The following is a 55,703-nucleotide window of genomic DNA, read 5'->3' as shown; positions in this document are numbered from 1 at the left end:
TGCCGCACCTCGGACGCACCGCCCTCAAGGTGAACCTGGAGACCCCGCCGGGGCAATCGGCGCAGGTGGGCGTGACCTATCAGGGCGGGAACGGCGCCTATGGGCCGCTCGAGGTCAGGCACACGCCGATGGTGCGGGCGACCCCGGTCGCGCTCACCGCCGAGGGCTGCGGCGCGAAGGGCTGACGACCGGGACGGATCTTCGATCAAGGGGTGGGACTGCGTCCCATCTTGTGCGACACTGAATCGCACGCTGACGACGCCGGGCACCCGACCCGACCGCCACGATCGAAGGAGATCCAATGGTCCGCAGTCCGTTCCCCGACATCGAGATCCCGAACGTCTCGGTCCATGAGTACCTCTTCGGGGGCCTCGACGCCGATCGGCTCGACTCGATCGCCTTGATCGACGGCACGAACGGCGCCGAGACCACCTATCGGCAGCTCCTCGGTCAGATCGACCTCTTCGCCGGGGCCCTCGCCGCGCGGGGGGTCGGCGTCGGGACCGTCATCGGCGTGCTCTGCCCCAACATCCCCGCCTTCGCCACGGTGTTCCATGGGATCCTGCGGGCCGGCGCCACCGCCACCACCATCAACTCCCTCTACACCGCCGATGAGATCGCCGCCCAGCTCACCGATGCCGACGCCGGCTGGCTCATCACCGTGAGCCCCCTCCTCGCGGGCGCGAAGGCCGCCGCCGCGCAGCGGGGCATCCCGGACGATCACATCATCGTGCTCGACGGTGCCGAGGGCCACCCGTCGCTCCCCGCCCTCCTCGGCGAGGGGCACTCCGCCCCCGACGTGACCTTCGACCCGGCCACGCACATCGCCGTGCTCCCCTACTCCTCCGGCACGACCGGCCGCCCCAAGGGCGTGATGCTCACGCACCGCAACCTCGTGGCGAACGTCGCCCAGTGCCGTGCGACCATCGCCCTCGTGGACGATGACCGCGTGCTCGCCGTGCTCCCCTTCTTCCACATCTACGGCATGACCGTGCTGCTGAACTTCGCACTGCGCCAGCGGGCGGCCCTCGTGACGATGCCGAAGTTCGATCTGCCCGAGTTCCTGCGCATCGTGTCCGAGCACCGCATCACCTGGGTGTTCATCGCTCCCCCCATCGCGGTCGCCCTGGCGAAGCACCCGATCATCGACCAGTACGATCTCTCCTCGATCAAGGTCGTCTTCTCCGGCGCGGCGCCGCTCGACGGAGCCCTTGCCCGGGCCGTCGCCCAGCGCCTGGACTGCACCGTCTGCCAGGGCTACGGCATGACCGAGACCAGCCCCGTCGTCCACGCGATCCCCTACGACCGGGACGACATCGACCGCGCCACCATCGGCGTGCTGCTCGCCAACACCGAGGCGAGGATCCTCGGCGAGGACGGGGTCGACGTGGAGCTTCCGGCCGACGGCGTCAGCGGCCCCGGCGAGCTGCTGATCCGCGGACCGCAGGTGATGACCGGCTACCTCAACCGTCCGGACGCGACGGCCGAGATGCTCGACGCGGACGGCTGGCTGCACACCGGCGACGTCGCCACCGTCACCTCCGACGGCATCTTCCGCATCGTCGACCGCCTGAAGGAGCTCATCAAGTACAAGGGCTACCAGGTCGCCCCGGCCGTGCTCGAGGCCGTGCTGCTGGAGCACCCCTCGATCGCGGACGCGGCCGTCGTCGGCACGCTCGACGCCGACGGTCAGGAGGTCCCCAAGGCCTTCGTGGTCCTGCAGCCGGGGGCGAAGCTCGACGCCGACGGCGTCATGGCGCACGTGACGGCCCACGTCGCTCCCCACGAGAAGGTGCGCGTCGTGGAGTTCATCGACGTGATCCCGAAGTCGACGTCCGGCAAGATCCTCCGCAAGGACCTCAGGGCCCGCTGACCGCCCTCTCCCGCCATCCCGCCCGAAACGGATGGCGCCTGCACGACACGGATGGCTGGAGTTCCCCCGCCGGGCGGCGACCTGGGCCGCAGACGTCCCGCCGGACGGGGGATCTCCCGCCATCCGGCCGAGGCAGGGGCGGGCAGGGCGGGGCGGGTCCGTCAGGAACGGGCCGGGGGTCAGCGCTCGGCGGAGCGCGCCGGGCGGAACACCACGCCGTGGTACAGCACGAAGCGGATGACCACGACGATCCCGATGCTGGCCAGGTTCACGATGTTGACGACCGCGGCCCCCGGGTCGTGACCGAGGACGGCCCGCGCGCCCTCGACCCCGAGCCACACGAGCGCTGCCCCGAAGAGCGTGCAGGCGAGGTTCGTGCCGAGGAACAGGACGATCTCCGACGTGCGCCCCCGGCGGTCGCGGTGGCGGAACGCCCACTCGCGGTTGCCGAAGTACGCGTTGACGAGCGCGACGAGCGACGCCGCGATCTTGGCGATGACGAAGTCCCACCCGAGGGCGTAGACGAGGAAGTTGAAGACGCCGATCTCGATGAGGGTGCTGATGCCGCCGATGATGAGGAAGCGGCCGCCGACCCCTGCGATCCGACGCATGCGAGAGCGACGATCCATGACTCCACTAGACTACCGTGACGGTGCGCCATGCCCCGTCTCCATCGACCACCGACTGAGGATCCCGTGCGCTTTTCCCACCTCGTGGTCGTGATGCCGGCCTATAACGAAGCCGAGGGCATCGGCGGTTTCATCGCCGAGCTGCGCGACGCTCTCGCCCCCCTTGCCGACCAGCTGACCATCGTCGTCGCCGACGACCGCTCCACGGACGACACGGCCACGGTCCTCGCCGAGATCCCCGGCGTCCTGGTCGAGACCCAGCCGGCCAACCGCGGCCACGGCCCCACGGCCCTTGCCGCCTATCGCGCGGGCCTTGCTCTCTCCCCCGACGCCCTCGTGCACGTCGACGGCGACGGGCAGTTCCTCGGCGCCGACCTCGCCGCCGTCGCCCGCGCCCTCGGCAGCACCGGGGCGGATGTCGTCCACGGCGTCCGCGGCGGACGGACGGACCCCTGGTTCCGCAAGACGCTGACCGGCGCCGTCCGGCTGCTGATCGCCGCCGCGTCCGGCCGCGGCATCCCCGACGTGAACACGCCGTTGCGCGCCTACCGGCCCGAGGTCGTACGGGCGCTCCTCGCCGTGGTGCCGGAGGACTCCCTCGTCCCCCACGTGCACTTCTCCCTCGCCGAGGTCCGCGCGGGCTTCACCGTCCGCTATGTCCGGGTGCGCAGCATCCCGCGCCGCGGCGAATCCGCCACCGGGACGATGTGGGGTCGCGCCTCCCGCCTCGCGCTGCCGCCGCGCCGGCTCCGCGCCTTCGCGCGCGACGCCCTGCGCGAGGCGTGGGCGTGGTCGCTCCGCCCCGGCGCGCCGCTCCGCGGATTCCGCGCCGCGGGAGCGGGAGCGGGATCGACGGAGACGTCCGGATCATGAGCAGCCGCCTCGCCGCCATCCTGTTCTGGGGCGCGACGGGCGCGCTCCTCATCGCGAACCTGATCGTCGCGTGGCACAGCCTGACCGCGATCCGGTTCTGGGAGGACGAGGCGTTCAACCTCACGGTCCCCCGCAATCTCCTCGCCGGCCTCGGCTACGCCAGCGACGGGGCGCTGTCCGGCTCGTCGATCACGCTCTTCGACGCCCGCATCTCCACCGGCCCCGTCGTGCTGCTCCCCGTCGCCGCGCTGCTTGCCGCGGGGATCGACCCCGTGACCGCCGCGCGCCTGGTCCCCCTCGCATATTGGGCACTGCTCCTGGTCGGCCTGTGGGTCCTCGGCCGCCGTGTCGCGGGACGCTGGGGCGCGCTCGTCGCCGCCGCCCTGCCGCTCGCCTTCAACGCCGCGCAGAGCATCTCACCGATCCAGGGGCCGGCCGACCTCCTCGGCGAGATCCCGGCGGCGGCGCTCATCGTCTGGGCGCTCGTCGTCCTCCCCCGCCGCGCCTGGCTCGCCGGCCTGCTCGTCGGTCTCGCGATCCAGGCGAAGCTGATCGCCCTGCTCGCCCTCCCCGCGTTCGCCGTGGCGCTGATCATCCTCGCCCCTGGCGACCGGTTCCTCCCCCGACTCGGAAACGCACTGCGTCGGGCGATCCTGCCGCTCGTCCTCGTCGCCGCACCGACCGCGGCGATGGAGGCGGTGACCTTCTTCTCCCTCGGCCCCGCCGGGTTCCGCGAGCACCTGAAGAGCGTCCGTGACTTCGTCCTCAGCGGCGGACAGCACGTCGAGCCGACGACGATCCCGCAGAAGCTGCAGACCCTGGCCGAGTCCTGGTTCGTCCCCTCCTGGGCGATCGTCGCCGCACTCCTGCTCCTGGTCGCTGCCGGCGTCGTCGCCGCGCGATCGTCCCGTCTCTGGCGGGATCCGAGCCTCCTGGCCCTGACCGCGGCGAGCGCGATCGGCCTGCTCACCTTCGTCGGCTGGTGGGCCCAGGCCGCGCACACCCCGCTGTGGGTCAGGCACCCCTCGATCGGCGTCCTCGCCTTCACCCCCGTCCTCGCCGCGCTCGGCGTCCGCGCCGTGCAGGCGCTGTGGCGTCGCACGCCGGAGAGCCTGAGGACGTCCGTCCCGCTGCGGGTCGCGGCCGTCGTCGCCGGCCTCGCGGTCGCCGCGCCGATCGCCGTCGGCGGCCTCGCCCACACGGCCGGCGCGATCGTCCCGACGGGCGCCGAGACCCTCGATGGACAGCGCGCACAGGCCGCCGCCCTGCTGGCCGGGATGGGCGACCGCGACAGGACCTGGATCGCGGCGAGCCCCTGGGGCGCGGCCGTCCCGATCGTGGTCCTCATGGGCTCCCACGTGGGTCTCGACGATGCGACGACGATGCAGTCCGTGGTCCGCCTGACGACCCTCCCGTGCCCGGGCGGCGCGAGCATCACCGATGCCGGCTCCTACCGGATCTGCCCGGCGCCGTAACGCCGCGCCCGCTTAGGTCAGCGTCTTCACGAGCGCGATGTACTCCTTCGGGGAGACCTCGGGGAGATAGGCGTTGCCGATGGCGAGGCCGATCGTCGCCAGCTGGGCGGGATCCGCGTACGCCATGTAGATCGTCTGGTACTCCGGGTTGAACTTGCTCTTGAACCGGAACAGGGACGTGAAGCCGTAGGCGGGCTCGAGCACCTTGCCGAGCCAGGAGAGCAGACGGGTCATGACCGTCGGGTCCGGTGCCGCCTCGCCCGGGGCGAGCGGCTTCTCGGCGAGCGGGGCGCCGGACAGGCTCATCACCTCGACGCCCTGCTCCTTCATCCGGAACGCCGCAGAGGCGATCACGAACTCCATGATCCCGGAGGTCGACTCGTCACCGCGGCGCATGAAGTCGATGGTCCAGCCGGTGACCTTCCCGTCGCTCCAGCTGGGGAGCCAGCTCGTGATGGCCTGCAGCCCGCCGTCCTTGCCGAAGGCGAGGTAGAGCGCGACCTCGGGGTCCTTGAGCTCCTCCATGCCGCCGAGGGTGAACCCCATCTCGGGGAGCTCCTTCTCCGACACCCACTGCTCGCTGATCGCGCTGATGTCGGCGGCGATCGATGCGGGCAGGTCGTCCCAGGTCGACCAGAGGGTCGTGATGCCCTCGCGCTCGCCCTTGTTGTACGCCTGACGGACCTTCGCCCACGGCTTCCCGGCGAGCTCGAAGTTCGACAGCGGGATGACCGTCTCCTCGCCGACCGACATGTACTGCCAGCCGAAGCCCTGGAAGACCGGCAGGTGCTTCTCGTGGAAGCTGTAGAACACCGGCGTCCAGCCCTGGCTGTCGCAGTGGTCGACGAACCCGCGGATGGTCGCCGCCGCGTGCTCGTCGGCGCAGACCGGATCCGACATGGTCAGGGCGACGCCGTTGATCACGCGATAGGCGATCGCGCCCGTCCCGTCGGCGGAGAACCAGTAGTCGTTGCCGGGCCAGGTGCCCATGAACCCGAGGGTCCCGCCGCCGCCGGTGCGCAGCAGCTCGCGGAAGCGCGCCTCGGACTCCGGGTTACGGTGCACGATCGTCGCGCGGTAGAGCATCAGCATCGCGATGATGAAGACGACCCAGAAGATCACGCCGACCCACTGATGGGCGAACAGCGCCACCCCTTCCAGCGGGGCGACCGGCGTCGGGACGGGCTGGAGGAGGCCTGCGGGGAGGAACCGGCGCAGCGCGTCCAGCAGATCGTCGCCGGGCTCGACGGGGATCAGGAACACGTCGTCCGGCGAGAGCATCACGATCAGGACGTACGCGCCGGCGAGGATCACGAAGGCGGCCCCGACGATGAGGGCGAAGCGCAGGACCGCCGCGCGCGGGGCGCGCACGCGGAACCGGTGCCGGGTGATCACCAGGAGGACGATCACGGACACGGGGACCAGGACCGCGACGACGGCCCAGATGACGTACTCGACGCCGATGGCCTGCACGGTCTCGACGTTGAAGAGCTCTCCGGCGCCCAGGCTCACCGCGGTCACGACGCCGATGGCGGCGTTGACGGCGATCGCGAGGATCCATGCCGCGTGCCGGCCGACGCGGAGCCCCCAGGCGGCGATGAGGCTCAGCAGGAGAGGCATGAGGCTCAGCAGGAAGGGCCCGGGGCCGTCGGTGAGGGCGCGGGCGACGTCCGAGGTGCAGCGGTCGGTGAACTCCGCCGCGCAGCGGTCGAAGATCTCATTGGCGTCGACGCCCTGGAAGCCGGCGACGACGAGCGCGAGCGGACCGTTGGCGACTCCCGAGAGCAGGACGATGAGCGGACCGAGCCCGGTGACCGCCACCATGGCCGCCACGATCGTCCTCGTCTCCCCGTAGGAGCTGCGGTGCCAGGCGGCGTGGGGGACATCCCTGGCCAGGATGAGGCCGAGCACGATGCCGAGCACGGCGGAGACGAGCCGGTAGAGGCTGTCGGCGTCGCCTGCGTAGAGGGTGAACATGAGGATCACGGCGAAGCCGATGATCCGGATCCGGCGACGGAAGAGCGCGGGGGCGAACGCGCTGCCCGCCATGATCACGCCGACCACTCCCGCGGCGGGGTCGAGCACGAACCCGCTCTCCAGCGTGAGCCCCCACAGCAGGTCGCCGGAGCTGAGGAGCGCCTCGACGCCGATGCCGATCAGGACCCCGAGGACACCGGTCACGACGAAGGCGAGGATGCTCCGCACCGTCCCGAGCATCCGCTCCGCGTACGCCATCACCGTGAGGATCAGGGCGATCGTGAGCACCGCCTCGACCGCAGAGTCCGGCACGAGGAGCGCCGTGAGCGGCGTCCACCACGCCCCGGCATCGATCGTCGTGAGCGGGCTCGCGGCCAGGTCGAACGGCACGTTGCCCCACAGTGTCCCGAACCCAACCCCGGTCCCCAGCAGCACCAGGCTCAGCGCGACGGAGAACGGATGGGTCCGCAGATAGCGGACGATCGCGGCGGGGCGCGCGACCTTGGTCCCCGGCTCGGCGGTGGGAGCGTCGGTGGTCATGATGGCCTTTCGTCTGGAATGGGTGCGCGGCGGGCCGCGGTCATCCGGTCGGCGCGGAGAGCCCGAGCAGTGGATAGAGCACGCCGAACGCCATGGGCATGCCCCCATCGATCGCGGTCTCGTTGTGGTCGGCCCCGGGGATCACGTAGGTGGAGACTGTGAAGCCGGCGTCCGCGGCGAGCTTCGCGTTCTCCTGCGCATAGCCGTTCACGACGGGGTCCTTCTCGCCGGCGGTGAAGATCGCATGGTGCCCCGCGAAGGCGTTCGTCTCCTTGCCCGCGGCGAGGTAGGCCGCCGGCTTGTCGGCGTCGTACTTCTTCTTGTCGCCCCCGTAGAAGCCGTCGAGAGCGTTGGCGTCGGCGTCCACGCCGGGGAACGGGTCGCCGGACACGTCCACGAGATGCCCCCAGGTCTCCGGGTACTTCGCCGCCCACTTCAGGGCGCAGGCCCCGCCGTTGGAGTAGCCCATCATGCTCCAGGACCTCTTGTCCGCCACGACGTTGAGCCGCTCCAGCGCGAAGGCGGGGATGTCCTTGTTGAAGTACGTCTCCGCGCCGCCGAACGTGGGAGAGTCCATGCAAACCGGGTCCTGCGTGCGATCGCCGCCCAGCTGGTCGGCGATGATCACGATCGGCGCGAGCCCCTTGTTCTCGGCGGCCATCTTGTCGAGCGCGTTCTGGATGAACGTGGGGTCGGGGTTGCCCGGCTTGCCCATCATCTGGATGGCGAAGGGAAGGTGGGGCGGGTCCTTCACGAGAGCCGCCGGCGGAAGGTAGACGATCGCGTCGCGCGGCTTGTAGCCGGCGCTGGACGGGATCGCGTCCGCGCCGGTGAGCTTGCTCACCGTGCCCTTGGCCGGCATGTCGGCCGGCGGGGTCCAGTTCTCGTAGAGGGGGCCGGAAAGCGCCTCCTCCGGGGTCACCGCGGGAAGCGAGCCGATCGCCTCGACGGTCGACTCGCCCACGATGTCCCCGATCGTCCGGTCGATGCCGAACAGCGCGTTGATCCCGAGTGCGGTCGAGAGCAGCGTGAGCAGGATCGTGACGATCGCGACGATCTTCCGCCACGCCTTGGAGTCCCAGAGGCTCACGATGGCGAGCGCGAGGACGGCCAGGCCACCGCCGGCCCACCAGGCGGCCCCCTGCGGCATCGCCGCGTCGAAGAGCCGCATCCGATCGGCGATCAGGACACCGCCCACCCCGAGGAGCGCCCCCGCGAGGATGCCGATGAGCGCCGTCAGCACCCACCGCCCCGTGGGTCGACGGATCAGCAGCACGAGCGCCAGGACGGCGGTCAGGCCCCAGATCGTCAGGGGGACCGGTCCGCCGACGACGTCGATCTTCAGAAGCCAGGGGGGCATTTCTTCTCGATTCCGTATCGGGGGAGAACCCGCAGTCATGATATCGGCACGGACCTCGTGGCCCACGAGGTCCGGCAATGATAGACAGGGGCCATTCGGCATCGACCAGGACCCTGCGATCAAGGACGGAACATGACACCCGAAGAACGCCTCAACGCGGCCATCGCGCTCGCTCAGCACCGGGGGTTCGTCTTCCCCTCCGGCGACATCTACGGCGGCACCCGTTCCGCCTGGGACTACGGTCCCTACGGGGTTTCCCTTAAGGAGAACATCAAGAAGGAATGGTGGAAGACCTTCGTGCAGCGCCGCGGCGACATGGTCGGCCTCGACTCCGCCGTGATCCTCCCCACCGCGGTCTGGGAGGCGTCAGGACACGTCCAGGTGTTCAGCGATCCGCTCACCGAGTCGCTGACCACCCACAAGCGCTATCGCGCCGACCACCTCTTCGAGGCGTATGAGGAGAAGCACGGCCACCCGCCGGAGAACGGCCTCGCCGACATCCCGGACCCCGAGCACCCCGACAGGATCGGCCAGTGGACCGAGATCCGCATGTTCTCCGGCCTCGTGAAGACCTACCTCGGCGTCGTGGACGACGAGTCGGGCAAGCACTACCTCCGCCCGGAGACCGCGCAGGGGATCTTCACGAACTTCAAGAACATCCAGCAGTCGATGCGCCGCAAGCCCCCCTTCGGGATCGGGCAGATCGGGAAGTCGTTCCGCAACGAGATCACGCCGGGCAACTTCATCTTCCGCACGCGCGAGTTCGAGCAGATGGAGATCGAGTACTTCGTCCACCCGAGCGAGGACGAGAGCGCGCACGAGGAGTGGATGCGGGCCAGCTGGGACTGGTTCGTGGACCTCGGCATGAACCCCGAGAACATCCGGTGGTTCGAGCACCCCGCCGAGAAGCTGGCTCACTACTCCAAGCGGACCGTGGACATCGAGTACCGGTTCGGGTTCACAGGCGGCGAGTGGGGCGAGCTCATGGGCGTCGCCAACCGCACCGACTACGACCTGGCCACCCACGCGGAGAAGTCGGGGAAGGACCTGTCCTACTTCGACACGGCCGCGGAGGAGCGGTACATCCCGTACGTCATCGAGCCGTCGTTCGGGCTCAGCCGCTCGGTGATGGCCTTCCTCGTCGACGCCTACGACGTCGAGGAGACCACCACCGCGGACGGCAAGAAGGACACCAGGACCGTGCTGCGCCTGGACCACCGCCTCGCCCCCTTCAAGGTGGCCGTGCTCCCGCTGTCGCGGAACGAGGCCCTCACGCCGACCGCACGCGAGGTCGCCGACCTGCTGCGCTACCACTGGGACGTCGACTACGACGACGCCCAGGCGATCGGACGCCGCTACCGGCGCCAGGACGAGGTCGGGACCCCGTACTGCGTCACCGTGGACTTCGACTCGATCGAGGATCGCGCCGTCACCGTGCGGGACCGGGACTCGATGCAGCAGGTGCGCATCCCGATCGCCGGCCTCGTGGACCACTTCTCGGCCGCGTTCACCAGCTGACGAGTAAGGGTTTCCCCTTAGATCATCCCCACGGGAATCGCATTTCCCGTATGATGATGGAACGGCACCCCGCAAGGGGAATCGTTTCGCGAGTGTAGTTCAATGTCAGAATGTCACCCTTCCCGGGTGAAGATGCAGTGTTCAACTCCTGCCACTCGCTCCACTTTTTCCCCCTTCCTTTCGAGGCGCTTTCGTCGCTAACGTGAGCATCGGACGTTTCTTGTCCGATTCCGTACGAAAGGACTCATCATGGCCGGCAAGTTCGAGCTGTACCAGGACAAGAGCGACGATTACCGCTTCCGACTCAAGGCCGGCAACGGCGAGATCATCGCGACCGGCCAGGGCTATTCGTCCAAGGCGAGCGCGCTGAACGGGATCGAATCGGTCCGCCGCAATGCGGTCGACGCCGAGGTCGTCGAGGTCGAGGGCTGACGACCTCCCCCGCGCGACGGTGCCCCGCCCCTCTTCGGGGCGGGGCACCGTCGTCTCGCCTCAGCCCGACAGCGTGCGCATGAGCGCGAGGTACTCGCGCGGTGAGACGTCGGGCAGGTAGGCGCGGGCGAGGGCGAGACCGATCGTGGGCAGCTGCGCGGGGTCCGCGTAGGTCAGGTACAGCGGACGGTAGTCCGGGTTGAACTTCCCCTTGAACCGGAACAGCGATGCGAAGCCGTAGGCCGGCTCGAGCACGCGGCTCAGCCAGGCGAGCAGCTGCGTGAGCCCGTCCGGATCCCCCGACTCGTCCGGCGCCTGCGCCAGCGGCGCACCGGACAGGCTCATCGTGGCGAGCCCCTCCTCCTTCATGCGCAGCGCCGCGGAGGCCAGCAGGTACTCCATCACCCCCGACATCGCGTCGTCGGCACGGCGCATGAAGTCGAGCGTCCAGCCCACCAGCTCGCCGTCCTCCCAGCAGGGCAGCCAGCTGGTGACCGCCTGGAGCTCGCCGTCGGGGCCGATCGCGAGCATCAGCGCCACATCCGGGTCCTTGAGCTCCTCCAGGCCCCCCAGGGTGAACCGCATCTCCGGAAGGGCCTTCTCCGAGACCCACTGCTCGCTGAGGGCGTCGAGCTTGGCCGTCATCGCCGGCCCCAGATCCACCCAGCGCGTCCAGACCGCGGTGAGACCATCGCGGTTCCCGCGGTTGTAGGGCTGGCGCACCTTCGTCCACACCTTGCCGGTGAGCGCGAACCGCTCGAGCGGGACGACCGTCTCCTCGGCGACCGAGAGCTGCTTCCAGCCGAGGTCGCGGAAGACGGGCATCACCTCCTCGTGCGTGCTGTAGAAGACCGGCGTCCACGCGTTGCTGTCGCAGAAGTCGATGAATCCGCGGACCGTCGCGCGCATGTCCTCGGGGGCGCACACCGGGTCGCCGACCGCGATCGCGATGTCCGAGACCACCCGGTAGGCGATCACGCCGCTGCCGTCCGGCGAGAACCAGTGGCTGTTCCCCGGCCAGGTGCCCATGAATCCGAGAGTGCCGCTGCCGTATCGACGCAGGCGGTCGCGGTAGCGCAGGGCGTCGTCGGTCGCCGTGTTCGCGCGGGCCCGCAGCAGGCCCAGCATGGCCACGGCGAAGACGCCCCAGAAGGCCGCGCCCATGCCGCGGTGGATGGCACGCGGAAGCCCCACCAGCGGTGTCGTCGCGCGCGGTCGTCCGATCCCGGTGGGCAGGAACCGCCGCACGGCGTCGCCGAGGACGTTCCAGAACCCGCTCGAGTTCGTGAGCGTGAGCACGAGGATCGTGTCCACGAGCAGGAGGCCGACGAAGGCGGCGAGCACGACGAGCGCGAACCGGCGCACGACGACCCGATTCGCGCGGACGGCGAAACGACGACGCGTGATCACCAGCAGGAGCATCACCGCCAGCGGCACGGCGATCGCGAACACCGCGAACCCGGGGAACTGCTTGTCGAAGGCGGCGAGCGACTCCGGATGCTTGGCCGTGCGGATCACCAGGCTGAGCGCGGTAAGGACGGCCATGGTCACGTTCACCCCGAGGGCCAGGAACCAGGCCGCGCGGCGCCCCGCGCGCAGTCCCCACGCGGCCACGAGGCACAGGACGAGGGGCACGATGCTCATCAGGAACGAGCCGGCGCCCGCCGCGACGATCGCGGGGACGTCCACGACGCACCGCTCGGTCGCTGCCCGCGCGCACCGGGAGATCACCGTGCTGATGTCCGCGCCGCGAAGCCCCGCGATGATCGGGGAGAGCGGACCGGTCCCCACCCCGGTCAGGAGGACGATGAGCGGCCCGAGACCCGTCACCGCGACGATCGCGGCGACGAGGGTGCGCGTCTCCCGATAGGAGCTCCGGTGCCAGGCCGGGTGCGTCGCGCGGCGGGCGAGGATGAGACCGGTGAAGAGGCCGAGGAGAGCCGCGATCAGCCGGTAGAGGCTGTCCGAGTCCCCGGCGTAGAGCGTAAACATGACCAGCCAGGAGAAGCCGATGAGCCGGATCCGGCGACGGTAGAGCGCCGGCGCGAAGGCGCTCGCCGCCATGACCGCCCCGCAGATCCCGATGACGGGGTCCGACACCAGATCCGACGATCCCGCGCGGGCCCAGACCTCGCCCCAGCTCGCGGCGAGCGCCTGCACCCCCGCACCCAGCACGATCCCCAGCACGCCCGTGCCGAGGAAGAGCGCCGCGGTCCGCCAAGACCCCATCAGCCGCTCGGCGTAGGCCAGCATCGTCAGCGCCAGGAGCAGCGCGAACAGGAGCTGCACGACGGAGTCCGGGAGGAGGAGCGCGGTGAGCGGCGTCCACCAGCGACGCTCCTCGCCGATCGATTGCGGGCTCGCCGAGAGCGCGGCGAGCTGGGCGCCCCAGAGCGTCTCCAGGGCAAGGCCGAGCGCCAGGACGACGACGCTCAGCGCCACCGAGAACGGATGCCGACGGATGTAGGCAAGCGCCCGCACCCCCAACGCCTTCGACGATGCGGCGAGCCGGGCTTTCACTGTGTCACCAGCCCCCAGCGCGGGGCGAGTTGGCGGAACGCCTCGGCCAGCCCGTCGTCGAGCGCCTTCCCCGTGTGGGAGGCGCCCTGGACCAGATAGAAGGTGGCGTCGAAGCCGGCGGCGCTCGCGGAGTCCGCGGCGGCCTTCGCGGGAGGACCGTACTTCTTGTCCTCGGAGCCGGCGGTGAACACCGCTCTCCGGTCCGTGTACGCGCCGGGGTGGCGCAGCAGGACCGACTCGGGCTTGTTGGCCTCGAACGCCGCCTTGTCGCCCTTGAGCGCCTCGTCCAGGACCGACTTCTCGTCGCCATAGCCCGGCCAGCGCTCGCCGGACACGTCGATGATGTTCCCCCAGATCTCCGGGTGCTCGGCGCCGTAGAGGAACGAGCACGCCCCGCCGTTGGAGTAGCCGCTGATCGTCCAGTACTGCGGGTCCTGGAGCACCCGCAGGTGCGTGCGGATGTACTGCGGGATGTCGGTGTTGAAGTAGGTGGACACTCCGCCGTACGTCTTCGTGTCGGCGCACCCCGGGTTCTGCGACTGCTCACCGAGCTGGTCGGCGATGATGACGATCGGGCCGAGGCCGTCGTGCTCCGCCGCGAACTTGTCGAGCACGTCCTTCACAGCCGAGGAGTCGGGGTTGCCCGGCAGACCCATCATCTGCACGACGACGGGCAGCGCCGGCGGGTTCGCGACCCGGGCCGCGGGCGGGAGGATGATCGTCCCGTCCCGGGGGACGAAGCCTGCGGTCGACGGGATGGCCTTGTCGCCGCTGAGCGAGAACACCGCGCTCTTCTTCGGCATGTCCGCCGGCGGCTTCCAGCTCGCCGCGAGAGGGACGGTGGACGTCGCGTGCGGGTCGGGGGCGGGGAACACGCCCGCCTGCGCGTGCGTGGAGATCCCCAGCAGCTCTCCCGGCGTGCGATCCAGCCCGAAGGCGGCGTTGATGCCGATCGTCCCGGACAGCAGGGCGGCGATCACCAGGATGATCGCGGTGACCTTGTGCCACCAGCGCGAGTCCCACAGGCTCACGATCCCGAGCGCGACCGCGGCGAAGGCGCCGGCCGCCCACCATCGGGCGCTCCCCGGGAGCGCTCCGCCGAAGAGGTTCCACGCCTCCCCGAGAACGGCCGTGAGGAAGCCGAGCACCCCGCCCGCGAGCACCGCGATCAGGGCGCGGCGCACCCAGCGGGCGGTCGGGCGTCGGGCGATCAGGACGAGCACCGCGGCGGTAGCGATCCCCCAGACCGTCCACGGGACCACGCCTTCGGCGATGTCCAGCGTGAGCAGCCAGTGCAGCATGAGCCCTCTTTTCCGCACCTCTCCGCCCGGACGCAGGTGACGGCCTATCCTAGACCGCACGCTCCGGACGGCCCTGAGGGCTCACCCTGAGATCGGCGGGCGGATCGGCGTCGTTCCCGGCCGCGGGCGCGAGCGCATCCCCTACGAGGATCCCGGACGCGACTGCGGGGAACCCCGTAGGGGGTGCGGAGCGGAGACGGTGTCAGAGCACGCGGGAGAGGAAATCCTTGGTGCGCTGATGCTGGGGGTTCGCCAGCACCTCGTGCGGGTCCCCCTCCTCGAGGATGTGGCCGCCGTCCATGAAGATCAGCCGGGACCCGACCTCGCGGGCGAAGCCCATCTCGTGCGTCACGACGAGCATCGTCATCCCCTCGTCCGCCAGCGACCGCATCACCTGCAGCACCTCGCCCACGAGCTCGGGGTCAAGGGCCGAGGTCGGTTCGTCGAAGAGCATCATGTCCGGGTTCATGCACAGCGCCCTGGCGATCGCCACGCGCTGCTGCTGACCGCCGGAGAGGTGGCTCGGATACGCGTCGGCCTTCTGCGCGAGCCCGACGCGGGTGAGCATCTCGTGGGCGATCCGCTCGGCCTCCTCCTTCGGACGCTTCTTCACCCTCCGCTGGGCGATGGTGAGGTTGCCCAGGACCGTCATGTGCGGGAAGAGGTTGAAGCTCTGGAACACCATGCCGATGCGACTGCGCACGCGGTCGATGTCGGTGTCGGGATCCGTGATGTCGATCCCCTCGATGAGGATCGTCCCGCCCGTGGGCTCCTCGAGGAGGTTCACGGAGCGCAGCAGCGTGGACTTCCCCGATCCGGACGGGCCGATCACGCAGACGACCTCGCCCGCCTGGACGGTGAGGTCGATGCCCTTGAGCACCTCGTTCTCGCCGAAGGTCTTGACCAGGCCCCGCACCTCGATGGCCGGGGCGTGGACGTCGATCAGGTCGGTGCTCATCGCTGCCTCGCCATCCGTCGTTCGAGCCAGGCGACCACGCGCGTGAGCGGGATGGTCACCAGGAGGTAGAGCATGGCCGCCATCACGAGCGGCGTCGCGTTCGCGTTCGCCGTGAGCGCGTCGCGGGAGAAGGAGGTCAGCTCCTTGGAGAAGATCGTCGTCCCTGCGATGAACAGCAGGGACGTGTCCTTCAGCAGGAGCACGAACTCGTTCGTCATCGGCGGGATGATGATCCGGAAGCCCTGCGGGAGGATGATCCAGAACATCGTCTTCATGGGCGACATGCCCAGCGAGCGCGACGCCTCCGTCTGCCCCTTCGGCACCGCCTGGATTCCCGCGCGGATGACCTCGGCCATGTACGCGGAGGACACCACGATCAGTCCGAGGATGCCCGCCCCGATCGGCCCGCCCGGGATCTGCACCTTCAGCGCGATCGGGAGCATGAACGCGAACGCGAAGATCGTCAGCAGCGCGGGGAGGCCCCGGAACAGCTCGATCCACACGGTCGCGAACCAACGGAACGGCCCGATGCTGGACAGCTTCAGCAACGCCATCAGGATCCCGAGGAGGAGCCCTCCGATGAAGGAGAAGATCGTGAACAGGACCGTGTTCTTCAGCGCGATCGTGATGATCTCCGGGAACATCTTCGCCGCGACCTCGGGGTTGAGGAACTGCGTGACGAAGACGCCCCAGTCGGTGGCGACCGCCACCCACACCACGAGCGCGGCGAAGAGCACGTACATCGAGATCCGGTAGATGCGGCTCCGGGTTCTCTTACGTAGTGCCATCAGCGGATCCGGATTACTTCGCGGTGAAGTACGTGTCGTAGATCTTCTGGTACTCGCCGTCGGCGCGGAGGTCGGCGAGGGCCTTGTCGACCGCCTCGCGGAGCGCGTCCTTCTTGCCCTTGGCGAAGGCGAAGCCGTAGGACTCGTCGGTCTTGTACGTCTCGACGATCTTGTAGGCGGAGTCGGCCTTCTCGTGCTCGAAGTTCACGGGCTGGTCCTGCAGGATCGCGTCGATCTGCCCGGCCTGGATCGCCGGCCACAGCTCGCCGTCCGAGGGGTACTGCACGAGGCTCGCGCCCTTCGCGTTCTCCTTGGCGTAGTTCTCGCCCGTGGTGCCCTGCTGCACGCCGACGTTCTTCCCGTCGAGGCCCTTGATGTCCTTGATCCCGGAGTCCGTGCGCACCAGCAGCGACTGCAGCGAGTCGTAGTACGGGGCGGAGAAGTCGATGTTCGCCTTGCGGGCGTCGGTGATGGTCATCGCCGAGGCCCCGATGTCGCACTGGCCGGCGACCAGGGTCGTCCCGGACTGCAGGGCGTCGAAGTTCACGTCCTGGATCGAGACCTTGAGGTTCAGCTTCTTCGCGATCGCCGTCAGCAGGTCGATGTCGAAGCCGGAGTAGCCGGACTCGCTCTTGGCGTCCTCGACCTCGAACGGCGGGTAGGGGACGTCGGAGCAGACCGTGAGGGTGCCCTCGGTCACGAGAGCGTAGTCGCCGCCGGCGACGGGCGCTCCCGACTCCGACGAGCCGCCTGCCTGCGATCCGCCGCCCGAGCATCCGGCGAGGGCGAGGGTGGCCACTGCGGCGAGGGCGATGCCAGCGGCAAGAGGGGTACGACGATGCATGGCCGAAACTCCATTGTCAATGGACGGGATCCGCCCAGGTTCGGATAGGTGGAACACATCTTGTCATGCCCGCATACCCTGCCCGTAACCCCCACGTCTCGGGCGCATCACGATCCTGTTTCGGATCAGACCTCGATGTCCACCGCCGCGCGAGAGGCGACAACCGACCGCACATACGCGACGACCTCCTGGTGCGCGGGGTGCACCTGGTAGGCGTCGAGGGCCGCCACGTCCTCGAAGTCGGCGACGAGGACGAGGTCCCAGTTGGCGTCGAGGTAGGCGACGTTGGGGCCCGCGGAGATCGATCGGATCTCCGGCACCACGCCCTCCAGCGCCAGGAGCCGGGCGGCGGCCTCGGCCGCGTGGGCCTCACGCTCGGAGGGGTCCTCCGACGCCATCCGCCACATCACGACGTGTCGCAGGGTCATCGCGCCTCCTCACGTGCCCGCAGGAGCAGGGCGTCGCGCAGGCGATCGGGCGCGACCCGCCAGTGCGCGTGGAGCTCACCGTCGATCAGGACGACGGGGATCTTCTCCCACCACTTCTCGTTGAGCGCCGGATCGTCCAGGATCGAGGCCTCGGTGATCTCGATGTCCTCGGCGACCGCGTCCGGCAGGTCGGCGACGACCGCGTCGACGACGTCGGAGGCGACCTCGCAGAGGTGGCAGCCCGGCTTGCCGAGGATCGTGACCGAGGTCACGGCGCCGGCGTCTCGACCGGGCGGCCCTGCGCGATCCACTCGCCGGTGCCGCCCTCGACGTTGGTGGCGTCGTAGCCGCGGCCCTCCAGCGCCTGGACGACGCGCGCCGAGCGTCCGCCGGCCTGGCAGATCACGTCGAACGCGCCGTCGGGGAGATCCCCGATGCGGTCCCCGATCTCGGACATCGGGATGTTCACGGCGCCCGGCACGTGCCCGCCGGCGAACTCGTCGCGCTCGCGCACATCGATAAGGGGTATCCCTGCCCGCTCGGCGAGCTGGGCGACGGTGATCGACTTCATGACTGCTCCCTGGGGCGGTGCCGGTATCCGTATCGAGCGTACAGACACGAAGCGCCCCTGTTGACTCGCGTCAGGGGCGCTCGGTGTATCGGCCGCTTACTTCTTGTTGCGGCGCTGGTGGCGAGTCTTGCGAAGCAGCTTGCGGTGCTTCTTCTTCGCCATGCGCTTGCGGCGCTTCTTGATGACAGAACCCACGGAAACCTCACTACGTCAGGGGCTGGGCGCCGGATGGTCGCGGCGCCCGGGATCGGGCACGGTAAAGATGCCTCAGTTCAGTTTAGCGTACACGGCGATGGTGCCCGTCCCGCGCTGCGTCCGGCGCCGCGGCGGTCACCCCGCATCCGCGATCGGGCGCTGAAGCGCAGCGGTCACCGCCGACTCCGGCACGCGATAGCTGCGGCCGAAACGGATCGCCGGCAACTCCCCCGCGTGCACGAGCCGATAGACGGTCATCTTCGATACGCGCATGATCTCGGCGACCTCGGCCACCGTCAGAAATCGCACATCCGGCATCTCGGGCATCCCCCGTACCCCTTTCTCGTAGCCCACACTTTAGGTCCTGGGTGCGACGGGTGTAAACCCGAGTAGCCGGTGTGACCGTCCGGCGCGACCCGCCGGCGCCCGCGCGCACGACCCCCTACACGCCCCGCCACACGCCGGCCTATGCGCCGGAACGGGCCTTCGCGAGCCGGTCCGCGGCCTCGCGCCGCGCCTGGCGCTCGACCTTCCGCGCGGCACGCAGCAGCTTCTCCGCCTCCCGCACCGCCTTCTGCGCCTCGCGATGCTTCCTGTCGCCCGCCGTCTCCACCGGATCCAGCTCCACCCACGGTGAGGACGGCGCCCGCTCGGCACCCTCGCCGAGCGCGTCGATGTACCGCTGGACCCCGTCGAAGAAGCGGTCCAGCCCGAAGCGGAACGGATCGTCCTGAGAGGAGAACACCCCCTCGTCGATCGCCGCGCGCAGCGACGGGTACTCGTCGGCGGTGACGAGCAGGTCGAACAGCGCGGCCTCCTGCGCCGTCGCCTCCTCGGGAGAGAGGCCGCTCGCCCGAGCGCGGTCGGCATACCCCGCCTGCACGGCCCCGCACCACCGCGCCTGGCCGAGCACGCCGAGGGCGACCGCCAGACGCTCACCCTCGGCGAGGGGTGTGCCGTCGAGCATCGCGAGCGCGCTGTCCAGCCACGCGGAGCTGTTGGGCGTGATGGGCGACCCGGAGATCGGCAGGCTCAGCAGCCAGGTGTGGCGGAGGTAGATCCGCACCGTGGCCGCGTAGAAGCGCTCCATCCGCTCCCGCCAGCCGTCCGCCTCGTCGACCTCCTCGATCGGCGCGCCGGTGGCGGCCTCCTGCATCAGCAGGAGCAGGTCGTCCTTGGCGCTGACGTAGCGGTACAGCGACATCGGGGTGAAACCCAGCTTGGCGGCGACCGCGGCCATCGACACCGCGGAGAGCCCCTCGGCATCGGCGAGCTCGACCGCCGTGTCGACGATCCGCTCCACGCTCATCTCCCGCTTGGGCCCGCGCTGGGGGGTCGCCGCCACTCCCCAGGCGAGCGCGATTCCACGCGGGAGCTCGGGCACGTCCTCGTCGGTCATGGCCCCATCCTATGCGTTGTGTCGCTCATAAACTGTGTGTTAGCGTCATAAACAGTTTGGTACGTATACAGAAAGGATCGACCATGCACCCCGCGATCGACGTCCGCGGTCTCCGCAAGGGCTTCGGCGACCATGTCGTCCTCGACGGCCTGGATCTCACCGTCCGCTCCGGCGAGATCTTCGCCCTCCTCGGCGCCAACGGCGCCGGCAAGACCACGGCCATCAACATCCTCACCACCCTCGTCGCCCCCGACGCCGGCACCGTGCGCGTCGCCGGGATCGACGCGACGGCCGATCCGATCGAGGTCAAACGCCGGATCAGCCTCACCGGGCAGGCGGCCTCCGTGGACGAGATGCTCACCGGACGCGAGAACCTCACGATGTTCGGGCGCCTGTCCGGGCTGTCCGCGCGCGATGCGCGAGCACGGGCCGAGGAGCTCCTCGCGCTGTTCGGCCTCGTCGAGGCGGGCGCCCGGCGCGTCCGCACCTACTCGGGAGGGATGCGCCGCCGTCTCGACCTCGCGCTGAGCTTCGTCGTACGCCCCGAGGTCCTCTTCCTCGACGAGCCGACCACGGGGCTGGACACCCGGAGCCGCCGCGATCTCTGGGAGGTGATCCGCTCGCTCGCCGACGCCGGCACCACCGTCTTCCTCACCACCCAGTACCTCGAGGAGGCGGATCGGCTCGCCGATCGCATCGCCGTTCTCGACCGCGGCAGGGTCGTGGCCCTGGGCACGGCCGCCGAGCTCAAGTCGCGGGTCGGCGACGAGAGCGTCGAGGTCGTCGATGGCGACGGCGCCGTGGTGCGCTCGGTCCCCACCGACGGCTCCGTGGCAGGGGTCCGCGCCGCGCTCGACGCGGTCTCCGCCGGCGGCGCCGACGGCCTCGTGCGCCTTCGCCAGCCCACCCTCGACGACGTCTTCCTGTCCCTCACCTCCGACAACACCGTCCCGCGCCCCGCCTCGACGCCCGGCGCCCCGATCAAGGAGCCCGCATGACCGCGCTCACCCCGTCCGCCACCCCGCCCGTCGTCCCGCCTGCTGCAACCCACGCGCCCGAACCCCTGGCGCCCGCGCCGTCGCTTCGTCCCCGGCTGCGGGGCATCGTGGCCGAGTCGGTCTTCGTCCGCCGCAGCCTCCTCCTGTCGCTCCGCGACGGGGAGTCGCTGCTGATGGCGATCATCCTGCCCGTGGTCCTCATGCTGCTGTTCACGTTCATCTTCGGCGGGGCGCTGGACCCCTCCGGCGGCTACGTCGACTACGTCGTGCCGGGGATCATCTTCATCTGCGCGGGCTTCGGCGCGTCCTCGACCGCCGTGAGCGTGGCGCACGACATGCAGAACGGCATCATCGACCGATTCCGCACCATGCCGCTGCGGGCGAGCGCCGTGCTCACCGGACACGTGGTCGCGAGCCTCATCCGCAACCTCCTCGCGACCGCCATCGTGATCGGGGTCGCGCTGCTCGTCGGGTTCCGACCGCACGCCGACCTCCTGGGCTGGATCGGCGCCGGCGCCATGATCGCGCTCTACATCCTGGCGATCACGTACCTGTTCGCAGCGATCGGGCTCGCCGCGTCGAGCGCCGAGGCGGCGAACGGCTTCGGGTTCCTCATCCTCTTCGTGCCCTACCTGTCGAGCGCGTTCGTCCCGGTGGAGACCATGCCCGTCTGGCTGCGATGGATCGCCGACAACCAGCCGGTCACCCCCATCATCGAGACGGTCCGAGGCCTCCTCTTCGCCGACCTCGCCGTCGACCGCGCGCTCTGGGGCATCGGGTGGTGCCTCGTGATCCTCGTGATCGCCGTGGTGTGGGGATCCTGGCTCTACCGCCGCAAGGCCGGCCACCGCTGACCCTCCCCTCGATCCCTCGCCTCAATCCCTCGCGGAGATGAGGCGCGGGGAGGAGGAGGGGCTCAGGCCCCGAGCCGCTTGAGCGCGGTCTGCACCACGTGCTTGGCGGACGCCGCCGCGCGGCCGACGACCTCGGCCGCGTGCGCGGCGCCCTCGGGCAGCGGCGGGACGGCGACCGGATACTCCGGCGCGGAGTCGCCGTAGGCGTCGACGAGGAAGGGGACGAGCCAGTCGTCCACGGTCTCCAGGGGCCCGACGGCGAGGCTGTAGAAGCGACGCTGACCGTCCTCCCGGACCGTCACCATCTCGGCGTCCCGCAGGACCTTGAGGTGCTTGGACACGGTCGGCTGGCTGATCCCCAGCTCGCTGACGATCTGCGTGACACTGGTCCCGGCATCGCCGTCCGTGGAGCGCTGGAGCAGGAGCTGGAGGATGTCCCGCCGCGTGCCGTCCGCGATCACGTCGAAGATGTCGGTCATGAGTTCACGATAGCCGCGACGCGGTCGGAGTACCATGACGAGGGCTCCGGAGTGGGGTGCCGGAAGGGCGGAGGACATGGCTCGCACGCTGGGGGCGACGGTGCGCTCCGCCGTGCACCTGGGCAAGGAGCTGACCACCTCCTCGCCCTCACGGTTCGCAATCGTCGTCTTCTCCGCCCTGATCCTCCTGTTCACCGCGCTCCTGTCGCTGCCGATCGCAAGCGCCGACCGCACGGTCACCCCGATCGCCGATGCGCTCTTCACCGCCGTCTCCACGATCTGCGTGACCGGCCTGTCGACGGTGGACATGGCTGCGCACTGGTCCCCCTTCGGACATGCGCTGATCTACATCGGCGTGAACATCGGCGGCCTCGGCGTGCTCACGCTCGCCTCCGTCATGGGCCTCGTGATCTCCAAGCGGCTGGGCCTGCGGGCCAAGCTCATCGCCGCGGGCGACACCAACCCGATGCGCGCCCACGGCGGCCCCGTGAACGAGAGCCAGACCGTGCGCCTGGGCGAGGTCGGCCAGCTGCTGCGCACTGTGGCGATCTCCGCCCTCGTGATCGAGGCCGTCCTCGCCGCTCTCCTCTACCCGGCGCTGGTGATGGCGGGGGCCGACCCCCTCACCGCCCTCTGGGAGGCGCCGTTCTACTCGGCGATGGCCTTCACGAACACGGGCTTCTCCCCCAACGCCGGGGGCCTTGTCCCCTTCGCCGACGACTACCTCGTGCTCACGCTGCTCATGATCGGCGTCTTCCTCGGGAGCATCGGCTTCCCGGTGATCTACACCCTGTCCCGGCACCTCTGGCACGTGAAGAAGTGGTCGCTGCACAGCAAGCTGACCCTCATCACCACGATCCTGCTGTTCTTCGTCGGAGCCGCCGTCTTCCTGCTGCTCGAGTACGACAACCCGCGCACCTTCGGCTCGATGGACGCCGGCGACACGACCTTCCAGGCCTTCTTCCTCTCCGCGATGACGCGCTCGGGAGGGTTCTCGGTCATCGATCAGGCCGACCTCAACGGATCCTCGCTCCTGGCCTCCTCGATGCTGATGTTCGTCGGCGGCGGCTCGGCCTCGACGGCGGGCGGCATCAAGGTGACCACCCTCGCCGTCCTCGCGCTCGCCGTATGGTCCGAGGCCAAGGGGCGCTCCTCGGTCGAGGCGTTCGGACGCCGGATCCCCAGCGACGTGCAGCGCGTGGCCCTCAGCGTCGTCGCCTGGGGTGCGACGATCGTCGCGGTCTCCACGATCGCGATCACGCAGATCACGAAGGAGTCCGTCATCAACGTGCTCTTCGACGTGATCTCGGCGTTCGGCACCGTGGGGCTCTCGACCGGCGTGACCGCGAGCCTGCCGGATCCGGCGTCCTACATCATGGCGGCCACGATCTTCATGGGCCGCGTTGGTACAGTGACTCTCGCCGCGGCGGTGGCCGCGACATCCCGAACGCAGCTCTACTCGCTGCCCGTGGAAAGGCCGATCGTTGGTTGAAGTGCTGCGCAGCGACGCGCCCGTCCTCGTGATCGGCCTCGGCCGCTTCGGTGCCGCGTGCGCCGGGGAGCTCGACCGGCTCGACCGCGAGGTGCTCGCGATCGACGACAGCCTCGAGCTCGTCCAGAAGTGGTCAGAGCGGGTCACCCACACCGTGCAGGCCGACGCGCGCAACATCGACGCACTGCGTCAGATCGGCGCGCAGGACTTCCAGGTCGCCGTCGTCGCCGTCGGCTCCCTCATCGAGGCGTCCGTGCTCATCACGGCGAACCTCGTGGACCTGAAGGTGCCGCAGATCTGGGCGAAGGCGGTGTCCCAGTCGCACGGCAAGATCCTGGCCCGCGTCGGCGCGAACCACGTGATCTACCCCGAGCGCGAGGCCGGCGAGCGCGTCGCGCACCTCGTGAGCGGCCGGATGCTGGACTTCATCCGCTTCGACGATGACTTCGTCCTGGCCAAGATGTACCCGCCGAAGTTCATCCGCGGCGTCGGCCTGAACCAGTCCGGCGTCCGCTCCAAGTACAGCGTGACGGTCGTGGGCGTGAAGAGCCCGGGCAAGCCCTTCCGGTATGCCGAGGCCGACACGGTCGTCACCAACCACGACCTCATCATCGTCTCCGGCACGAACAGCGACATCGAGCGGTTCGCCGCCCTCGACCGCTGACCGGTCGCCTCTCCCGCCCCTCACTCCCCTCACCCCCGCGCCTCCCGCGCTCTCCCGCGCTCCTTTCCCCGCGAGACTGCATCTGCGTCACGAGGCTGCAGGAAAATCGCGCTGTCTCGGAACGCAAGTGCAGTCTCGCGGTGAGCCGACCACGACGGGTCCGGACCGGGACGCGGACGGGCGAGGCGCGTAGAGTCGAAGGCACGGGGCGATGCCGCTCCCCCGCAGGGAAGGAGATCCGGATGCCCGATTCCGACGCTCTCATCGAGGGGATCTCCGCGCGCCTCGTCGACACGCCCCGTCGCCGCATCCGCATCCTCGAACGCGACGGCGACAACCGGGACGCCCCGGCCGACGGCACGATCCTCTTCGTCCACGGCGACGTCTCCCCCGTCTCGTTCTGGCAGGAGATGATGCACGGCCTGCCGTCCGACCTGCGCGTCGTCGCGGTCGACCTCCGCGGTGCCGGCGGCTCGCCGATCCCCCCGGCGAATGTCGGCGAGCTGGCCGCGGACGTGCGCGCGCTGCTCGACGCCCTGGGGCTGGAGGCCGCTCACCTGGTCGGCTGGTCGACCGGGAGTGCCGTCGCCGTGCAGTACGCGCTCGACCACCCCGTGCTGAGCCTCACGCTCCAGGTCCCGGCCGCCGACGGCATCGAGGCGTCCGACCTCGCCGAGGCCGCGGGCACTCCTCCCGTGCTGTGGATCCACGGCGACGGGGAGTCGGCGGCGTCCTCACCGATGCGGGAGGCGGTCGCCGCCTACCAGCGCGCGGGCGGAGACGTCACCGAGGTGAGCGTCGACGGCGTCGATGCCGTCCCGCATCGCGAGCGGCCGGCGGTGTTCCGCCAGGCGCTCCTGGAGCGGATCGGCTATCTCGGGCACCCGCAGAACCCGGCGCCGCCCACCGAGGCGATCATCCTGCGCTCCGCGGACTGACACCCGTTCGATGGCGCCGCGGGTCGGGAGCGCGCGGGCCGGTCAGGCTCCGGCGGCGAGCTCCCGGGCGCGGGTGAGCGCCGCGTCGGTCGCGCGGGCGAAGACCTCGTCGAGGTGCGCGTCCTGCAGCACGGCGACGGCCCGCTCGGTGGTGCCCTTCGGGCTGGTCACCCGTCGGCGGAGCTCCGCCGGCTCCTCGCCGGAGGCCTCCAGCAGCGCCGACGCCCCGATGAAGGTCTGCTCGGCGAGCAGCCGTGCTTCCTGCTCCGCGAAGCCCTTGCCGATCGCCGCCCTGGTGAGCTCCTCGATGAGGAGGTAGACGTAGGCGGGGCCGGAACCCGAGATCGTCGACAGGGCGTCGATCCGATCCTCCGGCACCTCGACCACCGACCCGACGGTCTCGAACAACCGCCGGACGAGCGCCGTGTCCTCCGCACTCGCCCCCGGCGCCGCCGCGAGGCCCGTCACGCCCCGGCGCACCGTCGACGGCGTGTTCGGCATCGCCCGGAGCGCGCTCACGCCGTCGCCCAGCACGTCCGCGAAGGTCGCGAGCGTGACGCCGGCCGCGATGCTCACCACGATGGCGTCCTCGCGCAAGTGCGGCCGGATCTCGGCGAGCAGGTCGGGGACCATCGCAGGCTTCACCCCGACGATCACGATCCGCGCCGAGGCGGCCGCGGCGTTGCCCCCGGCGTCCTCGGCGAGCGAGATGCTGCGCACCCCCGCCACGCCGTCGAGCGTCCGCGCCTTCTCGACGCTGCGGTTGGTCGCGACGATGCCGCCGTCGACGGGGATCCCGGAGGCGACGACGCCCCGGAGGATCGCACCCCCCATGGATCCGGCACCGAGGAACGCGAGGGAGGGAAGCGCATCGACCATGTCCCCATCCTACGAACGCGCGGCCATAGACTCTTCGGCATGAGTGCATCCGGCGGCGGAAGAGCCATCCTCGCGGCGTTCCTGGCGAACATGGGCATCGCCCTGGCGAAGTTCATCGCCTGGGCGCTCTCCGGCTCGGCATCGATGCTCGCCGAGGCCATCCACTCCCTGGCCGACTCCGGCAACCAGCTGCTGCTCATGCTCGGCGGACGCAAGGCGCGCCGGGAGGCCGATCGCGAGCACCCGTTCGGGTACGGCCGCGAGCGCTATGTCTACGCCTTCGTCGTGTCGATCATCCTGTTCTCCGTCGGCGGCCTGTTCGCCATCTACGAGGGCGTGGACAAGCTCGCGCACCCGCACGGGCTCGACCCGACCTGGTGGTGGCTCCCGCTCGTCGTACTCGTCATCGCGATCGGCCTGGAGTCCTTCTCGCTGCGCACCGCCGTGCGCGAGAGCAACCACGTGCGCGAGAAGGGGCAGTCCTGGATCGGGTTCATCCGGCACGCGAAGGCACCCGAGCTGCCCGTCGTGCTGCTGGAGGACATCGGCGCGCTCGTCGGCCTCGTCTTCGCCCTGCTCGGCGTCGGCCTCACCGTCGTCACCGGCAACCCGCTCTTCGACGCGCTGGGCACCCTGATGATCGGCGCGCTGCTGGTGCTCATCGCGATCGTCCTGGGCATCGAGACCAAGAGCCTGCTCGTGGGCGAGGGCGCGAACGAGGGCGACCATGACCGGATCGTCACGGCGATCGAGTCCGGTAACGAGGTGGAGAAGCTCATCCACATCAAGACGCTGTACCTCGGCCCTGACGAGCTCCTCGTCGCGGCGAAGATCGCGCTGACCTCCGACAGGACGATCCGCGACGCGGCGGCCGACATCGACGCGATCGAGGCGCGGATCCGCGCCGCCGTGCCGGTCGCGCGCGCGATCTACCTGGAGCCGGACGTCTACCGTCCCTCTCAGGACCCCGCGCCGCCGACCGACACCTTCGTCCTGCGCTCAGAGGACTGATCCGAGCACGCCGTGGACCCGCTCGCCGACGCACTCGCCCGCGACGACCTCACCGAGGACGCCAGGGGCAAGCTCCAGGGCGTCGCGGCCGTGCTCCGGGAGGACGCGGAGGCGAGGCTGCTGGCCCTGTTCTTCCTCGACGACGAGCCGTACGCGGCCGTGTCCTTCGGCGATCTGGACGATGCCGATCTCATCGTCCTCGTGCTGCACGGGATCGACACCGACCTCGGGCAGCTGCCCGCCTGGGCCGATCTGACCCGCCGCCTGTGCGCCGACGTCATCCGGGCGGCCACGCTGCGGGGCGGGCGGGGCGCCGTGGCCGCGATCGCCTGGTTCGGCTACGACTCCGGGACGCACCTGTCGGCGCTGGCCACCAAGCACGCCACCATCGGCGCCGCACGGCTCTCGATCGACCTGGACACGGTCGTGCGCCGCAATCCCTCGGCGCGGATCGCCGTCCTCGCCTACTCGTACTCCTCGACGCTCTTCGGCGAGCTCGTGGTGCTCGGCGGCGCCGAGGCCGTGTCGGCGGCCTTCTCGATCGCCTCCGCGGGGATGACGCACATCTCGGCGGGCGCCGTCGAGGACCGCATCGCCGATGGACGCCTGTCGTTCTACGCGACCGAGAGCGCCCACGACGGCACCGCCCCGCTCGGCCGGTTCGGACAGCATCCGATCGATCCGCGCGACATCGACGGCGCCGTCGTCTACGGATCGGATGGCGGCCTCGTCGCCGGGACGGACGGCGAGAGGGGCGAGGCGACCGACGGCCATGCCTCGCGGACCTCGGTGGACGAGCACGGCGTCACCCACCGCGGGTACTTCGACCCGCAGGCGCAGGCGTACCTGTTCGTCGTCGCCCGGCTGGCGGAGCTCGCCGCAATGCCGATCCGGCGATAGCCGCGGTCGCCGGATCGCTCGCTTCATCCGCCGATCGCCGCTCTGTCAGCCACAGTTCTGTCGGCCACCGTTCTGTCGGCCGATTGCACTCTCGTCGGCCGATCCGCCCGGATCGGGCCGACAGACGTGCATCGATCCGACAGGACAGCACCCATTCCCCTGGCGTCAGCGACGGTCCGCGAAGAACGCGCGCAGGAGGGCGATGGACTCGGCCTCGCGCACACCCCCGACGACCTCGGCCCGATGCGGGAGGCGACGGTCGCGGAGGACGTCGTACATCGACCCGGCGGCGCCGGCCTTCTCATCCCAGGCCCCGAAGACCACCCGCCCGATCCGTGCCTGCAGCGCCGCACCCGCGCACATCACGCACGGCTCGAGCGTGACGACCAGGGTGCAGCCGTCGAGGTTCCACGACCCGCGCGCGGCGGCCGCGGCGCGCATGGCCACGACCTCGGCGTGCCCGGTGGGATCCCCGGTCTCCTCCCGGTCGTTGCGCCCCTCGCCGAGGATCCGCCCCTCCGGATCGAGGACCACGGCGCCGACCGGGATCTCGTGCGCGGCTGCCGCGTCACCCGCGAGGACGAGCGCCCGCGACATCGCGACGTCGCGCCCGCGATCGATGTGCTCCCGATGCTCGTCCATGGCTCCTCCTCGTGAGGGAGCCTATCGGGGCCGCCATCGCCGGCGCCTCGCGGTTCCGCCGCACGCGGCACCGGGATCGCGCATTACTCTGTAGTCATGCGTGTGCATGTCGCCGACCACCCTCTCATCACCCACAAGCTGTCGGTGCTGCGCGATGAGCGCACCCCTTCGCCCGTGTTCCGTCAGCTCACCGAGGAGCTCGTGACGCTGCTCGCCTATGAGGCCACGCGGAACGTGCGGGTGTCGCCGGTGGAGATCAAGACCCCGGTGACCACCACCATGGGCGTCCGGATCTCGGAGCCGCGCCCGATCGTCGTCCCGATCCTGCGTGCCGGGCTCGGCATGCTGGAGGGCCTCGTGAAGCTCCTCCCCACCGCCGAGGTCGGGTTCCTGGGCATGGTCCGCGACGAGACGACGTTCGAACCGACCACGTATGCCGAGCGACTCCCCGCCGACCTCAGCGACCGTCAGTGCTTCGCGATCGACCCGATGCTCGCGACCGGAGGGTCCCTCGGCGCCGCCATCCAGTTCCTGTTCGACCGCGGCGCCGACGACGTGACCGCGATCTGCCTGCTCGGCACTCCGGAGGGTGTGGCGACGATCGAGAAGCTCGTCGGCGACCGCAACGTCACCCTGGTGCTCGGCGCCCTCGACGAGCGGCTCGACGAGAAGGGCTACATCGTGCCCGGACTCGGCGACGCCGGCGACCGCCTCTACGGCACGGTCTGACCCACCCGCGCTGCACTTTCCTGCGCTGCCCCTTCCTGCGGTTTCCTGCGCTCACGCTGTCGATTCCCGCTCGCGCTGCGGGAACTTCTGGCGCGCCGGCAGAGAACGACAGCGTGGGACGATCACGGACAACGGGGCGGGACAACGGGGGCGGACATCAGGGGCGGACGGCAGGTGCGGGTACCGTGAGAGGCATGGCGAGATCCGGACGACGCCCCGCGGGCAAGGGAGCGGGCAAGGGCACCGGCGGCAACGGCGCCCGGCGCGGGACGTCAGCACGCCGACCGCAGGCAGCGGGCTCAGCCAAGGCGAGCTCAGCCAAACTCGGCTCAGCGAAGGCTGGTTCGGCGAAGCCCGGCTCCCCAAAGTCGGGTTCAGCGAAGGCGGGCTCCCCGAAGGCGGCGACCCGAGGGGCCGTCCCCGGAGCACCGGGCACGGCGCAGGACCCAGCGACCCCTTCCCTGGAACCTCGCACGTTCCGCCTCGGCGCGGTCCCTGGGGCGATGCCGGGTCGCTGGATCGATACCTGGAAGCGGCGGATGCCGGAGGTGGGGCTCGTCCTGACCGAGATCGCGTACGCGACCCAGCGCGCGGCGCTCGACGCGGACGAGATCGACATCGCGCTCGTCCGGGAGCCCTTCGATCGCGCCGGGATGCACGCGATCCCCCTGTACACGGAGGTCACCGTCGTGGTCGCGGCCGCCGACTCGCACCTCATGGCAGCCGATGAGCTCGACGCCGAGGATCTCGCCGGAGAGGTCCTCCTGCAGACGGTGGAGGACGTCCTCGGAACGCTCGATCTGCCGGCGACGCCCGCCGCGATCGCACCGATCGAGACCCTCAAGGACGCCGTTGCGACGGTCGCCGCGGGAACCGGGATCCTGATCCTGCCGATGTCGCTGGCCCGCCTGCACCACCGCAAGGACGTCGACTACCGGCCGCTGCGCGGCGGCCCGACCTCGCCCGTGCTCCTCGCCTGGCCCGAGGACCGGACGACGACCGACGTGGAGGCCTTCATCGGCATCGTGCGCGGCCGCACCGCGAACTCCTCCCGATGACGGCGTCGTCCAGCGCCCCTCTCCTCCTCCCCTAGAATCTCGGAATGGCCTCGCTTCTCTACGTCGGCGTGCGCCCCGAGCTGGATGCGGCGACGGCGGAGCGCGCGTCCTTCCGCATCGCCCTCGGCCTGCCGTCCGACGAGCTCGATCGCATCGATCTCGTGACCGCTGCGCTGCCGGAGGACGCCTTCGACCGCTACGACGGGTTCGTGATCGGCGGATCCCCCTTCAACGTCACGGACACGGCGAAGTCGGACACCCAGCGCCGCGTCGAGGCGGACCTCGAGCGGATCGCCGCCCGCGCCCTCGACGGGGGCCCCGCCGCCTTCTTCACCTGCTTCGGGATCGGCGTCGTGACACGCCTGCTCGGCGGCACGGTGACGACCCGCCATCCCGAGGAGGCGAGCGCCGCGGAGATCCGCGCCACGTCCGCGGCGGCGGCTGACCCGCTGTTCGGCCCCGCCGGTGCGTCCTTCGCCGCGTTCACCGCGCACAAGGAGGGCTCGACGGACGTCCCGGGCGATGCCGTGCTCCTCGCCGCCAACGACGCGTGCCCCGTGCAGGCCTACCGCGTCGGGAGCCGCCTCTACGCGACCCAGTTCCACCCCGAGCCCTCGCCGCAGGACTTCGCGGACCGGATGGTGTTCTACCGCACGACCGGCTACTTCGACCCGGAGGCGTTCGACACGGTGCAGGAGACGGTCCTGCGCTCCGCGGTGACCGAGCCCGCGCGGATCCTCGGACGCTTCGCCGACCTCGTCTCCCCTCACTGAGTCGCGGAGAGGCGGGATCGACGCCGCGCACCCCTCCCCACCGTGCATGTCCCAATTTCCGTTGCTCTTCGGCCCGTTTGCAACCGAAAGTGGGACACGAGCACCAAGAAGTGGGACACGGGATGTGGGACACGGGAAGTGGGACATGGCGTGCCACCGGGCTGAGGTTACCGCGCGTCGCGAAGGAGCGCGACTCGTTCCCGAAGGTATGCCTCCAGCGGCATGTAACCGCCCGCCGTCGACCACCGCACCGAGGGGACGCCGTCGACCGCGGACAGCGGACCGTCCGACCCTCCGCGGTCAACGGCCCGGATATCGATCGCGGACCAGCCGACGTGCACGACCTCACCCGGTGCGAAGCCGCCGCGAAGCGCCTCGGCCCGACGCTCGGCGCGTGCCCTCGCCGACTCCGCCGCATAGCCTCGGCGCCCCGGATCGGTCGCGCGCAGCACCTCGGCCGTCGCGTACACCTCGTCGTCCGCGATGAGGAGGACGCCGACGTGCCATGCCGAGCCCGCACGGAGGATCCGCGGCGCCCGCCAGCGGGAGGTCTTCTCCCGTCCCAGCGCCTCCCGCGGCACCCCGTCCAGCCGCCGTCGGGCATCCTCGATCAGGGCGGACGCGGAGAGGCTCACCCGTCCAGGCTAGCGAGCGCCGCGCCCCCGATTCGCCTCGACGCCTCCGGAGCGGGAGAATCGACGCACACCCCTGCGAGAGCCCGCGAGGAGCACCATGGCCCAGCCCGACACCGCACGCCTGCTGATCGCCTGCGACGATCAGCCCGGCATCGTCGCCGCCGTCGCCGGCGTGCTCGCCGAGCACGGGGCGAACATCATCTCGCTCGACCAGCACTCGACGGACGCCGCCGGCGGACGCTTCTTCCAGCGCACGGTCATCCATCTCGACGGCCTCGCCGCGGCACGCCCCGCGCTCGAGGCGTCGCTCTCCCGGGTCGCCGAGCGGTTCGGGATGGAGTGGTCCCTGCACGACGCCGCCCGCCGGAAGCGGGTTGCGATCTTCGTCTCGCGCTACGACCACTGCCTGATGGAGCTCCTGTGGCGCACCCAGCGCGGGCAGCTCGACATCGACGTCTCGATGGTCGTCTCCAACCACCCCGACCTCGCCGCCGCCGTGCGCTCCTTCGGCGTCCCCTTCGTGCACATCCCCTCCGGGAACGGGGCCGAGGAGAAGGCCGAGATGGAGCGTCGTCAGCTGGAGCTGCTGCGCGGCAACGTCGACCTCGTGGTCCTCGCCCGCTACATGCAGATCCTCACGGACGACTTCATCGAGCGCCTCGACGCCCCCGTGATCAACATCCACCATTCCTTCCTGCCGGCGTTCATCGGCGCGAACCCGTATGCGCGGGCCAAGGACCGTGGTGTGAAGCTCATCGGCGCCACCGCGCACTACGCCACCGCCGACCTCGACGAGGGACCGATCATCGAGCAGGACGTCACGCGCGTGACGCATGCGGAGTCGGCTGCCGAACTGCAGCTGCGCGGTGCGGACGTGGAGCGCCTCGTCCTCGCGCGCGCCGTGCAGTGGCACGCCGAGGACCGCGTGATCGTGCACGGCCGCTCGACCGTGATCCTCTAGCGACGGGATCCCTGCCGCGCTGCGGTGGGTGCCGGTGAGCGTTGGTGCGCGTCGCGGGTGTCGGGCGTCGCGGGTCAGCCGCGGGGGTCGAGACCCGCGGCGAGCTCGGCGAATGCCTCGGCCGCCGTCTCCGCCCGCGCCAGCGGCGCCGCCTGCCCGAGCCAGAGCGACTGCAGATCGCCCCGTCCCTGTTCTCCGGCCACGGCGCGGAAGCGTCCGGTGAGCCAGTTCTGGGCCGGGAACGGCGCGATCGCTCCGGCGCTCTCGATCTCGACGACGGCGCGATTGCGGAGGCCGCGCGCGAGCCGACCGCTCATCGCGCGGGTGAGGACGCTGTCGTCGGCGGCGGCGGTGCGGATCGCCGCACGATGGGCGTCGTTCGCCGCGGACTCCCGCGTCCCCAGGAAAGCGGTGCCGACCTGCACGGCGGACGCGCCGAGGGCGAAGGCCGCGCTGACGCCCCGCCGGTCCGCGATCCCGCCTGCGGCGATCACGGGCGCCGAGACGGCATCCACGACCTGCGGCACCAGCGCGAACACTCCGACGAGGGAGTCCTCGGCGGACTTCAGGAAGGACACGCGATGCCCGGCGGCCTCCGCGCCCGTCGCGACGATCGCGTCGACGCCGGCGGCATCCAGCGCGACCGCCTCGGCCACGGTGGTCGCCGTGCCGACCACGCGGATGTCCCGCCGATGCGCCTCCGCGACGACCTCCGCACCCGGGACGCCGAAGACGACGCTCAGAACGGCCGGAGCCGCATCCCAGACGGCGTCGAGCTGCTCCTCCAGCGAAGGGATGTAGCGCTCCGGGCGCGCGGGGAGGCCAGCCCCGACCTCTGCGAAGAGGGGGGCGAGCGCCTCCGCGTACCGCTCATGCTCCGGGCCCGGCCGCACCTCGTCTCCGAGCGGCAGCCACACGTTCAGGGCGAACGGCCGATCCGTCGCCGCGCGCAGCTCCGCACCCGTCCGGCGGATCCGCTCGCCGTCGAAGCCGTAGAGGCCGAAGGACCCGAGGCCGCCTGCCTCGCTCACCGCCGCCGTCAACGGCACGGAGGAGAGCCCGCCGAACGGGCCGAGGACGATCGGGACGTCGATGCCGAGCAGGTCGGTGAGCGCGCTCATGCCTCGAGGCTACGCCGCTCCCCCGCGTCCGCGGCCGGTCCCGCCCGCTCTCCCCTCGCCCCTCTCATCCGCGAAACTGCAACTGCGTTCCGAGACAGCGCGATTTTCCTGCAGTCTCGGAACGCAGTTGCAGTCTCGCGGTCGGAATGAAGCGCGGGCCGGGCGGGCGGGAGCCGGGCGGGCGAGCCAGGCGGGCCGAGCCGGCGGGGCGGTCAGTTCGGGACGACCGGGAGCGGGCCGGTGAGGATCGGAGGCGGGTCGTCGGGGCCGTTGTGCGCGCCCGGCTCCGTCGCGGTGTCCTCCGCCTCGCGGTCGGCCCGCCGGCGCCCGCGGATCGCGAGGGTCGTCCCGACGCTCGCCGCCACGACGAACGCGACCGCCACGATCCGCAGCGGCGTGACCTGCTGCCCGAGGAGCAGGAGGCCGGCGAGGGTCGCGAACACCGGCTCCAGGCTGAGGAGGATGCCGAACACGCGCTGCGGGATGCGGCGGAGCGCGGCCAGCTCGAACGTGTACGGGATCACGGAGGACAGCACCGCGGTGAGCGCGGCGAGCAGCAGGAGCTGCGGATCCCCCGCCACCGTGGCTGCGGCGGGGACGCCGAACGGGATCAGGATCACCGCCGCGACGACCAGCGCCATCGCGAGCCCGCCGCTTCCCGGGATGAGACGTCCGACCCGGGCGCTCATCCGGATGTACATGGCCCAGAACGCCGCGGCGATCAGCACGAACACCACACCGAGCGGGTCGAGCGGGTCCGCTCCGATCATGCCGTCCACTCCGAGCAGGACGATGCCGACGACCGCGACGCCGACCCACGCCGCATCCATGAGACGGCGGGTCAGGACCGCCGCCACGACGAGCGGGCCGATGAACTCGATCGCGACGGCCGGGCCGAGCGGGATGCGATCGATCGCCGCGTAGAAGAAGCCGTTCATGCCGACGAGCGAGACCCCGAAGAGGATCGTCGCCGTCCACTGCTCGCGGTTCCAGCGATGCATGCGCGGCCGGACCGCGATCAGGACCACGAGCGCCGCGATGGAGATCCGCAGCGACGTCACGCCCCAGGCGCCGAGCGCGGGGAACAGGTGCGCGGCGACGGCGGCACCGAACGGCAGCGACAGGCAGGACCCGATGACCAGGGCGATGCCCACGGCCGGTCGGGAATCGGGGCGGGGGTTCACCGTTCCATCGTGGCGGTTCGGTAAAGTTCAGTCCAGCGACTCCTTCTTACTCGAAAGCATAAGGAGAACTGATGCTCAGCCTGCCGCGCCTCCGCCTTCTCAGCGAGCTGCACCGCCGTGGCACGATCGCCGCCACCGCCGAGGCGCTCGCCTACTCCGCATCGGCGGTCTCGCAGCAGCTCGCCCAGCTGGAGCGGGAGACGAGCGTCCCCCTGCTCGAACGGGTGGGGCGCGGCGTGCGACTCACCCCCGACGCGATCACCCTGGTCGCGCACGCCGAGGCGGTCTTCGCCCGGCTGGAGCTGGCCGAGGCCGATCTCGCCGCAGCCCAGCCCGAGCTCCGCGGCGCGTTCCGGGTCGCGTCGTTCCAGAGCGTCGTGCTCGCGCTCGCCCCGTCCGCGCTGCGACTGCTCGCCGATCGGCACCCCCTCCTCCGCGTCGACATCACGCAGCGCGAGGTCGATCCCGCCTACGAGGGACTGCTGTCCTACGACTTCGACCTCATCCTCGGCGAGGAGTACCCCGGGCTCTTCGAGGAGCCGCGCGCCGGGGTCCATCGGGCGGATCTGCTCGCCGATCCGCTCTCCCTCGTCATCCCCGCCGACGGACCCTACGCCGTCCGGCCCCACCGTCTCGCCGACCTCGCGAACGTGCCGTGGGCGCTCGACCCCTCCGACACTCCCACCGGGCAGTGGGCGCGTGCGATCTGCCGACGTGCGGGCTTCGAGCCGCACGTCCAGTTCGACAGCCCGGACCCGCTGCTGCACGCCCATCTGGTGCGCTCCGGACTCGCGGTGGCCATCGTGCCGGCGCTGCTTGCTCCGGAGCACCTCACCGGCCTGCGCCTGGTGAGCCTTCCCGGGAACCCGCATCGGGTGCTCTACACCGCCGTCCGCGCCGGGCGCGCTGATCATCCGGCCGTCCGCGCGTTCCGGGAGGCCCTCGCCGACGCCCTGGCCGCGCAGCAGCCCGCCGCGCCCGCCTGGAGCGTACTGCTCGACGACTGACCGCCCGCCGCGCCCGCCGCCACGCTCGCCGCCGCCCGTTCCCGGTCACCCTCCGTCCGCCGTCTCACTCGCGTCCGTCCCGGTCGCCCGCGCCAGTCCGCCGTCTCACTCGCGCCCCCGGCCCGGTCGCCCGCGCCTGTCCGCCGTCCGCCCGTCCCGGTCGTGTGCGTCCGCCCGCTGATCTGGTCGCTCCGGTCGCGAAATGTGCCGGAAGAAAGTGAATCTGACGGCACATTTCGCGACGGGAACGGCTGATAGAGCCGCAATCGGACGGACGGGACCGTCGGCGACGGGGTGATCAGCGACGAACGGCCAGTGCGGGACGGCCAGCGCGGGACGGCCCACGACGGACAACCCACGACGGACGGGCTACGACGGACGGGACGGCCAGCGCAGGACGTCCAGCGGGGGGTCAGCGCGGGGCGAGGCCCACGCGGAGGGGCGCGTCGGGGGACGCCGCCGCGGCGAGCGCCTCGTCGACGGCGGCGAGCGGATGGATCGCGCCGACGAGCTCCGCGAAGGGATAGGCCCGCCCCCGTCCCGCCATGAAGGCGACCGCGGCGGCCAGCTCCTCGCCGGTGTAGCCGTCGACACCGGCGACCGTGACGAGCCCCCGCACGATCCGCTCGGAATCCAGCGCCACGGGATCCGGCGATACAGGAGCCACCGGTCCAGGATCCGGCACAGAGCCTGCGGTGCCCGCAGGGCCGGCGGACTCCGTGGGGAAGACGCTCCCGACGAGCACGACCGCCCCGCCGACGTCCGCGGCGGCGATCGCCGCCGAGACGTCACGCCCCGAGGCCTCGATCACGATGTCGGCGGCCGCTTCGGCGACCGCATCGGGCGTGGTCGCGACCAGCCCGAAGCGACCGGCGATCGCGCGTCGTCCCGGATCCGAATCGACCAGGAGCACGGTCGCCCCCTCCTCCACGGCGATCGCCGCCGCCGTGAGGCCCACCATCCCGGCGCCGAAGACCACGACGCGTGCGCCGCTCGGCTCGTGCACGCGTCCCGCACGGGCGAGCGCCGCCCAGGCGAGCGCCGTCGCGCAGGGGACGGGGGCGAGGGTCGCCGCCGGCAGCGCCTCGGGCACGCGGACGATCGCTGTACCGTCGCGCAGATGCACGTGTCCGCCGAATCCGCCCGTGAGCTCCCAGCGCGGCTCGATCCGCGCATGCCCGTACGTCGCGAGCCGTCGGCACCGCTGCGGGATCCCGGACGCGCATCGGTCGCAGGCGCCGCAGGAGACCGTCATCGACCACACGACCCGGTCGCCGACACGCAGCGGGCTCCCGTCCACGGCCGCCGATCCGCTCTCGCCGATGGCGATCACGCGCCCCACGCTCTCGTGGCCAAGCACGAGGGGCGCGGGCGCCGGGCGCCGTCCCTGCACCGTGAGGATGTCGGATCCGCAGATCGTGGACAGCTCGACCGCCACCAGGACGTCGTGCGGGGCGAGGGCGACCCCGGGCACCGCCATCGCCTGGTGGGGCTGCCCCGGTCCGATCCACACCATCGCGGTCGCGGCCGGACGCAGCGTCACGTCGTGACGGTGCACCGGCTCGCCGCTCGGCGCGAGCACCGCACGCACGTCAGGCCTCCTGCGGCGGGACGGCCCCCGCGTCCGACTCCTCCGCGCGCATCAGGACGACGGGCATGACGGCCGGAGCGTCTCGACCACGGCATGGGCGCCGGAGAGGACGGAAGGGGCGGGGAGTTTCATGGGGGAGGCTTTCGGAGATGGCGGCGGACGGTCCACAGGCACTCTCTCAACCCGGACCGCGACCCGTGCGTACGCCTCGGCAGTATTTCCCGACTGTTCACCCGGGATTCCCCCGCGCGATCCTCAGAGCCAGCGCTTGAACTTGAAGACGCCGAAGAGCGCGACCGCGAAGCCGGCCATCGCCAGGAGCGCGGCGGGATAGCCGAACGCCATGTGCAGCTCCGGCATGTCGTCGAAGTTCATCCCGTAGATCGTGCCGACGAGGGTCGGCGCGAAGATGATCGCCGCCCACGACGAGATCTTCTTGATCTCGTCGTTCTGCGCGAGGCTCGCGTCCGCCTGCCGCCGCGCGACCAGCGCCGACTGCACCGTGAGCGCGTTCTCCAGGATCGCCCGGAAGGACACCACGCGCTCGTCGATCCGGATGACGTGGTCCAGCACGTCCCGCAGCGAGCGGCGGAGCTCGACGTCCACGTGGTACTTCTCCGATCCGCGACGCAGCGCCTCCAGCATGCCCGCGAGCGGATGCACCGCCCGCTGCAGGTCGATGACCTCGCGGGAGAGCGTGTAGATGCGGCGGGACAGAGCATCGTCGTCGCTGTCGCCGAACAGCTGGTCCTCGATCTCGTCGATGTCGTTCTCGAGTCCGGCGATGACGGGCTCGTACTCGTCGACGACCTCGTCGAGGATCGCATAGAGCACGGCCTCCGGCCCCATCGCGAGCAGCTCGGGATTGGCCTCCATCCGCCGACGCACCGAGGCGAGGTCCGGCGACTCCGCGTGCCGGATGGTGACGACGAAATCGGGGCCGACGAAGAGGTGCAGCTCCCCGATCTCCACGTGCTCCTGCTCGTCGCGGTAGCGCGCGGGACGGAGCACGGCGAAGAGCGTGTCGCCGTAGCGTTCGAGCTTGGAGCGCTGATGCCCGCTCAGCGCGTCCTCGACGGCGAGCGGGTGGAGCCCGAACTCGTCCGCGACCGAGGCGACCTCCGCAGGGCTCGGCCGGTAGAGGCCGATCCAGGCGAGGCCCGCGTGGGCGTCCATGATCCGGTAGGTGTCGTCCAGGTCGGTCGGGGCTTCCACCCGCCGTCCGCCCACGTACACGCCGTTGTCGATAAGAGCCATTGTGCGATCCGTTCTCGCGCGCACGTCCGCTCGGGCCGTGCGATCTTCCGTCAGCTGCTCGAAGGGCGCCACCGATGGAGGCCGCGACGGAACGTCATCGCGTATCGAACCCTGTCGATACGGCTACGCGCGGGAGAGGACCCGGAGCGCGTCGAGACGGCGTCGCTGCACGGCGGCGCCGGTACTATCACCTGCCATCGCGCTCACCGCCTCTCGCGTCATCGGCCTGGCGGCCGGATCCGGACGGGGCCTGCGCCGTGGAGAACGGCACCATGACCCGACCGACAACCCTACTCCCCCGGCCCCGGCACCGCCATTCGGTGCCCCGTTCCGGCGCCAGGTTCGGACGTCGGCTCCATTCACAGACATCTCACTCTTATGACGACCGCCATGATTACGATATGTTCACCTCATGACCGCGCAGGACAATGAGCGCTCGCTCGAGGACGGCATCGTCACCGACCTCCGCGACCGGATGACCTACGGCTCCTACCTGGACCTTGACCGGCTGCTGTCGGCGCAGCATCCGGTGAGCGAGCCGGAGCACCACGACGAGATGCTGTTCATCATCCAGCACCAGGCCACCGAGCTGTGGCTCAAGCTCGTGCTCCACGAGCTCGGGACCGCGCGAGATCGTCTCGCCGAGGACGATCTGCGCGCCGCGCTCAAGCACATCGCGCGGATCAAGCACATCCAGGAGGTGATGACGCAGCAGTGGTCGGTGCTGGCGACCCTCACCCCGACCGAGTACGCGCAGTTCCGCGGATCGCTGGGGAACTCCTCGGGCTTCCAGTCGGTGCAGTACCGGGCGGTGGAGTTCGCACTGGGGAACAAGAACGAGCGCATGCTCGGGGTCTTCCGCGACAGCCCCGAGGATCTCGCGCTCCTCACCGCCGAGTGGGAGCGCCCCACCCTGTACGACGAGTTCCTGCGGCTCATGGCCCGTCGCGGCCTCCCCGTCCCGGAGGACGTGCTCGGCCGCGACGTGCGGACCGCGTACCGCATGAACGACGACCTCGTGCCCGTCTTCCGCCAGGTCTACGAGAACCCCCGCGAGCACTGGGAGCTCTACGAGGCCTGCGAGGAACTCGTCGACGTCGAGGACAACTTCCAGTTCTGGCGCTTCCGGCACCTGCGCACGGTGACCAGGACCATCGGCCGGAAGATCGGCACCGGCGGCTCCAGCGGCGTCGACTTCCTCCAGCGTGCGCTGGAGCTCACGTTCTTCCCTGAGCTGTACGCGGTCCGCACGGAGATCGGCCGGTGACAGCCCCCTCATCCGTCGCAATGCGCGCCGCCGCGTTCTTCGACGGGACGACGATCCGCGAGGGCCGTCTCGTCCTGGACGACCGCGGCGCGCGGCTGGAGTCGGAGCCCGCGCCTCCGGGGACGGCCCGGGTGGACGGGCTGATCACCGGACGCCCGACCGATCACCACGTGCACCTTCAGCTCGTCGATGCTGAGCGCCTCGGCACGGGCCTCCTCGGGCGGGTGGTCGACCTCGGCGCCGAGCCGTCCTGGATCCGCGCAACGGCCGACCGGTCCGGCGGGAGAGTCGCGTTCGCCGGGGCCTTCCTCACGCCACCCGGGGGCTATCCGTCGGATCGCTCGTGGGCACCGGCAGGCTCGGTCCGCGAGGTCGGGGATGCCGCAGGGGCGGCCGCCGCCGTCGCCGAGATGCGGGCGGCGGGCGCCTCCGTCGTCAAGGTCGCCAGCAATCTCGCGGCGGGCCCCGTGTTCGACGACGACCTCCTCCGCGCGATCGTCGACCTCGCCGCCGCCGCGGGCCTGCCCGTCGTCGTGCACGCCGAAGGGCCAGGACAGGCCCAGCGCGTCGCGCGACTCGGCGCCGCATGCCTCGCCCACGCCCCGTTCACGGAGCGGCTGACGGACGACGAGATCGTCGAGCAGGCAGCGGCGATCGAGTGGATCTCGACCCTCGCGATCCACTCCGGCGAGGCTCTCCGCATCGCCCTCGACAACGTCCGCCGCTTCCATGCCGCGGGCGGCATATTGCGCTACGGGACGGACATGGGCAACGGCCGCGGCCCCGTCGATCTGCGCGTGGACGAGATCGACGCCCTGCGCACCGCGGGCATCGAGGGCATCGCCCTCCTCCGCACCCTCGCGCTGTCCGATCCGCTCGCCGCATCCGATCCGCTCGCCCCGGATGCGGGCCTGCTGATCCTTCCCGACGGAGACCCAGCCCGGGCCCGCCGCCTCACCCCCGCCGACGCCCTCGAAGGAGGCTCGACATGACCGATGACGCCCTGCTCGCCCTGGCCCGCGCCCTGGATGCCCAGGATCCCCTCGCCCGGCACCTCTCCGCGTTCGCGGAGGCGCCGGGGGTCGACGCCTACCTCGACGGGAACTCCCTCGGCCGCCCCCTCGCGGCCACGCCGGAGCGCATCGCCGCCTTCGTGCGGGAGGACTGGGGCACGCGCCTCATCCGCTCGTGGGACGAGCAGTGGATCGAGCTGCCGATGCGTCTCGGCGACCGGATCGCCGAGGTCGCCCTGGGGGCGTCCGCCGGGCAGACGGTCGTCGCCGACTCCACCAGCGTGCTGCTCTACAAGCTCATCCGCGGCGCGATGGCGCACGACCCTGGGCGCACCGAGATCGTGATCGAGGCCGGCAACTTCCCGACCGACCGCTTCATCGCCGACGGGGTCGCCGCCGAGGTCGGAGCCGTCGTACGGCGGCTGGATCCGGACCCGGTCCGGGGCGTGACGGTCGAGGAGCTGGGCGACGTCCTCTCGGACCGCACCGCCCTCGTCGTGCTCAGCCAGGTGGACTACCGATCCGGAGCACTGGCCGACATGCGCGCGATCACCGCGGCGGTGCACGACGCCGGCGCCCTCGTGCTGTGGGACCTGTGCCACTCGGTCGGCGTCGTCCCGATCGAGCTGGACGCCTCTGGCGTCGACCTCGCCGTCGGCTGCACGTACAAGTACCTGAACGGGGGTCCGGGCTCCCCCGCGTTCGCCTATGTCCGATCGGGCCTGCAGCCGTCCTTCCGTCAGCCGATCCACGGCTGGTGGAGCGCCGCCGACATCTTCGCCATGGGTCCGGAGTACGCGCCGGCATCCGGCATCCGCCAGCTCCTCAGCGGCACCCCGCCCGTGCTGTCGATGCTCGCGATGCAGGGCATGCTCGACCTCATCGCCGAGTCGGGGATCGAGGCGGTGCGCGCGAAGTCCGTCTCGCTCACCGACTTCGCCGTGCGGGCGTACGACGAGCTCCTCGTCCCGCTCGGCGTGCGGCTGCTGAGCCCTCGCGACGCGGCACGGCGGGGCGGGCACGTGACCATCGGGCATCCGGACTTCCGGGACGTGACGCAGCGGCTGTGGGCCGATGGCGTGATCCCCGACTTCCGCTTCCCCGACGGCATCCGCCTCGGCCTCTCGCCGCTCAGCACCTCGCACGAGGAGACGCTGCGCGGGGTGCTCGCCGTCCGCGACGCCCTCGCCGGATGAGCGGCCCCCTGGTCGATCGCGGCGACGGGGCGACCGGGGCGCTGCTCGACGACATCGACGCCCGCCCCGGCAGCACCGCCTCGTTCCTCCGGACGATCATCGGCCTCTACCTGCGCCGGCTCGACGGGTGGATCGCGACCGCCGACCTCGTCCGCCTCATGACGGACCTCGGCGTGCCCGCCGCCCGGACCCGCACGGCCCTGGCCCGGGTGAAGCGGCACGGGCTCCTCGTCCCCGACCGCAGGGACGCGATCGGATACCGCCTGGCGGCGAGCGCCGAGCCCATGCTCGCCCGTGGGGACCGACGGATCTTCGCCGTCCGGCAGATGACGCGCGAGGAGGGCTGGTGTCTCATCTCGTTCTCGGTCCCGGAGAGCCGGAGGGACCTCCGCCACCAGCTCAGGCGGAGGCTCGGCTGGATCGGCTGCGGGATGGTGTCCGCGGCCCTCTGGGTCTGCCCGGACCACCTCGGCGATGAGGCCCAGGAGATCGTGGACGAGCTGGGTGCCGGCCCGTTCGCGACCGTGTTCCGCGGCGCGACGCCCGGCGCGGATCCGTCCGTCGCCGTGCAGTCCTGGTGGGATCTCGACGCGCTCCGGCGCGAGCACGAGACGTTCCAGGCCGCGATCCCCTCGCTCCTCTCCACGAGAGCGGCTGAACCGGGAGCGGCGGGCGCGACGGGAACCGGAAAGGCGGGCGGGGGGACGCTTCCGATCGATGACGCCGCGGCCTTCGCCGACTACGTTCGGCTGATCGACGCCTGGCGGATCCTCCCCTACGTCGATCCGGGACTTCCCGCGGAGCTACTGCCCGCAGACTGGCCAGGAACCCGCAGCGTGGCCGGATTCGCCGAGCTCTCCGCACGCCTGGACGCCCCGTCGTGGCGGCACGTCCAGGCCGTCACGAACCGCTGAGCACCTTCCGGCCCGCACGGCCGTCCGCCCTGTCGGCCCGATCCACCCCCGTCGGCCCAAACACGCACATCCACCCGACAGAACTGCATCCATCCGACACAGTGAACCCAGCCGATCTGATTGCCCAGTGCCCAAGGGCGTTGGCCGTTGCCGATCCCAGCCAACCTGTCAGCCAGGTTCACCCCTCACGCCCGTCGGCCCGATCCATCCCCGTCGGCCCAAACACGCAGATCCACCCGACAGAACTGCATCCATCCGACACAGTGAACCCGCCTGACCCGATTGCCCCACCTCAAGGGGCTGACCGATGCCCGCCCCAGCCAGCCAGCCAGGGGCACCCTTCACCCTGTCGGCCCGACCCACCCCTGTCGGCCCAAACACGCACATCCACCCGACAGAACTGCATCCATCCGACACAATGAACCCGCCTGACCCGATTGCCCCACCTCAAGGGGCTGAGACTGGCGCCCACCCCAGCCAGCCAGCCAGCCAGCCAGCCAGCTAGCCAGGGGCACCCCTCACGCCCGTCGGCCCGATCCACCCCTGTCGGCCCAAACACACAGATCCACCCGACAGAACTGCATCCATCCGACACAGTGAACCCATCCGGCACAGTGAACCCGCCGCGCGAGGCCAGCCCACCCGCGCGAGCCCGACCCCAGGACTCAGCCCCAGCCCCAACCCCTCAATCCCTCAGGAGGACGAGCTCCTGCGTCGCGCGGGTCATCGAGACGTAGCGGTCGACGGCACCCTCGATCCCCTCGCCGATGGCTGCGGGGTCGGCCAGCACCACGAGGTCGAACTCCAGCCCCTTCGCGGTCTGCGGGGTCAGCGATCGGACGCGCGGATGCCGGTACGGCACGCCGCCGATGACGCACGCGATCCCCTCATCGTGCGCCTCCAGCCAGGCCGCGACGATCGCATCGCGCTCGGAGACGGCGGCGTGCCGGACCGGGATCCCGCTGCGCCGCACGGATGTCGGGACGTTCGCGTCCGGCAGGACGGCGCGGATCACGGGCTCCGCCGTGAGCATGACCTCTTCCGGCGTGCGGTAGTTGATGCTCAGCGTCGACTCGCGGACGCCGCGGAGCCCGATCCGCTCCAGTCGCTCCTGCCAGCTCTCCCAGAAGCCGTGCCGTGCCTGCGCGCGGTCGCCGACGATGGTGAGGCTCCGGGACGGGACCCGGCGCAGCAGCATCCGCCATTCGGCGTCGGTGAGCTCCTGCGCCTCGTCCACGACGACGTGCGCGAAGGGACCTGCGAGCGCGTCGGGGTCGGACCGGAGGAAGTCCGCCTCGCCGAGCAGCATGTCCCGCATGCCCTCGCCGTCCTCGCCGCGGAAGAAGCCGGTGACCTCGCCCTCGCGATCATCGTCCGCCGCGAGCAGCTCGTCGATCACCCGCTCGCGAACCTCGCGCTCCTCCTCGGTGACCGCCTCCTGCCGCCGCCGGGACCGCGGCGCGTCGGGGTCTCCGATGAGGTCCCGCGCCAGATCGAGGAACGGCAGGTCCGACCGCGTCCAGGCCCGGGGATCCGCACGCTGGAGCGATGCCCGCTCCTGCGCGGTCAGCCACGGCGCGCACAGGTGGAGGTAGGCGGGCTCGGACCAGAGGTCGGCCACGACCCCGGCCGGGTCCAGCACCGGCCACGCCCGCGTGAAGGCCCGCTGCAACGGGCGGCTCTGCCGGAGCGCCCGGTCCAGCTGTCGCGGCGGCAGGTCATCGTCCGCGGCGCTCTCGACGAGCCGGCCGATCAGCGCGTTCCAGACCACGTCGCGCGCCTCGTCATGGGGCGTGCCCGACTCCGGCGCCTCGAACGCGTCCGCCCAGTCCTCGGGCTCGATCGTCAGATCCCGCCACGGCGTCTCTACCCGCAGCGCGACGGTCGGCGGGTCCTCGTAGTAGCGGACCGCGGCCGTCACCGCGTCGAGCAGCCGCGCCGAGGACTTGAGCCGCAGGACCTCGGGATCCTCCTCCACGGGCATCGCGTCGCCCTCCCGCCCCTCGGTCACGAGATCCGGGAGCGTGCAGACGCGGACGCCGTCCTCCCCGAGGCTCGGCAGCACGTCCTCGACGTAGGAGAGGTAGGGACGGTGCGGGCCGACGAAGAGGATCCCGCCCCCGCCGCGCCCGAGACGCGGCTCCGCGTGCATGAGGTAGGCAGCGCGGTGGAGCGCCACCACCGTCTTCCCCGTCCCCGGGCCGCCGTCGACGACGAGCGCGCCCCGGGAGGATGCGCGGATGATCGCGTCCTGATCGGCCTGGATCGTGCTCAGCACGTCCCGCATCCGTGGCGATCGGCTCGCGCCGAGGCTGGCGATGAAGGCGGACTGGTCATCGAGCGCGGCGTGGGCCTCCCCCGCCGCGCGCAGCGCCTCCGGGTCGAACACCTCGTCCCAGTAGTCCGTCACGTGCTGACCGGTCCAGCGGTACCGACGGCGGCTCACGAGGCCGTGCGCGTCGGCGTGCGTCGCGCCGAAGAAGGGCTCGGCGGCCGGCGCACGCCAGTCCACGAGCAGCCGTCGCCCGTCGTGGTCGCTCAGCCCGATCCGTCCGACGTAGACCGGCGCCGGATCGTCGCGGCCGACCATGCGCCCCAGGCACAGATCAGCTCCGAACCGGCGCAGCAGCTGCCGCCGCGCGGCGGTCCGATGGATCTCCAGGTCCCGGTCCAGTGCCTCCTGCCCGTGGCGGACATGCATGCCCTTGAGCCGGACGAGGCGGTCTCCGAGCTCCTCGATCTCCGCGTCCAGGGTCGCGACGACGGCACGGAGGTGCGCCTCGTCGGCGGAGATCGCGGCGGGCGCCGCCTTGCGGGAGAGGGCTGTGGGCAGGGCGAAGATCCGCGTCTTCTCCAGGGTGGTTTTCGTGGTCTGATCAGGCGTCATCGAGGCTCCGGTCTCGCAGGGGGCCACCCATTGTGCCGGGGCGAGGGGGCCTTGCCGCAAGCCCCACCCCCGCCGGTAGAATGGAGGTGCGGGCAGGGAGACCTGCCCTTCTTCATACCCGGGTCACACCAGCCCACGGGCACGACGTCAGACGCCTGGCTCCGGGGTCGTCCCGGTACCGCGGGCGCCGAGCTCCACGCACGCCACGACCAGCGCGAGGACGGCCACGGCGATCGCGAGCACAAGGCCCGCCGCGGACAGCGAGGTCGCTCCCGCGAGGATCCCGACGATGATCGCGGGCACCGCCAGCATCAGGTAGACGCCCGCGAAGAAGGCGGAGGACACGGCACCGCGCTCGGCGGGCTCGACCCGCTCGACCGTGGTCCCGATCGCGGCGTTCATGCACAGGCCGCCCGCGACCCCCGTGACGACCGCCGAGGCGATGAGCCAGGCGAGCCCCGTGACCGCGAAGGCAAGGCCGAGCATGGCCGCCGAGGCGACGAGTCCGAGGCATCCGGTCACGAGCGCACGGTGCGCGGTCATCCTCCGCGCGAGGATCTGGCCCACGGCCATCCCGAAGAAGGCGATGCCGACGACGGCGCCGGCCAGCAGGTGGCTCGCGAGATGGAGGGACCCGGCGAGGAACAGGGCGCTGGTGGCCGTGAGCACGCCGAGGACCGCGAACCCGGAGCCGGCGGCGAGCACCGCGCGGACGAACGGGGCGCGGATCCGTGCGGGGACGGACACCCGCTGGACACGGAACCGCGCGCCCGCAGCGACCCGCGGGGCCGGCACGAGGACGATGAGCCCGAGCAGGGCGAGCACGGAGAGCGCGAGGTAGACGGCATAGGGGACGACGAGGGGCGCGGCGACCAGGGCCGAGAGCACGCCGGCGCCCAGCGTGCCGAGAGCGAGCCCTCCGGCATTGACGGCGACCGCGAGCGTGCCCGCGGAGGCGCGGCGCGCGGCGGGGAAGAGGTCGATGATCGCGGCTGTGCCCGTTCCGCTCATGAGCCCGGCGGCGAGGCCGGAGAGCACCCGGGCGGCGAACAGCACGGGCAGGGCCGGCGGGAGGAGGAACAGGGCCGTGCTGAGGATCGCCAGCACGACCGCGGCGATCAGCACCGGGCGACGGCCGATCACATCGGACAGCCTCCCGAAGACGACGAGCGCCGCGACGACGCCGAACGCGTAGACCGCGAACAGCAGCGTGACCATGAGCGGGGCGAAGGAGAGCTGCTCCGCATAAATGGCGTACAGCGGTGTGGGAAGGGTCGTCCCGGCCATCACGATGAGGAAGGCGAAGGCCGTCGCGAGGACGGCGGTGCGGGCGGGAGGAGAAGCGGTCATGGTCTCTCCGTTCGGGTCTTGTCTTCCCGACGAACATAACATGTTACGAGACAACATGTCTCGTTTTAGCGGACGACGGATCCCGACCATAGGATCGTGGGAGCCGCGTCCACCGTCAGGAAGGTGCCTCGATGGCCCCCTCGCCCTCCGCCCTCTCCCACGTCGCCGACCTCGCCGACTTCGTCGCCGCCTCGCCGTCGAGCTATCACGCCGCGGAGGAGGTCGCCCGCAGGCTTCAGGCCGCCGGCTTCGAGCGGCTCGACGAGACCGCCGAGTGGCCGGCGCAGGCGGGCGGGCGGTACGTCGTCGTCCGCGACGGCGCCGCGATCGCCTGGGCGGTCCCGGCCGGTGCGACGGCGACCACGCCGGCGAACGTGTTCGGCGCGCACACCGACTCCCCCGGGTTCAAGCTCAAGCCGCGCCCGACCACCGGGTCCCGGGGCTGGCTGCAGGCCGCGGTCGAGGTGTACGGCGGTCCGCTGCTGAACTCGTGGCTGGACCGCGAGCTGCGCCTGGCCGGGCGCCTGGCCCTCGCCGACGGCCGCGTCCTCCTCGCCGACACCGGGGCCCTGCTCCGACTCCCCCAGCTCGCGATCCACCTCGACCGCTCGGCGAACTCGGGCCTGTCGCTCGACAAGCAGTACGAGACGCAGCCCGTCTGGGGGCTGGGCGACCCCGCGGACGCCGACCTCCTCGCCGAGCTCGCCGACGCGGCCGGCGCGGATCCGGCCGAGGTCCGCGGGTTCGACGCCGTGCTCGCCGACGCCGCCCGCGGCGCGGTCTTCGGCAAGGACGACGCGTTCTTCGCCAGCGGGCGCCTGGACGACCTCGCCTCGGTCCACGCCGGCGTCGTCGCCCTCGCCGAGCTCGCGAGCGGCGGGTTCGACGGGGACCGGATCGCCGTGCTCGCCGCGTTCGACCACGAGGAGCTGGGATCGGGCTCGCGCTCGGGTGCCGCGGGACCGTTCCTCGAGGACGTCCTGGAGCGGATCTACGCCGGCCTCGGCGGAGACATCGCCGACACCCGTCGCGCCTATGCGGCGTCGTGGTGCCTGTCCAGCGACGTCGGGCACTCGGTGCACCCCAACTACGCGGGCAAGCACGACCCGGTCGTGCAGCCCGTCCTCGGCTCCGGGCCCATCCTGAAGATCAACGCGAACCAGCGCTATGCGACCGACGCGCTGGGCGCCGCCGCCTGGCACGGGTGGTGCGAGGCGGCGGGCGTCTCCTCGCAGGAGTTCGTCTCGAACAACGACGTGCCCTGCGGATCGACGATCGGGCCGATCACCGCGACGCGCCTCGGCATCCGCACCGTCGACGTCGGCATCCCGATCCTGTCGATGCACTCGGCCCGCGAGCTCGCGGGCGTGAGCGACCTGCACGACCTGTCCCGGGTCGCCGGGGCCTTCTTCGCCGGCTGACCGACCGTGGCACCGCGGGGACTCCCCCTACGGGGTCGCACGGTGCCAGGATGAGGGGATGACCGAGAGCACGTCGCCCTCCTCCTCGACGCTGATCGAGCGCACGGGCATCGAGATCGTCCCCGAGTCCGATCGCACCGCCAGGCCCCGCGACCTGTTCTGGCCCTGGTTCGCCGCAAACGTCTCGGTGTTCGGGATGTCCTACGGCTCCTTCCTGCTGGGCTTCGGCATCTCGCTCTGGCAGGCCACCGTCGTCTCCGTGATCGGGATCGTGGTGTCGTTCCTGCTGTGCGGCCTGATCGCGATCGCCGGGAAGCGCGGGTCCGCCCCGACCATGGTCCTCTCGCGCGCCGCGTTCGGGGTGCGGGGCCAGAAGATCCCCGGCGTCGTCTCCTGGCTGACCTCGATCGGCTGGGAGACCTCGCTCGCGATCACCGCGGTCCTCGCCACGACCACCGTGCTCCACGCGCTCGGCTGGGTCGGCGCCGACGGAGACGTGCTCGTCAAGGTGATCGCGACCGTGCTGGTCGCGGCCCTCATCGTCGGGGCATCGGTCCTCGGCTACCACACGATCATGCGGCTACAGTCGGTGCTCACCTGGCTGACCGGCGGCTTCACGATCCTGTTCCTCGTCCTCACGTTCTCGCACATCGACTGGTCCGCCGCCTTCTCGCGCCCCGACGGGACGTTCGCGCAGATGATCGGCGCCCTGGTCATGGTGATGACGGGGTTCGGGCTCGGCTGGATCAACATCGCCGCCGACTGGTCCCGCTATCAGCGGCGTACCGCCTCGGACGCGCAGATCGTGACCTGGAATACCATCGGCGGCTCGGTCGCCCCGGTCGTGCTGGTCTTCTTCGGCCTCCTGCTCGCCGCCTCGGACGACGGCCTCGCCGCCGCGGTCGGTGCGGACCCGATCGGCGCCCTCGCCACCCTGCTCCCGCCGTGGGCGCTGTTCCCCTTCCTCATCGTCGCGATCCTGACCCTCGTCTCGGGTGCGGTGCTCGGCATCTACTCCTCCGGGCTGACGCTCCTGAGCCTGGGGATCCGGATCCCCCGCCCCGCCGCCGCCGCGGTGGACGGGGTGATCCTCACCGCGGGAACGATCGTCGTGGTCTTCTTCGCGACGAGCTTCATCGGGCCCTTCCAGTCCTTCCTCATCACGCTCGGCGTGCCCATGGCGTCCTGGGCGGGCATCCTGATCGCCGATATCCTCCGCCGGCGCCGCGACTATGACGAGGAGGCGCTGTTCGACCCCGCCGGCCGCTATCGCGCCTGGGACGGGATCTCCATCGGCACGATGATCGTCGCCTCGGTCATCGGATGGGGCTTCGTGGTCAACGGCTTCGCCGACGCCGCGCCGTGGAACAACTGGCAGGGGTACCTGCTGTTCCTGATCGGCGGCAAGGAGGGCGAGTGGGCCTACGCCAACCTCGGAGTGTTCTTCGCGCTGGCGCTGTCCTTCGTCGTCGCCTGGTTCGCGAGGGCCGGACGGATCAGTCGCCAGGAGCAGGCGTGACGACGGACGCAGCGCCCTGGCTCGTGGTGATCGATCCGCAGCACATCTTCGCCTCCCCGGACTCGGCCTGGGGGTCGCCCTTCTTCGCCGAGGCGTTCGCGAACGTCCGCCGGCTCGCGGACGAGGCGGGCGACCGGGTGCTCGTCACGCGCTGGCTCCCGACCGCCGACCGGTCCTCCTCCTGGGGCGACTACTTCGCGGCCTGGCCGTTCGCCGATCGCCCCGAGACGGACCCGCTGTTCGACCTCGTGCCCGAGGCGCGGGAGCTGTCCCCCCATCCGACGTTGGACCTGCCGACCTTCGGCAAATGGGGCCCTGCGCTGGAGGCACGTACGGGAGGTGCCCCCGTCGTCCTCGCCGGCGTCTCCACGGACTGCTGTGTGATTTCCACGGCACTCGCCGGGGCGGACGCCGGAGGCCGCATCACGATCGCCGCGGACGCCTGCGCCGGCTCCACGGCGGCCAACCACGACGCGGCAGTCCAGGTGATGACGCTGTTCCCGCCGCAGATCACGGTCTCCGACACCGCCTCGTGCAGGACCGCTCTGCGCGGCTGAGCACCGCCTCTTCTCCGCCCCTCGCCCGTGCGGGCCGAGGCCGAGGGCCGGCATGCAGTACAGTGACCACCGTCGAGTCGATGAAGACGAGGGGGGATGCCTGATGACCACCACCAAGCCGAGTGAGGGCGCGCACACCGGGAAGCCGAACGGAGGCGGCGAGGGGGAGGAGCATCTCCAGCGCGCGCTGAGCAACCGCCACATCCAGCTCCTCGCGATCGGCGGCGCGATCGGTACCGGACTGTTCATGGGGAGCGGCAAGACGATCTCGGTCGCCGGCCCCTCCGTGATCTTCGTCTACATGATCATCGGCTTCATGCTGTTCTTTGTCATGCGGGCGATGGGCGAGCTCCTGCTGTCCAACCTCAAGTACAAGTCGTTCAGCGACTTCGCCGGTGACCTGCTCGGCCCCTGGGCGAGCTTCTTCACCGGATGGACGTACTGGTTCTGCTGGGTGGTCACCGGCGTCGCCGACGTCATCGCGATCGCCGGATACTCCCAGGCCCTCATCCCCGGCATCCCGCTCTGGATCCCCGGCGTCATCGTCATCGGGATCCTCCTCGCGCTGAACCTGCCGACCGTCGCCGCCTTCGGCGAGGTGGAGTTCTGGTTCGCGCTCATCAAGATCATCGCGATCGTCGCCCTGATCGTCACCGGCCTGGTCCTGATCTTCACCGGCTTCGAGCACCCTGCCGGCCGCGCGGACTTCGCCAACCTCTGGAACCACGGCGGCCTCTTCCCGCACGGGTTCATGGGCTTCGTCGCCGGCTTCCAGATCGCCGTCTTCGCGTTCGTGGGCATCGAGCTGGTGGGGACCGCCGCCGCCGAGACCAAGAACCCGCGACGCAACCTCCCGCGGGCGATCAACGCGATCCCGATCCGCGTGATGCTGTTCTACGTCGGCGCGCTGGTCGTGCTGATGGCGGTCACGCCGTGGACCGAGTACCAGGCCGGGGAGAGCCCGTTCATCGCGATGTTCGCGCTTGCAGGCCTCGGCATCGCGGCGACCGTGGTGAACCTGGTGGTGCTGACCTCGGCGCTGTCGAGCGCCAACTCCGGCATCTACTCCACCTCCCGCATGGTCTTCGGTCTCGCGCAGGACGGCGACGCCCCGAAGGTCTTCGCGAAGCTGTCCCGACGCAAGGTCCCCCAGAACGCCCTGTTCCTGTCCTGCGTGCTCCTGCTCTCGGGCGTCGCGCTGCTCTACGCGGGCGAGGACATCGGGACGGCGTTCGACATGGTCACCACGGTCTCGGCCGTCTGCTTCATGTTCGTGTGGACGATCATCCTGCTCAGCTACCTCGCCTATCGTCGCAACCGCGCTGAGGCCGCTGCCTCGTCGGCCTACCGGATGCCGGGCGGCGTCTTCATGGTCTTCGTCGTCTTCGGGTTCTTCCTGTTCGTCCTCTGGGCCCTGACGACGCAGCCGGACACGCTGATCGCGCTCCTGGTGACGCCGATCTGGTTCGTGATCCTCTTCGGCGCATGGATGTTCGTGCGCCGGTCGCCGAACCATCTGGCGCGCCACGCGGCGCACATCCGCCACCTTCGCGCGCCGGGCGGGCAGGAGGGCTGACCCTCAGTCCCGTAGCGCCGCACGGACGCCCGACCCGCCATCGGCGGTCGGGCGTCCGTGCGTCCCGAGGTCATCACCCGCGGGACCACTGCCACTGCCACTGCCACTGCCACTGCCACTGCCACTGCCACTGCGGAGGGAGTGGACCATGCTCTGCAGGATGCGGAACGCGTCCGCCTGCTCGGCCTCGGTCATCCCCGCCAGCATCCTCCTCTCGACGGAGCGGACGGCCGCGGTCGCCGCAGCCAGGCTCCGTCGGCCGTGAGGCGTGAGCCGGGCAGGGAGCACCTTTCCGACGGTTGCCTCCGCGGGCCTGGTGACGGCCCCCTCCCTCTCCAGCGCCTGGAGCAGCACGTTCATCGACTGTCGCGTCACGAAGGCGCCCCGCGCGAGCTCGGAGCTCGACAGGCCGGGACGCTGCGCGAGCAGCTCGAGACAGGAGTAGTGCGTGATGCTCATCCCGAGGGGCCGCAGCACCTCCTCCATCGCAGCGCGCAGAGCGCTCGACGCCTCCTTCAGCAGATACCCCAGCGACGTCTCCAGATCGATGCCCGTATCGCCTTGACTCATGTCAGTATTCTGACATATGGTTGCGCATGTCAGAAAACTGACACAGAGAGAAAGAGCGACACCATGTCCGTCACCGGCCCCGATTTCATCTCCCTTCAGACACAGGATCTCGACGCCTCGCAGGCCTTCTACGAGCGGTACCTGGGTCTCGTCCGCTCGCCGGCCGGCCCTCCTCACGCCGTCGTCTTCGAGACGACGCCGATCGCGTTCGCCCTCCGTGACGTCGTCCCAGGCACGGACCTCGCCTCCGCCGCCCGACCCGGGATCGGCGTCGCGGTCTGGCTCCACGCCACGGACGTCGACGCCATCCACGACGCGCTGGTCGAGGACGGCCACTCGATCGCCGCAGCCCCCATCGACGGGCCCTTCGGCCGGACGTTCACCCTCATCGACCCCGACGGCTACCACGTCACCCTCCACGACCGCGCCTGACCGTCCGAGCGCCGAGGGCGCGCATCAGGGCGCGCCTTCACGGCGGCGTTTGTTTCCGTCCGTGTCGACCCGGCTTCTGCCCGTCCGCACCCGGTTCTACGCTGAGTCGACCGGAACAGACAGAAGGAGTCATCCCGTGAGCACCCCGCAGCCCCGTCTCTCGCCCCTCGAGGTGCGCGGAGGCACGGCCTGCATGTGCGAGCACGGCGACGTCTGCTCCTCCTTCGCGCCGGGTCACGCGCTCCACCTCATCCAGAACCGCCTCGCATCCGCGACACCGCTCGGATGGATCGACGGCATCGTCACGGAGACGGATGCCGCCGCCGGAGTCGTCCGGGTGACGGCGCTCGACGGCGACGCCCACACGGTCTGGAACGCCGGGGGCGCCGCCCTCGACGCCGTTCCCGGCACGCCGGTCGCGCTGCACCTGCGCTGGAACGTGCTGGCGATCGGCCCCCTCCGCTACAACGTCGCCGCTGCCTGATTCGGATCGACCCGGTCCTGCTCAGGACTGACCAGAGCAGGGCCGGGTGGGCCGGGTCAGGATCCGAGTCCCGGTCCGAGCCTGCTCAGGAGCTCAGCTCAGCGATGAACCCCTGCACGTGCTCCTGCAGCCGGAGGATCCGCAGTTCCCTGGCGGTCTCCCTGTCGTACCCTTCGTAAGCGAGTGGGGGAAGCCGCCGAACGGTGGCCGAGCACTCGAAACCGGAGCAGATCAGGGTCCCGATCGTGCCGCCGTTGCGGCCTGCTGTGCCCGCCTTGCGCGCAGCGAAGAACTGGACGTCATGGCGCAGGGTCACATCGTCGCACCACGAGCACTGCGCTCGTGCCAGCACCCGCTGTTCGGCGCGCTGGAGAAGAACCGAGACCACGCCCGCCTCGCCGGAGGAGACGACGTAGGCACGACGCGGCATCTTCGGGTCGGTCCAGCCGAGGAAGTCGAGCCGATCGAAATCGATCTCGGCGAAGCTGGGCGGCAGCGTGAGGGACGAGACCTCCTTGCGGGAGGCGTTGATGAAGGAGGCGCGGATCTCGCGCTCAGTGACGGGAAGCATGACTGTGCTCTCTGAGGAGTGGTGATGTCGCCGCAGCGAACGGCGATGTGAAGGACGGCAGGTCGCCGTTCCGTGGAACGCGATCGCCGAGGCGCGGGCATGACTTGTCGCCCGTGAGTGCTCCGATCACCGGCGACGGGATCCGCCGCCGGCGGGGAATCAGCCTCTGCCGTCGGCACAACGCGCGCCGACGACCTCCTTCCGCGCCCTCAGGGCGCTCACCACAACATGCATCCGTCGAGTCTAGACCAGCCTGCGGTCAGCGGGCCGCGATCATGCTCTCCCGCACCATCGCGCACGCATCCATGCATGCCTGGCAGGCAGCGGCACACATCTTGCACACCTCGCTGTTGTCGGCGTGCTCCATGCACTCGTCCATGCAGACCTGGCACATGGCGATGCAGGCGTCGAGCATCGCCATCATCGCGGCCGGCGTCATCCCCTGCATGCGCATCATCGTCCGCATCATCGTGTTGCACATGTCCGCGCAGTTCATGCACGCGGGAGAGCACGACATCAGCTGCGTCGAGCACACCGTGCACGCCTGCTCGCAGGCCGCACACGCGTCCATACAGGCCTGCATCGCCGCCATGTCCATCTCCATGCCCGGCATCGCGGTCTTCATCGAGTCCATCATCATCGCGTCCATCAGCGTTCCCCTGTCGTCATCGGATCGGCAGACGTCGCGGCTGCCTGAGGCCAGGCTAGCCCTGCCTCGCCGTTCCGTCGATGACGAGATGCCTGGGAATCGAGAGGCGGCGTCCCGTGCAGGCTCGCGCGTAGCGCGGGCCTGCACGGGCGGGCGTAAGCGCGGAGAATCCCGACGCGCACGCGGCGGAGGTCGACGCGCTCGCGCCCCGACACTCTCCCCGGGAGCCTCCGCGTTAACGCAAGAAAGCCACCCATCGCTGGGTGGCTTTCTCTCGAACAAATGCGGAAAGGCCACCCTTCGATGGGTGGCTTTCTCTCGAACAAATGCGGAAAGGCCACCCTTCGATGGGTGGCCTTTCCGTGAAAAGGAGTCCGGCGGTGTCCTACTCTCCCACAGGGTCCCCCCTGCAGTACCATCGGCGCTATGAGGCTTAGCTTCCG

General features: G+C 70.8%; 54 protein-coding genes, 1 tRNA gene, 1 rRNA gene and 1 pseudogene (1 of these 57 running past the window's edge). 29 read left to right on the top strand and 28 right to left on the bottom strand.

What is annotated here, in order from left to right:
• Together J2Y69_RS09140 and J2Y69_RS09135 are read left to right on the top strand one after the other, a co-directional pair.
• On the top strand, positions 1-185 hold the end of the coding sequence (locus J2Y69_RS09140; RefSeq protein ID WP_310019838.1) for a DUF4012 domain-containing protein. It extends 1,585 nt beyond the left edge of the window; 185 of the gene's 1,770 nt are visible here — the last part of the coding sequence; the start codon falls outside the window, past its left edge; the stop codon is at positions 183-185.
• 116 nt (positions 186-301) lie between these two features.
• Positions 302-1,873, top strand: coding sequence for an AMP-binding protein (locus tag J2Y69_RS09135; RefSeq protein WP_310019836.1), 1,572 nt, complete (start codon positions 302-304; stop codon positions 1,871-1,873).
• Positions 1,874-2,052: 179 nt separating this feature from the next.
• On the opposite strand, the gene J2Y69_RS09130 is transcribed toward J2Y69_RS09135, so the two are convergent.
• The gene (locus J2Y69_RS09130) at positions 2,053-2,502 is read right to left on the bottom strand and encodes a GtrA family protein (RefSeq protein WP_310019834.1); all 450 of its coding nucleotides are present in this window, start codon (positions 2,500-2,502) and stop codon (positions 2,053-2,055) included.
• Between the two features lie 66 nt (positions 2,503-2,568).
• On the opposite strand from J2Y69_RS09130, the gene J2Y69_RS09125 reads away from it, so the two are divergent.
• On the top strand, positions 2,569-3,375 hold the full coding sequence (locus J2Y69_RS09125; RefSeq protein WP_310019832.1) for a glycosyltransferase family 2 protein: 807 nt from the start codon (positions 2,569-2,571) through the stop codon (positions 3,373-3,375).
• On the top strand, positions 3,372-4,850 hold the full coding sequence (locus J2Y69_RS09120; RefSeq protein ID WP_310019830.1) for a hypothetical protein: 1,479 nt from the start codon (positions 3,372-3,374) through the stop codon (positions 4,848-4,850). The genes J2Y69_RS09125 and J2Y69_RS09120 overlap by 4 nt, the downstream gene beginning before the upstream one ends.
• A gap of 12 nt (positions 4,851-4,862) precedes the next feature.
• On the opposite strand, the gene J2Y69_RS09115 is transcribed toward J2Y69_RS09120, so the two are convergent.
• Together J2Y69_RS09115 and J2Y69_RS09110 are read right to left on the bottom strand one after the other, a co-directional pair.
• Positions 4,863-7,367, bottom strand: a complete 2,505-nt coding sequence (locus tag J2Y69_RS09115; RefSeq protein WP_310019828.1) for a bifunctional lysylphosphatidylglycerol flippase/synthetase MprF — start codon at positions 7,365-7,367, stop codon at positions 4,863-4,865.
• Positions 7,368-7,407: 40 nt separating this feature from the next.
• Positions 7,408-8,727 carry an alpha/beta hydrolase gene (locus tag J2Y69_RS09110; protein ID WP_310019825.1) on the bottom strand — a complete coding sequence of 440 codons (1,320 nt, stop codon included), beginning with the start codon at positions 8,725-8,727 and terminating at the stop codon, positions 7,408-7,410.
• A gap of 132 nt (positions 8,728-8,859) precedes the next feature.
• Between J2Y69_RS09110 and J2Y69_RS09105 the strand changes: the two genes are divergently transcribed.
• The 3 genes from J2Y69_RS09105 (at position 8,860) to J2Y69_RS09095 (ending at position 10,677) form a co-directional block, all read left to right on the top strand.
• Positions 8,860-10,245 carry a glycine--tRNA ligase gene (locus J2Y69_RS09105; protein ID WP_310019823.1) on the top strand — a complete coding sequence of 462 codons (1,386 nt, stop codon included), beginning with the start codon at positions 8,860-8,862 and terminating at the stop codon, positions 10,243-10,245.
• A gap of 88 nt (positions 10,246-10,333) precedes the next feature.
• Positions 10,334-10,408 (top strand) — tRNA-Gly (locus tag J2Y69_RS09100).
• A gap of 86 nt (positions 10,409-10,494) precedes the next feature.
• The gene (locus J2Y69_RS09095) at positions 10,495-10,677 is read left to right on the top strand and encodes a YegP family protein (RefSeq protein WP_310019821.1); all 183 of its coding nucleotides are present in this window, start codon (positions 10,495-10,497) and stop codon (positions 10,675-10,677) included.
• Between the two features lie 60 nt (positions 10,678-10,737).
• Here J2Y69_RS09095 and J2Y69_RS09090 read toward each other — a convergent pair whose 3' ends face one another.
• The 11 genes from J2Y69_RS09090 to J2Y69_RS09040 form a co-directional block, all read right to left on the bottom strand.
• Positions 10,738-13,158, bottom strand: a complete 2,421-nt coding sequence (locus J2Y69_RS09090) for a bifunctional lysylphosphatidylglycerol flippase/synthetase MprF (RefSeq protein ID WP_310019819.1) — start codon at positions 13,156-13,158, stop codon at positions 10,738-10,740.
• Positions 13,159-13,193: 35 nt separating this feature from the next.
• Positions 13,194-14,498, bottom strand: a complete 1,305-nt coding sequence (locus J2Y69_RS09085; protein WP_310019817.1) for an alpha/beta hydrolase — start codon at positions 14,496-14,498, stop codon at positions 13,194-13,196.
• Positions 14,499-14,700: 202 nt separating this feature from the next.
• Positions 14,701-15,456: an amino acid ABC transporter ATP-binding protein gene (locus J2Y69_RS09080; protein ID WP_310019816.1), complete on the bottom strand. Its 756-nt coding sequence runs from the start codon at positions 15,454-15,456 to the stop codon at positions 14,701-14,703.
• A complete protein-coding gene (locus J2Y69_RS09075) occupies positions 15,453-16,244 on the bottom strand; it encodes an amino acid ABC transporter permease (RefSeq protein WP_310019814.1) in 792 nt (263 codons plus the stop codon). Before J2Y69_RS09075 ends, J2Y69_RS09080 begins: the two co-directional genes overlap by 4 nt.
• A gap of 13 nt (positions 16,245-16,257) precedes the next feature.
• Positions 16,258-17,088 (bottom strand): transporter substrate-binding domain-containing protein, encoded by an 831-nt coding sequence (locus J2Y69_RS09070; protein WP_310019812.1) that lies wholly within the window; start codon positions 17,086-17,088, stop codon positions 16,258-16,260.
• 125 nt (positions 17,089-17,213) lie between these two features.
• Complete coding sequence (locus J2Y69_RS09065) at positions 17,214-17,516, bottom strand: Dabb family protein (RefSeq protein WP_310019810.1); 303 nt, start codon at positions 17,514-17,516, stop codon at positions 17,214-17,216.
• Positions 17,513-17,788, bottom strand: coding sequence for a glutaredoxin family protein (locus tag J2Y69_RS09060; protein ID WP_310019808.1), 276 nt, complete (start codon positions 17,786-17,788; stop codon positions 17,513-17,515). The genes J2Y69_RS09065 and J2Y69_RS09060 overlap by 4 nt, the downstream gene beginning before the upstream one ends.
• Entirely contained in the window at positions 17,785-18,087 is a 303-nt protein-coding gene (locus J2Y69_RS09055) for a rhodanese-like domain-containing protein (protein ID WP_310019805.1), read from the bottom strand. The genes J2Y69_RS09060 and J2Y69_RS09055 overlap by 4 nt, the downstream gene beginning before the upstream one ends.
• Before the next feature lie 96 nt (positions 18,088-18,183).
• A complete protein-coding gene (locus tag J2Y69_RS09050) occupies positions 18,184-18,282 on the bottom strand; it encodes a 30S ribosomal protein bS22 (protein ID WP_003792170.1) in 99 nt (32 codons plus the stop codon).
• 135 nt (positions 18,283-18,417) lie between these two features.
• A complete protein-coding gene (locus tag J2Y69_RS09045; RefSeq protein ID WP_310019803.1) occupies positions 18,418-18,609 on the bottom strand; it encodes a helix-turn-helix domain-containing protein in 192 nt (63 codons plus the stop codon).
• A 139-nt stretch (positions 18,610-18,748) separates the two neighbouring features.
• Positions 18,749-19,681 carry a TetR/AcrR family transcriptional regulator gene (locus tag J2Y69_RS09040; protein ID WP_310019801.1) on the bottom strand — a complete coding sequence of 311 codons (933 nt, stop codon included), beginning with the start codon at positions 19,679-19,681 and terminating at the stop codon, positions 18,749-18,751.
• 83 nt (positions 19,682-19,764) lie between these two features.
• Between J2Y69_RS09040 and J2Y69_RS09035 the strand changes: the two genes are divergently transcribed.
• A complete protein-coding gene (locus J2Y69_RS09035) occupies positions 19,765-20,679 on the top strand; it encodes an ABC transporter ATP-binding protein (protein WP_310019799.1) in 915 nt (304 codons plus the stop codon).
• Positions 20,676-21,533: an ABC transporter permease gene (locus J2Y69_RS09030; protein ID WP_310019797.1), complete on the top strand. Its 858-nt coding sequence runs from the start codon at positions 20,676-20,678 to the stop codon at positions 21,531-21,533. Before J2Y69_RS09035 ends, J2Y69_RS09030 begins: the two co-directional genes overlap by 4 nt.
• Positions 21,534-21,595: 62 nt before the next feature.
• Here J2Y69_RS09030 and J2Y69_RS09025 read toward each other — a convergent pair whose 3' ends face one another.
• A complete protein-coding gene (locus J2Y69_RS09025; protein WP_310019795.1) occupies positions 21,596-22,012 on the bottom strand; it encodes an ArsR/SmtB family transcription factor in 417 nt (138 codons plus the stop codon).
• 76 nt (positions 22,013-22,088) lie between these two features.
• On the opposite strand from J2Y69_RS09025, the gene J2Y69_RS09020 reads away from it, so the two are divergent.
• The 3 genes from J2Y69_RS09020 (at position 22,089) to J2Y69_RS09010 (ending at position 25,106) form a co-directional block, all read left to right on the top strand.
• On the top strand, positions 22,089-23,504 hold the full coding sequence (locus J2Y69_RS09020) for a TrkH family potassium uptake protein (protein ID WP_310019793.1): 1,416 nt from the start codon (positions 22,089-22,091) through the stop codon (positions 23,502-23,504).
• Positions 23,497-24,168 carry a potassium channel family protein gene (locus J2Y69_RS09015; protein ID WP_310019791.1) on the top strand — a complete coding sequence of 224 codons (672 nt, stop codon included), beginning with the start codon at positions 23,497-23,499 and terminating at the stop codon, positions 24,166-24,168. Before J2Y69_RS09020 ends, J2Y69_RS09015 begins: the two co-directional genes overlap by 8 nt.
• Before the next feature lie 242 nt (positions 24,169-24,410).
• Entirely contained in the window at positions 24,411-25,106 is a 696-nt protein-coding gene (locus J2Y69_RS09010; RefSeq protein WP_310019788.1) for an alpha/beta fold hydrolase, read from the top strand.
• A 42-nt stretch (positions 25,107-25,148) separates the two neighbouring features.
• Here the strand turns inward: J2Y69_RS09010 and proC are convergent, their stop codons facing one another.
• Complete coding sequence (proC, locus tag J2Y69_RS09005; RefSeq protein ID WP_310019786.1) at positions 25,149-25,985, bottom strand: pyrroline-5-carboxylate reductase; 837 nt, start codon at positions 25,983-25,985, stop codon at positions 25,149-25,151.
• 39 nt (positions 25,986-26,024) lie between these two features.
• Here proC and J2Y69_RS09000 point away from each other — a divergent pair, with 39 nt between their 5' ends.
• Together J2Y69_RS09000 and J2Y69_RS08995 are read left to right on the top strand one after the other, a co-directional pair.
• Positions 26,025-26,996: a cation diffusion facilitator family transporter gene (locus tag J2Y69_RS09000; RefSeq protein ID WP_310019784.1), complete on the top strand. Its 972-nt coding sequence runs from the start codon at positions 26,025-26,027 to the stop codon at positions 26,994-26,996.
• A 12-nt stretch (positions 26,997-27,008) separates the two neighbouring features.
• Positions 27,009-27,896: an alpha/beta hydrolase gene (locus tag J2Y69_RS08995; RefSeq protein WP_310019782.1), complete on the top strand. Its 888-nt coding sequence runs from the start codon at positions 27,009-27,011 to the stop codon at positions 27,894-27,896.
• Positions 27,897-28,061: 165 nt separating this feature from the next.
• Here J2Y69_RS08995 and J2Y69_RS08990 read toward each other — a convergent pair whose 3' ends face one another.
• Positions 28,062-28,538 (bottom strand): nucleoside deaminase, encoded by a 477-nt coding sequence (locus J2Y69_RS08990; protein ID WP_396653064.1) that lies wholly within the window; start codon positions 28,536-28,538, stop codon positions 28,062-28,064.
• Positions 28,539-28,634: 96 nt separating this feature from the next.
• Between J2Y69_RS08990 and upp the strand changes: the two genes are divergently transcribed.
• The 3 genes from upp (at position 28,635) to J2Y69_RS08975 (ending at position 31,098) form a co-directional block, all read left to right on the top strand.
• Positions 28,635-29,267 (top strand): uracil phosphoribosyltransferase, encoded by a 633-nt coding sequence (gene upp / locus J2Y69_RS08985; RefSeq protein WP_310019780.1) that lies wholly within the window; start codon positions 28,635-28,637, stop codon positions 29,265-29,267.
• A gap of 461 nt (positions 29,268-29,728) precedes the next feature.
• Complete coding sequence (locus J2Y69_RS08980) at positions 29,729-30,325, top strand: LysR family substrate-binding domain-containing protein (RefSeq protein WP_310020053.1); 597 nt, start codon at positions 29,729-29,731, stop codon at positions 30,323-30,325.
• A gap of 44 nt (positions 30,326-30,369) precedes the next feature.
• On the top strand, positions 30,370-31,098 hold the full coding sequence (locus tag J2Y69_RS08975) for a glutamine amidotransferase-related protein (RefSeq protein WP_310019778.1): 729 nt from the start codon (positions 30,370-30,372) through the stop codon (positions 31,096-31,098).
• Between the two features lie 167 nt (positions 31,099-31,265).
• On the opposite strand, the gene J2Y69_RS08970 is transcribed toward J2Y69_RS08975, so the two are convergent.
• Complete coding sequence (locus J2Y69_RS08970; protein ID WP_310019776.1) at positions 31,266-31,733, bottom strand: glutaminase; 468 nt, start codon at positions 31,731-31,733, stop codon at positions 31,266-31,268.
• Positions 31,734-31,830: 97 nt separating this feature from the next.
• Here J2Y69_RS08970 and purU point away from each other — a divergent pair, with 97 nt between their 5' ends.
• Positions 31,831-32,694, top strand: a complete 864-nt coding sequence (gene purU, locus J2Y69_RS08965) for a formyltetrahydrofolate deformylase (protein WP_310019775.1) — start codon at positions 31,831-31,833, stop codon at positions 32,692-32,694.
• A 74-nt stretch (positions 32,695-32,768) separates the two neighbouring features.
• Here the strand turns inward: purU and J2Y69_RS08960 are convergent, their stop codons facing one another.
• Together J2Y69_RS08960 and J2Y69_RS08955 are read right to left on the bottom strand one after the other, a co-directional pair.
• Positions 32,769-33,815, bottom strand: a complete 1,047-nt coding sequence (locus J2Y69_RS08960; protein WP_310019773.1) for an NAD(P)H-dependent flavin oxidoreductase — start codon at positions 33,813-33,815, stop codon at positions 32,769-32,771.
• A 212-nt stretch (positions 33,816-34,027) separates the two neighbouring features.
• Positions 34,028-34,999: an EamA family transporter gene (locus J2Y69_RS08955; protein ID WP_310019771.1), complete on the bottom strand. Its 972-nt coding sequence runs from the start codon at positions 34,997-34,999 to the stop codon at positions 34,028-34,030.
• A 71-nt stretch (positions 35,000-35,070) separates the two neighbouring features.
• Between J2Y69_RS08955 and J2Y69_RS08950 the strand changes: the two genes are divergently transcribed.
• Entirely contained in the window at positions 35,071-36,006 is a 936-nt protein-coding gene (locus J2Y69_RS08950) for a LysR family transcriptional regulator (protein WP_310019769.1), read from the top strand.
• A gap of 412 nt (positions 36,007-36,418) precedes the next feature.
• Here the strand turns inward: J2Y69_RS08950 and J2Y69_RS08945 are convergent, their stop codons facing one another.
• Entirely contained in the window at positions 36,419-37,597 is a 1,179-nt protein-coding gene (locus tag J2Y69_RS08945; RefSeq protein WP_310019767.1) for an alcohol dehydrogenase catalytic domain-containing protein, read from the bottom strand.
• A gap of 255 nt (positions 37,598-37,852) precedes the next feature.
• Complete coding sequence (locus J2Y69_RS08940; RefSeq protein WP_310019764.1) at positions 37,853-38,854, bottom strand: magnesium and cobalt transport protein CorA; 1,002 nt, start codon at positions 38,852-38,854, stop codon at positions 37,853-37,855.
• A gap of 412 nt (positions 38,855-39,266) precedes the next feature.
• Between J2Y69_RS08940 and kynA the strand changes: the two genes are divergently transcribed.
• From kynA to J2Y69_RS08920, 4 genes are read left to right on the top strand one after another with little or no spacing between them, the layout of a single operon-like run.
• Positions 39,267-40,121: a tryptophan 2,3-dioxygenase gene (gene kynA, locus J2Y69_RS08935; protein ID WP_310019762.1), complete on the top strand. Its 855-nt coding sequence runs from the start codon at positions 39,267-39,269 to the stop codon at positions 40,119-40,121.
• Positions 40,118-41,113, top strand: coding sequence for a hydrolase (locus J2Y69_RS08930; RefSeq protein ID WP_310019760.1), 996 nt, complete (start codon positions 40,118-40,120; stop codon positions 41,111-41,113). Before kynA ends, J2Y69_RS08930 begins: the two co-directional genes overlap by 4 nt.
• A complete protein-coding gene (locus tag J2Y69_RS08925; protein ID WP_310019758.1) occupies positions 41,110-42,330 on the top strand; it encodes a kynureninase in 1,221 nt (406 codons plus the stop codon). Before J2Y69_RS08930 ends, J2Y69_RS08925 begins: the two co-directional genes overlap by 4 nt.
• Complete coding sequence (locus tag J2Y69_RS08920; RefSeq protein ID WP_310019756.1) at positions 42,327-43,244, top strand: PaaX family transcriptional regulator; 918 nt, start codon at positions 42,327-42,329, stop codon at positions 43,242-43,244. The genes J2Y69_RS08925 and J2Y69_RS08920 overlap by 4 nt, the downstream gene beginning before the upstream one ends.
• Before the next feature lie 685 nt (positions 43,245-43,929).
• On the opposite strand, the gene helR is transcribed toward J2Y69_RS08920, so the two are convergent.
• Positions 43,930-46,131 (bottom strand): RNA polymerase recycling motor ATPase HelR, encoded by a 2,202-nt coding sequence (gene helR / locus J2Y69_RS08915; RefSeq protein ID WP_310019754.1) that lies wholly within the window; start codon positions 46,129-46,131, stop codon positions 43,930-43,932.
• 147 nt (positions 46,132-46,278) lie between these two features.
• A complete protein-coding gene (locus J2Y69_RS08910) occupies positions 46,279-47,481 on the bottom strand; it encodes an MFS transporter (RefSeq protein ID WP_310019753.1) in 1,203 nt (400 codons plus the stop codon).
• Between the two features lie 131 nt (positions 47,482-47,612).
• Here J2Y69_RS08910 and J2Y69_RS08905 point away from each other — a divergent pair, with 131 nt between their 5' ends.
• The 4 genes from J2Y69_RS08905 (at position 47,613) to J2Y69_RS08890 (ending at position 52,554) form a co-directional block, all read left to right on the top strand.
• Positions 47,613-48,902, top strand: coding sequence for a M18 family aminopeptidase (locus J2Y69_RS08905; protein WP_310019751.1), 1,290 nt, complete (start codon positions 47,613-47,615; stop codon positions 48,900-48,902).
• 58 nt (positions 48,903-48,960) lie between these two features.
• On the top strand, positions 48,961-50,421 hold the full coding sequence (locus tag J2Y69_RS08900) for a purine-cytosine permease family protein (protein ID WP_310019749.1): 1,461 nt from the start codon (positions 48,961-48,963) through the stop codon (positions 50,419-50,421).
• Positions 50,418-50,978, top strand: a complete 561-nt coding sequence (locus tag J2Y69_RS08895; protein ID WP_310019746.1) for a cysteine hydrolase family protein — start codon at positions 50,418-50,420, stop codon at positions 50,976-50,978. Before J2Y69_RS08900 ends, J2Y69_RS08895 begins: the two co-directional genes overlap by 4 nt.
• Before the next feature lie 103 nt (positions 50,979-51,081).
• Entirely contained in the window at positions 51,082-52,554 is a 1,473-nt protein-coding gene (locus J2Y69_RS08890) for an amino acid permease (protein ID WP_310019744.1), read from the top strand.
• Positions 52,555-52,680: 126 nt separating this feature from the next.
• Here the strand turns inward: J2Y69_RS08890 and J2Y69_RS08885 are convergent.
• Positions 52,681-53,124: pseudogene (locus J2Y69_RS08885) on the bottom strand (MarR family winged helix-turn-helix transcriptional regulator); the annotation flags it as partial.
• A 63-nt stretch (positions 53,125-53,187) separates the two neighbouring features.
• On the opposite strand from J2Y69_RS08885, the gene J2Y69_RS08880 reads away from it, so the two are divergent.
• Together J2Y69_RS08880 and J2Y69_RS08875 are read left to right on the top strand one after the other, a co-directional pair.
• Positions 53,188-53,556, top strand: coding sequence for a VOC family protein (locus J2Y69_RS08880; RefSeq protein WP_310019742.1), 369 nt, complete (start codon positions 53,188-53,190; stop codon positions 53,554-53,556).
• Between the two features lie 136 nt (positions 53,557-53,692).
• Positions 53,693-54,040 (top strand): hypothetical protein, encoded by a 348-nt coding sequence (locus tag J2Y69_RS08875; protein WP_310019740.1) that lies wholly within the window; start codon positions 53,693-53,695, stop codon positions 54,038-54,040.
• A gap of 85 nt (positions 54,041-54,125) precedes the next feature.
• Here the strand turns inward: J2Y69_RS08875 and J2Y69_RS08870 are convergent, their stop codons facing one another.
• The 3 genes from J2Y69_RS08870 to rrf all read right to left on the bottom strand — a co-directional run.
• On the bottom strand, positions 54,126-54,611 hold the full coding sequence (locus J2Y69_RS08870; RefSeq protein WP_310019739.1) for an FBP domain-containing protein: 486 nt from the start codon (positions 54,609-54,611) through the stop codon (positions 54,126-54,128).
• Positions 54,612-54,870: 259 nt separating this feature from the next.
• A complete protein-coding gene (locus J2Y69_RS08865; RefSeq protein ID WP_310019737.1) occupies positions 54,871-55,260 on the bottom strand; it encodes a hypothetical protein in 390 nt (129 codons plus the stop codon).
• Between the two features lie 372 nt (positions 55,261-55,632).
• Positions 55,633-55,703: ribosomal RNA gene (gene rrf / locus J2Y69_RS18110) — 5S ribosomal RNA — on the bottom strand; the annotation flags it as partial.

Source organism: Microbacterium resistens (assembly GCF_031456305.1).
Taxonomy (GTDB): Bacteria; Actinomycetota; Actinomycetes; order Actinomycetales; family Microbacteriaceae; genus Microbacterium; species Microbacterium resistens_A.
This window is presented reverse-complemented; position numbering and strand designations above follow the sequence as displayed.

What these genes read in the sequence shown, in the direction of transcription:
- J2Y69_RS09020 (WP_310019793.1), top strand. Translation starts at nt 22,089, where the DNA reads ATGGCTCGCACGCTGGGGGCGACGGTGCGCTCCGCCGTGCACCTGGGC.
- J2Y69_RS09095 (WP_310019821.1), top strand. Translation starts at nt 10,495, where the DNA reads ATGGCCGGCAAGTTCGAGCTGTACCAGGACAAGAGCGACGATTACCGC.
- J2Y69_RS08905 (WP_310019751.1), top strand. Translation starts at nt 47,613, where the DNA reads ATGGCCCCCTCGCCCTCCGCCCTCTCCCACGTCGCCGACCTCGCCGAC.
- J2Y69_RS09010 (WP_310019788.1), top strand. Translation starts at nt 24,411, where the DNA reads ATGCCCGATTCCGACGCTCTCATCGAGGGGATCTCCGCGCGCCTCGTC.
- J2Y69_RS08865 (WP_310019737.1), bottom strand. Translation starts at nt 55,260, where the DNA reads ATGGACGCGATGATGATGGACTCGATGAAGACCGCGATGCCGGGCATG.
- J2Y69_RS09000 (WP_310019784.1), top strand. Translation starts at nt 26,025, where the DNA reads ATGAGTGCATCCGGCGGCGGAAGAGCCATCCTCGCGGCGTTCCTGGCG.
- J2Y69_RS09065 (WP_310019810.1), bottom strand. Translation starts at nt 17,516, where the DNA reads ATGACCCTGCGACACGTCGTGATGTGGCGGATGGCGTCGGAGGACCCC.
- J2Y69_RS08960 (WP_310019773.1), bottom strand. Translation starts at nt 33,815, where the DNA reads ATGAGCGCGCTCACCGACCTGCTCGGCATCGACGTCCCGATCGTCCTC.
- helR (WP_310019754.1), bottom strand. Translation starts at nt 46,131, where the DNA reads ATGACGCCTGATCAGACCACGAAAACCACCCTGGAGAAGACGCGGATC.
- J2Y69_RS08880 (WP_310019742.1), top strand. Translation starts at nt 53,188, where the DNA reads ATGTCCGTCACCGGCCCCGATTTCATCTCCCTTCAGACACAGGATCTC.
- J2Y69_RS08990 (WP_396653064.1), bottom strand. Translation starts at nt 28,538, where the DNA reads ATGGACGAGCATCGGGAGCACATCGATCGCGGGCGCGACGTCGCGATG.
- J2Y69_RS08890 (WP_310019744.1), top strand. Translation starts at nt 51,082, where the DNA reads ATGACCACCACCAAGCCGAGTGAGGGCGCGCACACCGGGAAGCCGAAC.
- J2Y69_RS09120 (WP_310019830.1), top strand. Translation starts at nt 3,372, where the DNA reads ATGAGCAGCCGCCTCGCCGCCATCCTGTTCTGGGGCGCGACGGGCGCG.
- J2Y69_RS08910 (WP_310019753.1), bottom strand. Translation starts at nt 47,481, where the DNA reads ATGACCGCTTCTCCTCCCGCCCGCACCGCCGTCCTCGCGACGGCCTTC.
- J2Y69_RS08925 (WP_310019758.1), top strand. Translation starts at nt 41,110, where the DNA reads ATGACCGATGACGCCCTGCTCGCCCTGGCCCGCGCCCTGGATGCCCAG.
- J2Y69_RS08900 (WP_310019749.1), top strand. Translation starts at nt 48,961, where the DNA reads ATGACCGAGAGCACGTCGCCCTCCTCCTCGACGCTGATCGAGCGCACG.
- kynA (WP_310019762.1), top strand. Translation starts at nt 39,267, where the DNA reads ATGACCGCGCAGGACAATGAGCGCTCGCTCGAGGACGGCATCGTCACC.
- J2Y69_RS08870 (WP_310019739.1), bottom strand. Translation starts at nt 54,611, where the DNA reads ATGCTTCCCGTCACTGAGCGCGAGATCCGCGCCTCCTTCATCAACGCC.
- proC (WP_310019786.1), bottom strand. Translation starts at nt 25,985, where the DNA reads ATGGTCGATGCGCTTCCCTCCCTCGCGTTCCTCGGTGCCGGATCCATG.
- J2Y69_RS09055 (WP_310019805.1), bottom strand. Translation starts at nt 18,087, where the DNA reads ATGAAGTCGATCACCGTCGCCCAGCTCGCCGAGCGGGCAGGGATACCC.
- J2Y69_RS09110 (WP_310019825.1), bottom strand. Translation starts at nt 8,727, where the DNA reads ATGCCCCCCTGGCTTCTGAAGATCGACGTCGTCGGCGGACCGGTCCCC.
- J2Y69_RS09030 (WP_310019797.1), top strand. Translation starts at nt 20,676, where the DNA reads ATGACCGCGCTCACCCCGTCCGCCACCCCGCCCGTCGTCCCGCCTGCT.
- upp (WP_310019780.1), top strand. Translation starts at nt 28,635, where the DNA reads ATGCGTGTGCATGTCGCCGACCACCCTCTCATCACCCACAAGCTGTCG.
- J2Y69_RS09040 (WP_310019801.1), bottom strand. Translation starts at nt 19,681, where the DNA reads ATGACCGACGAGGACGTGCCCGAGCTCCCGCGTGGAATCGCGCTCGCC.
- J2Y69_RS09045 (WP_310019803.1), bottom strand. Translation starts at nt 18,609, where the DNA reads ATGCCCGAGATGCCGGATGTGCGATTTCTGACGGTGGCCGAGGTCGCC.
- J2Y69_RS09025 (WP_310019795.1), bottom strand. Translation starts at nt 22,012, where the DNA reads ATGACCGACATCTTCGACGTGATCGCGGACGGCACGCGGCGGGACATC.
- J2Y69_RS09080 (WP_310019816.1), bottom strand. Translation starts at nt 15,456, where the DNA reads ATGAGCACCGACCTGATCGACGTCCACGCCCCGGCCATCGAGGTGCGG.
- J2Y69_RS09085 (WP_310019817.1), bottom strand. Translation starts at nt 14,498, where the DNA reads ATGCTGCACTGGCTGCTCACGCTGGACATCGCCGAAGGCGTGGTCCCG.
- J2Y69_RS08975 (WP_310019778.1), top strand. Translation starts at nt 30,370, where the DNA reads ATGGCCTCGCTTCTCTACGTCGGCGTGCGCCCCGAGCTGGATGCGGCG.
- J2Y69_RS08920 (WP_310019756.1), top strand. Translation starts at nt 42,327, where the DNA reads ATGAGCGGCCCCCTGGTCGATCGCGGCGACGGGGCGACCGGGGCGCTG.
- J2Y69_RS09115 (WP_310019828.1), bottom strand. Translation starts at nt 7,367, where the DNA reads ATGACCACCGACGCTCCCACCGCCGAGCCGGGGACCAAGGTCGCGCGC.
- J2Y69_RS08940 (WP_310019764.1), bottom strand. Translation starts at nt 38,854, where the DNA reads ATGGCTCTTATCGACAACGGCGTGTACGTGGGCGGACGGCGGGTGGAA.
- J2Y69_RS09070 (WP_310019812.1), bottom strand. Translation starts at nt 17,088, where the DNA reads ATGCATCGTCGTACCCCTCTTGCCGCTGGCATCGCCCTCGCCGCAGTG.
- J2Y69_RS08950 (WP_310019769.1), top strand. Translation starts at nt 35,071, where the DNA reads ATGCTCAGCCTGCCGCGCCTCCGCCTTCTCAGCGAGCTGCACCGCCGT.
- J2Y69_RS09075 (WP_310019814.1), bottom strand. Translation starts at nt 16,244, where the DNA reads ATGGCACTACGTAAGAGAACCCGGAGCCGCATCTACCGGATCTCGATG.
- purU (WP_310019775.1), top strand. Translation starts at nt 31,831, where the DNA reads ATGGCCCAGCCCGACACCGCACGCCTGCTGATCGCCTGCGACGATCAG.
- J2Y69_RS09135 (WP_310019836.1), top strand. Translation starts at nt 302, where the DNA reads ATGGTCCGCAGTCCGTTCCCCGACATCGAGATCCCGAACGTCTCGGTC.
- J2Y69_RS09130 (WP_310019834.1), bottom strand. Translation starts at nt 2,502, where the DNA reads ATGGATCGTCGCTCTCGCATGCGTCGGATCGCAGGGGTCGGCGGCCGC.
- J2Y69_RS09035 (WP_310019799.1), top strand. Translation starts at nt 19,765, where the DNA reads ATGCACCCCGCGATCGACGTCCGCGGTCTCCGCAAGGGCTTCGGCGAC.
- J2Y69_RS09105 (WP_310019823.1), top strand. Translation starts at nt 8,860, where the DNA reads ATGACACCCGAAGAACGCCTCAACGCGGCCATCGCGCTCGCTCAGCAC.